49 protein-coding genes and 1 pseudogene are annotated in these 54,895 nt (G+C 63.8%); 19 read left to right on the top strand and 31 right to left on the bottom strand.

Annotated elements, in window-relative coordinates; translation table 11 throughout:
• Positions 1 to 125 precede the first annotated feature (125 nt).
• Positions 126 to 944, bottom strand: a complete 819-nt coding sequence (cysQ, locus tag EGJ86_RS09735; RefSeq protein ID WP_125834952.1) for a 3'(2'),5'-bisphosphate nucleotidase CysQ — start codon at positions 942 to 944, stop codon at positions 126 to 128.
• A complete protein-coding gene (nudE, locus tag EGJ86_RS09730) occupies positions 941 to 1,507 on the bottom strand; it encodes an ADP compounds hydrolase NudE (RefSeq protein WP_084340969.1) in 567 nt (188 codons plus the stop codon). The genes cysQ and nudE overlap by 4 nt, the downstream gene beginning before the upstream one ends.
• A 123-nt stretch (positions 1,508 to 1,630) precedes the next feature.
• Between nudE and yrfG the strand changes: the two genes are divergently transcribed.
• Complete coding sequence (gene yrfG, locus EGJ86_RS09725; RefSeq protein ID WP_125834951.1) at positions 1,631 to 2,311, top strand: GMP/IMP nucleotidase; 681 nt, start codon at positions 1,631 to 1,633, stop codon at positions 2,309 to 2,311.
• A 75-nt stretch (positions 2,312 to 2,386) separates the two neighbouring features.
• Here yrfG and lysM read toward each other — a convergent pair whose 3' ends face one another.
• Positions 2,387 to 2,824 carry a peptidoglycan-binding protein LysM gene (lysM, locus tag EGJ86_RS09720; protein ID WP_104729930.1) on the bottom strand — a complete coding sequence of 146 codons (438 nt, stop codon included), beginning with the start codon at positions 2,822 to 2,824 and terminating at the stop codon, positions 2,387 to 2,389.
• 119 nt (positions 2,825 to 2,943) lie between these two features.
• Here lysM and EGJ86_RS09715 point away from each other — a divergent pair, with 119 nt between their 5' ends.
• From EGJ86_RS09715 to EGJ86_RS09700, 4 genes are all read left to right on the top strand, one after another.
• On the top strand, positions 2,944 to 3,831 hold the full coding sequence (locus EGJ86_RS09715) for a LysR family transcriptional regulator (protein WP_125834950.1): 888 nt from the start codon (positions 2,944 to 2,946) through the stop codon (positions 3,829 to 3,831).
• Between the two features lie 97 nt (positions 3,832 to 3,928).
• Positions 3,929 to 4,744 (top strand): formate dehydrogenase accessory sulfurtransferase FdhD, encoded by an 816-nt coding sequence (gene fdhD / locus EGJ86_RS09710; protein WP_125834949.1) that lies wholly within the window; start codon positions 3,929 to 3,931, stop codon positions 4,742 to 4,744.
• Entirely contained in the window at positions 4,741 to 7,080 is a 2,340-nt protein-coding gene (locus EGJ86_RS09705) for an FdhF/YdeP family oxidoreductase (protein ID WP_106733633.1), read from the top strand. The genes fdhD and EGJ86_RS09705 overlap by 4 nt, the downstream gene beginning before the upstream one ends.
• Positions 7,081 to 7,163: 83 nt before the next feature.
• Complete coding sequence (locus EGJ86_RS09700; RefSeq protein WP_099522908.1) at positions 7,164 to 7,607, top strand: hypothetical protein; 444 nt, start codon at positions 7,164 to 7,166, stop codon at positions 7,605 to 7,607.
• A 229-nt stretch (positions 7,608 to 7,836) separates the two neighbouring features.
• Here EGJ86_RS09700 and EGJ86_RS09695 read toward each other — a convergent pair whose 3' ends face one another.
• The 6 genes from EGJ86_RS09695 to EGJ86_RS09670 all read right to left on the bottom strand — a co-directional run bounded on the left by EGJ86_RS09695 (position 7,837) and on the right by EGJ86_RS09670 (position 14,580).
• A complete protein-coding gene (locus tag EGJ86_RS09695) occupies positions 7,837 to 8,634 on the bottom strand; it encodes a DUF4824 family protein (RefSeq protein ID WP_125834948.1) in 798 nt (265 codons plus the stop codon).
• Positions 8,631 to 9,695, bottom strand: a complete 1,065-nt coding sequence (locus EGJ86_RS09690; protein WP_125834947.1) for a DUF2157 domain-containing protein — start codon at positions 9,693 to 9,695, stop codon at positions 8,631 to 8,633. Before EGJ86_RS09690 ends, EGJ86_RS09695 begins: the two co-directional genes overlap by 4 nt.
• Positions 9,696 to 9,739: 44 nt before the next feature.
• Complete coding sequence (locus EGJ86_RS09685; protein ID WP_125834946.1) at positions 9,740 to 10,174, bottom strand: thioesterase family protein; 435 nt, start codon at positions 10,172 to 10,174, stop codon at positions 9,740 to 9,742.
• A gap of 85 nt (positions 10,175 to 10,259) precedes the next feature.
• Positions 10,260 to 11,423, bottom strand: a complete 1,164-nt coding sequence (locus tag EGJ86_RS09680) for an iron-containing alcohol dehydrogenase (protein WP_125834945.1) — start codon at positions 11,421 to 11,423, stop codon at positions 10,260 to 10,262.
• A 128-nt stretch (positions 11,424 to 11,551) separates the two neighbouring features.
• Positions 11,552 to 13,342, bottom strand: coding sequence for an acyl-CoA dehydrogenase C-terminal domain-containing protein (locus tag EGJ86_RS09675; RefSeq protein ID WP_125834944.1), 1,791 nt, complete (start codon positions 13,340 to 13,342; stop codon positions 11,552 to 11,554).
• Complete coding sequence (locus tag EGJ86_RS09670) at positions 13,339 to 14,580, bottom strand: 3-hydroxyacyl-CoA dehydrogenase (protein ID WP_125834943.1); 1,242 nt, start codon at positions 14,578 to 14,580, stop codon at positions 13,339 to 13,341. Before EGJ86_RS09670 ends, EGJ86_RS09675 begins: the two co-directional genes overlap by 4 nt.
• A 98-nt stretch (positions 14,581 to 14,678) precedes the next feature.
• Between EGJ86_RS09670 and EGJ86_RS09665 the strand changes: the two genes are divergently transcribed.
• On the top strand, positions 14,679 to 15,578 hold the full coding sequence (locus EGJ86_RS09665; RefSeq protein WP_125834942.1) for a LysR family transcriptional regulator: 900 nt from the start codon (positions 14,679 to 14,681) through the stop codon (positions 15,576 to 15,578).
• Positions 15,579 to 15,586: 8 nt separating this feature from the next.
• Here EGJ86_RS09665 and EGJ86_RS09660 read toward each other — a convergent pair whose 3' ends face one another.
• The 4 genes from EGJ86_RS09660 to EGJ86_RS25315 form a co-directional block, all read right to left on the bottom strand.
• Complete coding sequence (locus tag EGJ86_RS09660) at positions 15,587 to 16,879, bottom strand: NTP/NDP exchange transporter (protein ID WP_125834941.1); 1,293 nt, start codon at positions 16,877 to 16,879, stop codon at positions 15,587 to 15,589.
• 1 nt (position 16,880) lies between these two features.
• A complete protein-coding gene (locus tag EGJ86_RS09655; protein ID WP_099522917.1) occupies positions 16,881 to 17,801 on the bottom strand; it encodes an aldo/keto reductase in 921 nt (306 codons plus the stop codon).
• A gap of 235 nt (positions 17,802 to 18,036) precedes the next feature.
• Positions 18,037 to 18,204, bottom strand: a complete 168-nt coding sequence (locus EGJ86_RS25085; RefSeq protein ID WP_177429652.1) for a hypothetical protein — start codon at positions 18,202 to 18,204, stop codon at positions 18,037 to 18,039.
• Positions 18,205 to 18,404: 200 nt separating this feature from the next.
• Positions 18,405 to 18,530: a hypothetical protein gene (locus EGJ86_RS25315; RefSeq protein ID WP_256672402.1), complete on the bottom strand. Its 126-nt coding sequence runs from the start codon at positions 18,528 to 18,530 to the stop codon at positions 18,405 to 18,407.
• Between the two features lie 96 nt (positions 18,531 to 18,626).
• Here EGJ86_RS25315 and EGJ86_RS09650 point away from each other — a divergent pair, with 96 nt between their 5' ends.
• The 4 genes from EGJ86_RS09650 to EGJ86_RS09635 are packed head-to-tail and all read left to right on the top strand — an operon-like array spanning position 18,627 to position 22,065.
• Positions 18,627 to 19,766, top strand: a complete 1,140-nt coding sequence (locus tag EGJ86_RS09650) for an ABC transporter permease (RefSeq protein WP_125834940.1) — start codon at positions 18,627 to 18,629, stop codon at positions 19,764 to 19,766.
• Positions 19,763 to 20,548: an ABC transporter ATP-binding protein gene (locus tag EGJ86_RS09645; protein ID WP_125834939.1), complete on the top strand. Its 786-nt coding sequence runs from the start codon at positions 19,763 to 19,765 to the stop codon at positions 20,546 to 20,548. Before EGJ86_RS09650 ends, EGJ86_RS09645 begins: the two co-directional genes overlap by 4 nt.
• A complete protein-coding gene (locus EGJ86_RS09640) occupies positions 20,549 to 21,466 on the top strand; it encodes an MlaD family protein (RefSeq protein ID WP_125834938.1) in 918 nt (305 codons plus the stop codon).
• Positions 21,463 to 22,065, top strand: a complete 603-nt coding sequence (locus EGJ86_RS09635) for an ABC-type transport auxiliary lipoprotein family protein (RefSeq protein WP_125834937.1) — start codon at positions 21,463 to 21,465, stop codon at positions 22,063 to 22,065. Before EGJ86_RS09640 ends, EGJ86_RS09635 begins: the two co-directional genes overlap by 4 nt.
• A gap of 97 nt (positions 22,066 to 22,162) precedes the next feature.
• On the opposite strand, the gene EGJ86_RS09630 is transcribed toward EGJ86_RS09635, so the two are convergent.
• The 3 genes from EGJ86_RS09630 to hslO all read right to left on the bottom strand — a co-directional run bounded on the left by EGJ86_RS09630 (position 22,163) and on the right by hslO (position 26,937).
• Positions 22,163 to 24,082, bottom strand: a complete 1,920-nt coding sequence (locus EGJ86_RS09630) for an ATP-dependent DNA helicase RecQ (protein ID WP_125834936.1) — start codon at positions 24,080 to 24,082, stop codon at positions 22,163 to 22,165.
• 268 nt (positions 24,083 to 24,350) lie between these two features.
• Positions 24,351 to 25,892 (bottom strand): phosphoenolpyruvate carboxykinase, encoded by a 1,542-nt coding sequence (locus EGJ86_RS09625; RefSeq protein ID WP_125834935.1) that lies wholly within the window; start codon positions 25,890 to 25,892, stop codon positions 24,351 to 24,353.
• Positions 25,893 to 26,049: 157 nt separating this feature from the next.
• Complete coding sequence (hslO, locus tag EGJ86_RS09620) at positions 26,050 to 26,937, bottom strand: Hsp33 family molecular chaperone HslO (RefSeq protein ID WP_125834934.1); 888 nt, start codon at positions 26,935 to 26,937, stop codon at positions 26,050 to 26,052.
• A 216-nt stretch (positions 26,938 to 27,153) separates the two neighbouring features.
• On the opposite strand from hslO, the gene EGJ86_RS09615 reads away from it, so the two are divergent.
• Positions 27,154 to 27,948 carry a phosphatase PAP2 family protein gene (locus EGJ86_RS09615; RefSeq protein ID WP_106733616.1) on the top strand — a complete coding sequence of 265 codons (795 nt, stop codon included), beginning with the start codon at positions 27,154 to 27,156 and terminating at the stop codon, positions 27,946 to 27,948.
• 84 nt (positions 27,949 to 28,032) lie between these two features.
• Here the strand turns inward: EGJ86_RS09615 and EGJ86_RS09610 are convergent, their stop codons facing one another.
• Positions 28,033 to 28,461, bottom strand: coding sequence for an RNA-binding S4 domain-containing protein (locus EGJ86_RS09610; protein WP_017678397.1), 429 nt, complete (start codon positions 28,459 to 28,461; stop codon positions 28,033 to 28,035).
• A gap of 147 nt (positions 28,462 to 28,608) precedes the next feature.
• Here EGJ86_RS09610 and EGJ86_RS09605 point away from each other — a divergent pair, with 147 nt between their 5' ends.
• From EGJ86_RS09605 to EGJ86_RS09595, 3 genes are read left to right on the top strand one after another with little or no spacing between them, the layout of a single operon-like run.
• On the top strand, positions 28,609 to 29,046 hold the full coding sequence (locus EGJ86_RS09605) for an ATP-dependent zinc protease (RefSeq protein ID WP_166432384.1): 438 nt from the start codon (positions 28,609 to 28,611) through the stop codon (positions 29,044 to 29,046).
• Positions 29,043 to 29,948, top strand: coding sequence for a 30S ribosomal protein S6--L-glutamate ligase (gene rimK / locus EGJ86_RS09600; RefSeq protein WP_099522924.1), 906 nt, complete (start codon positions 29,043 to 29,045; stop codon positions 29,946 to 29,948). Before EGJ86_RS09605 ends, rimK begins: the two co-directional genes overlap by 4 nt.
• Positions 29,945 to 30,841: an LD-carboxypeptidase gene (locus EGJ86_RS09595; RefSeq protein ID WP_125834933.1), complete on the top strand. Its 897-nt coding sequence runs from the start codon at positions 29,945 to 29,947 to the stop codon at positions 30,839 to 30,841. Before rimK ends, EGJ86_RS09595 begins: the two co-directional genes overlap by 4 nt.
• A gap of 5 nt (positions 30,842 to 30,846) precedes the next feature.
• Here the strand turns inward: EGJ86_RS09595 and EGJ86_RS09590 are convergent, their stop codons facing one another.
• The 3 genes from EGJ86_RS09590 to ompR all read right to left on the bottom strand — a co-directional run bounded on the left by EGJ86_RS09590 (position 30,847) and on the right by ompR (position 36,841).
• Positions 30,847 to 34,608, bottom strand: a complete 3,762-nt coding sequence (locus tag EGJ86_RS09590) for an EAL domain-containing protein (RefSeq protein ID WP_125834932.1) — start codon at positions 34,606 to 34,608, stop codon at positions 30,847 to 30,849.
• Positions 34,609 to 34,710: 102 nt separating this feature from the next.
• Positions 34,711 to 36,027, bottom strand: a complete 1,317-nt coding sequence (locus tag EGJ86_RS09585; protein ID WP_125834931.1) for an ATP-binding protein — start codon at positions 36,025 to 36,027, stop codon at positions 34,711 to 34,713.
• Positions 36,028 to 36,103: 76 nt separating this feature from the next.
• Positions 36,104 to 36,841, bottom strand: a complete 738-nt coding sequence (gene ompR / locus EGJ86_RS09580) for a two-component system response regulator OmpR (RefSeq protein ID WP_106733612.1) — start codon at positions 36,839 to 36,841, stop codon at positions 36,104 to 36,106.
• A 201-nt stretch (positions 36,842 to 37,042) separates the two neighbouring features.
• Between ompR and EGJ86_RS09575 the strand changes: the two genes are divergently transcribed.
• The 4 genes from EGJ86_RS09575 to rmf all read left to right on the top strand — a co-directional run bounded on the left by EGJ86_RS09575 (position 37,043) and on the right by rmf (position 41,838).
• Positions 37,043 to 39,370, top strand: a complete 2,328-nt coding sequence (locus EGJ86_RS09575) for a Tex family protein (protein ID WP_125834930.1) — start codon at positions 37,043 to 37,045, stop codon at positions 39,368 to 39,370.
• Positions 39,367 to 39,753, top strand: coding sequence for a PaaI family thioesterase (locus EGJ86_RS09570; RefSeq protein WP_125834929.1), 387 nt, complete (start codon positions 39,367 to 39,369; stop codon positions 39,751 to 39,753). Before EGJ86_RS09575 ends, EGJ86_RS09570 begins: the two co-directional genes overlap by 4 nt.
• 102 nt (positions 39,754 to 39,855) lie before the next feature.
• Positions 39,856 to 41,436 carry a glutamate--cysteine ligase gene (gene gshA, locus EGJ86_RS09565; protein WP_125834928.1) on the top strand — a complete coding sequence of 527 codons (1,581 nt, stop codon included), beginning with the start codon at positions 39,856 to 39,858 and terminating at the stop codon, positions 41,434 to 41,436.
• A 210-nt stretch (positions 41,437 to 41,646) separates the two neighbouring features.
• Positions 41,647 to 41,838: a ribosome modulation factor gene (rmf, locus tag EGJ86_RS09560; RefSeq protein ID WP_106733608.1), complete on the top strand. Its 192-nt coding sequence runs from the start codon at positions 41,647 to 41,649 to the stop codon at positions 41,836 to 41,838.
• An 88-nt stretch (positions 41,839 to 41,926) separates the two neighbouring features.
• On the opposite strand, the gene argA is transcribed toward rmf, so the two are convergent.
• The 4 genes from argA to EGJ86_RS09540 form a co-directional block, all read right to left on the bottom strand.
• Positions 41,927 to 43,225 (bottom strand): amino-acid N-acetyltransferase, encoded by a 1,299-nt coding sequence (argA, locus tag EGJ86_RS09555; RefSeq protein WP_125834927.1) that lies wholly within the window; start codon positions 43,223 to 43,225, stop codon positions 41,927 to 41,929.
• 65 nt (positions 43,226 to 43,290) lie between these two features.
• Positions 43,291 to 44,457: an acetylornithine deacetylase gene (gene argE, locus EGJ86_RS09550; RefSeq protein ID WP_148100089.1), complete on the bottom strand. Its 1,167-nt coding sequence runs from the start codon at positions 44,455 to 44,457 to the stop codon at positions 43,291 to 43,293.
• 68 nt (positions 44,458 to 44,525) lie between these two features.
• On the bottom strand, positions 44,526 to 45,797 hold the full coding sequence (locus tag EGJ86_RS09545) for an inorganic phosphate transporter (RefSeq protein WP_099522934.1): 1,272 nt from the start codon (positions 45,795 to 45,797) through the stop codon (positions 44,526 to 44,528).
• A 39-nt stretch (positions 45,798 to 45,836) separates the two neighbouring features.
• Positions 45,837 to 46,514 carry a TIGR00153 family protein gene (locus EGJ86_RS09540; RefSeq protein WP_099522935.1) on the bottom strand — a complete coding sequence of 226 codons (678 nt, stop codon included), beginning with the start codon at positions 46,512 to 46,514 and terminating at the stop codon, positions 45,837 to 45,839.
• Between the two features lie 112 nt (positions 46,515 to 46,626).
• On the opposite strand from EGJ86_RS09540, the gene EGJ86_RS09535 reads away from it, so the two are divergent.
• Entirely contained in the window at positions 46,627 to 47,991 is a 1,365-nt protein-coding gene (locus EGJ86_RS09535) for an inorganic triphosphatase (RefSeq protein ID WP_106733606.1), read from the top strand.
• 122 nt (positions 47,992 to 48,113) lie between these two features.
• Here EGJ86_RS09535 and EGJ86_RS09530 read toward each other — a convergent pair whose 3' ends face one another.
• The 7 genes and pseudogenes from EGJ86_RS09530 to EGJ86_RS09500 form a co-directional block, all read right to left on the bottom strand.
• Complete coding sequence (locus EGJ86_RS09530) at positions 48,114 to 48,992, bottom strand: ABC transporter permease subunit (RefSeq protein WP_125834925.1); 879 nt, start codon at positions 48,990 to 48,992, stop codon at positions 48,114 to 48,116.
• Positions 48,989 to 49,870, bottom strand: coding sequence for an ABC transporter permease subunit (locus EGJ86_RS09525; protein WP_166432385.1), 882 nt, complete (start codon positions 49,868 to 49,870; stop codon positions 48,989 to 48,991). Before EGJ86_RS09525 ends, EGJ86_RS09530 begins: the two co-directional genes overlap by 4 nt.
• A 23-nt stretch (positions 49,871 to 49,893) precedes the next feature.
• Positions 49,894 to 51,048: a polyamine ABC transporter ATP-binding protein gene (potA, locus tag EGJ86_RS09520; RefSeq protein ID WP_099522939.1), complete on the bottom strand. Its 1,155-nt coding sequence runs from the start codon at positions 51,046 to 51,048 to the stop codon at positions 49,894 to 49,896.
• A 53-nt stretch (positions 51,049 to 51,101) separates the two neighbouring features.
• Positions 51,102 to 52,193, bottom strand: coding sequence for a polyamine ABC transporter substrate-binding protein (locus tag EGJ86_RS09515; RefSeq protein ID WP_106733604.1), 1,092 nt, complete (start codon positions 52,191 to 52,193; stop codon positions 51,102 to 51,104).
• Between the two features lie 68 nt (positions 52,194 to 52,261).
• The gene (locus EGJ86_RS09510) at positions 52,262 to 53,356 is read right to left on the bottom strand and encodes a polyamine ABC transporter substrate-binding protein (protein ID WP_125834924.1); all 1,095 of its coding nucleotides are present in this window, start codon (positions 53,354 to 53,356) and stop codon (positions 52,262 to 52,264) included.
• Between the two features lie 67 nt (positions 53,357 to 53,423).
• Entirely contained in the window at positions 53,424 to 54,521 is a 1,098-nt protein-coding gene (locus tag EGJ86_RS09505; RefSeq protein ID WP_125834923.1) for a polyamine ABC transporter substrate-binding protein, read from the bottom strand.
• 131 nt (positions 54,522 to 54,652) lie between these two features.
• Positions 54,653 to 54,895: pseudogene (locus tag EGJ86_RS09500) on the bottom strand (aminotransferase class III-fold pyridoxal phosphate-dependent enzyme); the annotation flags it as partial.

The following is a 54,895-nucleotide window of genomic DNA, read 5'->3' as shown; positions in this document are numbered from 1 at the left end:
CCTTCCTTCCTCTATCCCCCCACCCCCAACCCCCCCCAAACCCGTGGCCGCGCGGGTGGCGGCCTACGTTTCTTGCGCTTGGGGATTCGCGAGCAGAGCTCGCTCCTACAGGTAACGTGCCAAGGCTAAAGACCGCGCGCCAGCTCGATCAGCTCGCCACGCCACTCGGCGGCAGCCGGCAGCGCCAAGAAAGACGGATTGAGGAAGGATTCGCGCGCCTCGTAGGTCAGCGTCTCGCCGGCCAGATCCAGCACTTCGCCACCCGCCCCCTCCAGCACGCCCTGCGCCGCAGCGGTATCCCACTGCGAGGTGGGCGCCAGGCGTGGATAGCAGTCGGCATTGCCTTCGGCCAGCAGGCAGAATTTCAACGAGCTGCCGATATTGGCCAGCGCCGGCTCGCCGAAACGCGCGGAAAGCCCCGCCAGCAGAGTTTCCTGCGCGGCGCTGGAGTGACGTTTGCTGGCTACCAGGGTGAAACCCTGCGCAGGCGCCAGGCGCACGCTGATCGAATACTCCTCGCCCGGCACGTCGCTACACCAGGCGCCCAGACCAGCGCCGCCGTAATAGCAGCGGCCATTGGCGGGAATACCCACCACACCGAAGACCACTCGTCCCTGTTCGATCAACGCGACATTGACCGTGAACTCTTCGGAGCCGGCGATGAATTCCTTGGTGCCATCGAGCGGATCGACCAGCCACCAACGCGTCCAGGCGGCGCGCTCAGCCAGCGGAATGTCGGCGGCCTCCTCCGACAGCACCGGCACCTCCGGCGCCAGCGCCTGCAGGCCATCGAGCAGGATATGGTGCGCGGCCAGGTCGGCGGCGGTCACCGGCGAGGCATCGGCCTTCTCCGTCACCGCCACATCGCTGCGCCAGTACGGCAGGGTCGCCGCGCCGGCGGCACGAACCAGGTCGATTACCTTGGGGATGTAGGGATGGCTCATGGACGGTACTCCCCGCGCTGAGTCAGCAGGTCGCGCACCAGGTACAGCGCCGCCAGTGCGCGGCCTTCACTGAACTGTTCGTGCTTGGCCAGGCTGGACAGCTCGCGCAGGCTGATGCGGTCGACCCGCATCGGCTCGGGCTCGTCACCCGGCAGGCGCTCTTCATACAGATTGCGCGCCAGCACCACCTGAATCTTCTGGCTCATGTAACCGGGTGACAGGCTCAGCTCGGTGATGTACTCCAGCTCGTGCGCGCCGAAACCGGCCTCTTCCTTGAGCTCGCGGTTGGCCGCCACCAATACGTCCTCACCCGGCTCGATCAGGCCCTTGGGCAGCGACAGCTGGTAGTCATCGGTGCCGCCGCAATACTCCTCGATCAGCACCGCGTGCTCGGCGTCGAGCATCGCCACCACCATCACCGCGCCATAGCCCGAGCCCTTACCGACCAGTCGCTCATAGGTGCGCTCCGTGCCGTTGGAGAAGCGCAACTGCACTTCCTCGACACGAAACAGACGGCTGCTGGCGACAATTTCGCGAGCGAGAACCGTGGGCTTTTGGCGCATGAGGCGACTCCTTGGCGGGACCGAGCGGGTTATCATACAGCGGCTTTTGCCATTATCCGTGGCCGAGATTGCATCAAGGCGAAACAGGCTACGGAACAATTGTTCCCGATCAGAGAGATGCGCATGCCCGTACTACCCTGGCAGCAGATCGACACCGTCCTGCTGGACATGGACGGCACGTTGCTCGACCTGCACTTCGACAACCACTTCTGGCTCACCCACCTGCCGCAGCGCTACGCCGAGCACCATGGCGTCAGCCTGGCGCTGGCCCAGGCCGAACTGCTACCGCTGTTTCGCGAGCATGCCGGTACGCTGAACTGGTACTGCACCGACTTCTGGAGCCGCGAGCTGCGGCTGTCGATCCGCGAGCTCAAGCGCGAGGTCGCGCACCTGATCGCCCTGCGCACCGATGCAGAACTGTTTCTGCGCGCTCTGCGCGAAGCTGGCAAGCGCGTGGTGCTGATCACCAACGCGCACCGCGACTCACTGTCACTGAAACTGGAACGCGTCGAGCTGGCGCCCTGGTTCGAACGCCTGATCAGCTCCCACGACTACGGTTTCCCCAAGGAGGATCAGCAGTTCTGGTTCGCCCTGCGCCAGGATGTCGACTTCAACCCTGCGAGGGCCCTGTTCATCGACGACAGCCTGCCGATCCTGCGTAGCGCCGGACGCTTTGGCGTCGCCCATCTGCTCGCCGTGCGCCAACCAGACAGCCAGGCCGGGCCTAAAGATACCGAGGAGTTCGCCGCAGTGGAGGACTACCGGGAGTTGGTGCACGGACTGCCTGCGACGCCCTCACTGTAGGAGCCGGCTTGCCGGCGATCGTGAATGATGCCGATCGCCGCCAAGGCCAAGCCCCCGCCGCACCTGAGCGCGGGTTTAGTCAGGAATCCGCAATACCTGCCCCGGATAAATCTTGTCCGGGTGACTGAGCATCGGCTTGTTGGCCTCGAATATCTTCATGTAGGCGTTGGCATTGCCGTACTCGGCCTTGGCAATCGCACTCAGCGTGTCGCCCTTCTTGACCGTGACGAAGCGCGCTTCGGGCGCGGGCGTAGTCACGCTGATCTGATCATCGACCTCACCGACACCGGCCACGTTGCCCAGCGCCAGGAGAATCTTTTCCTTCTCCTCCTGGCTGGCCACTTCGCCGCGAGCGATGACCTTGTCGCCCTCGACGCTGACCTCGATGTTGGGGTTGCCCAGGCCAACCTTGGCAACATGTTCCTTGAGCGATTCGGCGGCCTGCGCCTCCTGACCCACCAGTGACTCCCAGAGTTTGACCCCGGCGTCTTTGACAAAGGCAAACAGACTCATGGCAATTCCTCTTGTTCCTTGCGAATGACCGGGCAAAGCGCCCGGAGACCAAAGTCTAGTTCAGGAAACACCCCTGATTAGCGTTCGCGCATTAGAATCCGGGCAAACCAGGAGCCCCCATGGATATAAAGCAGCTGAAATTCCTCGTCGCCCTCGACGAGACCCGCCACTTCGGTCAGGCCGCTGCGCGCTGCCACGTGACCCAGCCGACGCTGTCCATGCGCTTGCGCCAACTGGAAGACGAGCTGGGCCTGGAACTGGTACGTCGCGGGCAGCGCTTCGAAGGTTTCAGCGCCGAAGGTGAGCGTATCCTGGCCTGGGCACGCAGTGTGCTGGCCGCACAGGATGGCCTGCTCGCCGAAGCTGCAGCCTGTCGTGGGCACCTGGTGGGCACCCTGCGCCTGGGCGTGGTGCCGCTGGCCAGTTTCGACCCGATGCGCCTGATCAGTCTGTTCGCCGAGCGTCACCCTGGGCTGCGCTTTCAGTTGCACGCGCTGAGCAGCGATCAGATTCTCGAGGGACTGGTCCGCAATCAGCTCGACCTGGGCCTGTCCTATCTTGATCGCCTTGACCGCGAGCACTTCGCCAGCCTGGAGCTGGCCGAAGCACGCATGGGCCTGCTCTACGATCAGCGCCACTTCCACTTCGTCAGCACCAGTCTGCGCTGGGAGCAGTTGGCCAACCTGCCCCTGGGCCTGCTCTCGACTGGCATGCACTTTCGCCAGTCCATCGATCACAGCTTCCGTGCTCGCGGCCTGAGCCCGCAGGTACGCCTGGAGGCCGATGCCGTGCATCACCTGACTCAAGCGGTCAGCGCCGGGCTGTGCTGCAGCGTCATGCCATTGCCGACCGACGGCGCTCCGACCGACGGTCATCTGCGCCTGCTACCCATCGAGGACGCTCATACTCTGGCACCTCAGGGCCTGATCATGCGCCGTAGCGCCCCTGCCTCACCGCTCGCGCAAGCCTGTTTCGAAGAGGCACGAGAGTGGCTGGCGAACGCTTGATAGATTTGCTCGATCAACACATCAAAGCCAACGATTAGACGCTCCCCGCCCATGGGCCTAGGCTTAGCTGTGTCAATCTGTCACAGAGCGCGCCTCGATGGCCAAGCCAGCCGCCCAGCCGCACATTGCCAGTGCCTATACCTACGCCGAACTCGGTGACGGTCGCGCGCAGCACGCTGCACTGGCCGAAGAATGTGCCCTGGCGATCAGCTACAACGACCTGAACCAGGCGGTGATGATGGTTTCGCCCCATCACCTGGAAGATTTTGCCGTCGGCTTCAGTCTTGGCAACGACTTGATCAAGTCAATCGACGACATCTATGACATCCAGTTGCGCGGCCTCGGTGACAGCCGCGAAGCCCGCTTGCAGGTCAGCAGCCGCGCCTTCTGGGCGCTCAAGCAGCAACGCCGACAAATGGCTGGCACCAGTGGTTGCGGCCTGTGCGGCGTGGATGCGCTGGAACAGGCCCTGCCAGCCCTGACGGCTTTGCCAGGCGCCACCCTGCCACCGCTTGCACACCTGAGCGGCCTGCGCGAGCGCATCGGTGAGCAGCAGCAACTAGCACGCCACAGCGGCGCACTGCATGCAGCCTTGTTCATCGATGCCAGCGGCGAGATTCGTCTGTGCCGTGAAGACATCGGTCGCCATAACGCCCTGGACAAGCTGATCGGCGCCATCGCGCGCGAACGTATCGACACTCACGGTGGCTTCGCCCTGGTCACCAGCCGCTGCAGCCTGGAACTGCTGCACAAGGCGGTACGTGCCGGCATCGGCACCCTGGTGAGCCTGTCCGCGCCCACCGCACTGACCGTGGACTGGGCGCGGCGCCATCGCCTCAACCTGATCCACCTGCCCCATCACAGCACGCCGCGGGTCTACAGCCCTGCGCCTGACGAAGAAGAACGACCATGAGCCTGCAACCCGTCAACCCTCGCTATAAGCCCTACAAAGGCCCAGCCGCTGGCTGGGGTGCACTGAACGCCGTGACCCGTTTCTGGCTGGACAGCAAGCAGCCGTTCAAGAACCTGCGCGCGCTGCTCAAGACCAACCAGAACGGCGGTTTCGACTGCCCCGGCTGCGCCTGGGGCGATTCGCCCGAAGACGGCCATATCAAGTTCTGCGAGAACGGCGCCAAGGCGGTCAACTGGGAAGCCACCAAACGCCGTGTGGACCCCGCCTTCTTCGCCCGCTACACGGTCAGCCAATTGCGCGAGCAGAGCGACTACTGGCTCGAATACCAAGGTCGCCTGACCCACCCGATGCGCTATGACGCCAGCACCGATCGCTACACGAAGACCACCTGGGCCGAAGCCTTCGCCCTGATCGCCAGGCATCTGAAGGCGCTGCCGAGTCCGGATCACGCCGAGTTCTACACCTCCGGCCGGGCCAGCAACGAGGCGGCATACCTCTACCAGTTGTTCGTGCGCGCCTATGGCACCAATAACTTCCCCGACTGCTCGAACATGTGCCACGAGGCCAGCGGCGTCGCCCTTGGCCAGAGCGTGGGCATCGGCAAGGGCAGCGTGACCTTCAACGATTTCGAGCATGCCGACGCCATTTTCGTCCTCGGCCAGAACCCTGGCACCAACCACCCGCGCATGCTCGAACCGCTGCGTGAAGCGGTCAAACGCGGCGCCCAGGTGGTCTGCTTCAACCCGCTCAAGGAACGCGGCCTGGAGCGTTTCCAGCATCCGCAACACGCGCTGGAGATGCTCACCAACGGCTCCGAGCCGCTGAACACCGCGTTCTTCCGTCCAGCCCTGGGCGGCGACATGGCCGCCATGCGCGGCATCGCCAAGTTCCTGCTGTTGTGGGAGCGCGAGGCGCAGTCCAAGGGTGAAGCAGCGGTGTTCGACCATGCTTTCATCGCTGAGCACACCGATGGTGTCGAGGCCTACCTGAAGCTACTCGACGACACTACCTGGGAGGCGCTCGAAGCCCAGTCCGGCCTGAGCCTGCTGGAAATCGAACAGGCGGCGCGCATGTACCGCCGTGCCGAGCGTGTGATCATCTGCTGGGCCATGGGCATCACCCAGCACCACCATTCGGTGGCTACTATTCAGGAAATCGTCAACCTGCAACTGCTGCGCGGCAACCTCGGCCGCCCCGGCGCCGGCCTGTGCCCGGTGCGTGGCCACAGCAACGTGCAGGGCGACCGCACCATGGGCATCAACGACCGCCCGCCGGTCACGCTACTCGACGCCCTGGAAAAGCGCTTTCAGTTCAAGGTACCGCGCGAGAATGGCCACAACACCGTCGAGGCGATCAACGCCATGATCGACGGCCAGGCCAAGGTATTCATCGGCCTCGGCGGCAACTTTGCCCAGGCCACACCAGACAGCCCGCGTACGCACAAGGCGCTGCAGAGCTGCGACCTCACCGTGCAGATCAGCACCAAGCTCAATCGCAGTCACCTCACCGTTGGCCGCGACGCGCTGATCCTGCCGTGCTTGGGCCGTACCGACATCGACCATCAGGCCGGTGGCCCGCAGGCGGTGACGGTGGAAGATTCGTTCAGCATGATCCACGCCTCCTACGGCCAGCTCGAACCGCTCTCCGGCAGCGAGATGCGCTCGGAGCCGGCCATCGTCGCCGGGATCGCCAAGGCCACCCTGGGCAACCACCCGGTGGACTGGGACGCGCTGATCGCCGACTACGACCGCATCCGCGAGCTGATCGCCGACACCATCCCCGGCTTCCAGGATTTCAACCAGCGTGTCGCTCACCCCGGCGGTTTCTACCTCGGCAACTCGGCCGGCGCGCGGCAGTGGAAAACGGCATCCGGCAAGGCCAACTTCAAGGCCAATGCGCTGCTCGACGACCTGCTGCCTCCGCAGGTGCGCGAAAGCGGAGAGACGCCGGATCTGATCCTGCAGACCCTGCGCTCGCACGATCAGTACAACACCACGGTGTATGGCCTCGACGACCGTTACCGCGGCGTGCGCGGGCAGCGCGATGTGCTCTTCGCCAACGAGGCGGACATCCTGCGCCTGGGCTTCAAGCCCGGGCAGAAGGTGGACATCCGCTCGTTGTGGAACGATGGCATCGAACGCCGGGTGAGCGGTTTCACCCTGCTCGCTTTCGATATCCCGGCCGGCCAGGCCGCTGCCTACTTCCCCGAAGCCAATCCGCTGGTGCCGCTGGAAAGCGCCGGCGTCGGCAGCAGCACACCGACCAGCAAGTTCGTCGCCATCCGCCTGCAGGCTGCCAGCGGCGGCAATCTGCTGGGCAGCAGCGCAGCAAGCTGACCGGCGGCCAGGAACCTCGTACAGAAATCGCTGGTCAATGGCGTAACGCTCGCCATCTGGCGGTTTCTGTTATCGAGGTGTCCATGAAGTCTCTGCAACTCTTCTTTCTTTCCCTTGGCCTGACTAGCGGCGGTTTTGCCTTTGCCGGCAATACCGAGGCCGGCCTGGGCGGCGCACTCGGTGGCGCAGTGGGTGCGATGGTTGGTCAGCAGGTCGGTGGCAACACTGGCGCTGCGGTCGGTGCCGGTCTCGGTGGCGCCGCCGGCAGCATGGTCGGCGCGGATCGCCGCAGCCGTACCGAAGCAGCGATTGGCGGCGCCCTGGGCGCAGCGGGCGGTAACGTCGTCGGCCAGCAGGTAGGTGGTAACACCGGTGGCGTGGTCGGTGCAGCAGTCGGCGGCGGCGCTGGTGGCGCGCTGGGCAACTACATGGGCAACGCCAGCTACGACGATGATCGTCGCGGCAAGCATCACAAACACCATGGCAAGAAGCACAAGAAGCACCACAAACACTGGCGCCGTCACTGACGGATGCCTGGGGTCTGTTGGCATTTCGACGCAAGCCGCGTTGCCGCGAGAAATGGCTCCCGGTTAGGCGCAGGACGCAGGTAATGGTCATTCCCTTGCCAAGTCCTGCAACAACAGCGGGAGTCATTTCCCGCGCAACCCGAAGGGCCGGGCCAGTTTTAGCGTGGAGCGTCGTTACTCGACGGCTCATTTGGGCAACCAAACTTCGCGTCTCGTGCCTAGCTCCGCGCTAAAACTGGCTCCGGCGCGGTCGCGGCGAAACGCCAACAAACCCCATCACCCAGGGTTCATGGCGACGACCGAAGGCCACTTCAACCTGCGCCTTGAACCCTGTCTGTTCGTAGCTGCGCTCCCAGCCACGCGCTAATTCACGATAGGCGTAGGGCACACTCAGGCGGTCATTCTCCAGGCGAATGGTGGCGCCATAACCGGCTTCTGCAGCGTGGCGATAGGGTTCGATACGCCCGGCCAGTAACACCTGACGCTGCCGATCCGGCCAACGCTGGCGCAGCACCTGTGCATCCACGCCCGCATCCACCAGCATCAAACGGCTGGCCTGTTGCTCGACGAATTGCAGGCGACGCTGACGCTCATCGCGCTCCTGCTGTAACACCTCGCTCTCTGGATTGGCGTGCAATTCAGCTTCGGCCCCGCTCAGAGCCTGCCGCGCCTCTTCGACCTGACCTCGGTACAACGGTCCATCCAGCTCCAGCACCAACCAGACCTGGCGTGCCGGCTGTCTGTTCAAGGTTTGCTCATCGGTAGCGGAGAAACCCAGCTCGCGCAGCTTGGCCTCATCCAGCCAGGGCAACTGCCAACCATCACCGGGGCGCTGCCAGCTCAGTTGCAGACGCAGTACGCCATCGTCCTCATCGCGCACCCAGCCACCGTAGACGCGTTGCAACTCGCGCTCGCTGAGCAGCAGTTGTGCCTCGGGCTCGCCGCTGCGGTTGTACCAGACGCCGCCCAGGGCAACGGCATTGCTCAGCAACACCACACCAAGGCCAAGCCATGCTGCCCGCTTCATCGTGCACCTCCCGACGCGCTGCGCCGCCAGCGTTGCAACACCACCAGCAGTAGCACGGCGCTCAACCCGAGCAGGAGGAAGAACAGGTAGCGCGGCAGCAACTGCCACCACCAGTCGAACAGCTTGGCGAAGAGCATGATCAACGCGAAGACCAGGCCGGTGTTGACCACCTCGCCCCAGCCGCGGCGAATGCCGAGCCATATCGTCAACCCGGCGAGGACGAAACCGAGCGTCTGGTACAAGGCCTCGATCCAGCCCGTCGACCAGTCAAGGTAGCTGCCGCCGCCCCAGTAGGACAGCACCAGCACCGGGCCGAGCAGGTAGAGCAGCCCCACCACTCGGTAGCAGGCGGCGAACCCCGGATAACGCCGCTGCTCGAGCACTTGCGGCACGAGCAACAGCGCCGCCAGCGGCATTAACAGCTCCGGCCGTTCCCCCAGCGACCACCAGTGCCAGCCGACCCAGTCGCCAAGGCGAGCCGCGACGAACAGGCCGAAGCAGAGCAATGCCACCACCAGCAACAGACGCTGGCGGCATTGATAAGCCAATAGCAGCGCCAACGCTCCCCAGGGCAGCAGGGCCTTGTCCGACGGGGTGATATTGAAGATCTGCCCGAGCATCGACAGGTTCAGCACGAAGCAGACGAATGCCAGCACCGAGGCCAGCTTGGCGTAATAACCCGAAGTGTCGCGAGCCTGCAGCCAAAAGCACAGCAGCAGGCTGCCCAGGGTACTGCCGACCAAGATGGCGACCTGCGCGAAGGCGTCGAAAAGTCCCCAGAACTGGTAGAACAGAAAGAACAATCCGGCCGCCAGCGCCAGCGCGCCGAACAGCGAGGCCAAGCGCATCCCCAGCGACAGCTGGCGCGCACGAGCATCGGCGTCAATATCCAGCGTCTGGCGAAAGTGCGCCAGCAATTGGCGATGATGGTCGGTGACGGCCTGTTCCTGTGTTGTGCTCAGTTGCAACACCTGCTCCTGGCGCAACTCCGCCAGTTCCTCGCGGAAGGCGGCGATGCGAGCGGCGCGCTGTTGCGCCTGCTCACGCTCGAGATCGGACATGGGCACTCCCTGGCAAATGACTGCCCACAGCCTAGCAGGCCGGACTAGGTCGTGAGCAAGCGCTCCAGCGCAGCACGCAAGGTCTCGGGGATCGCTACTGGGCGATTGCTAGTCCGGTCGACGAACACATGCACGAAGCGCCCAGCGGCACAGGCCTGATCCTCGCCGGCCTTGAAAATCGCCAGCTCGTACTGCACCGAACTGTTACCCAGCTTGCCGACGCGCAGGCCGACGTCGATGGCTTCGGGGAAGGCGATCGAGGCGAAGTAGTCGCACGCCGAGCTGACCACGAACCCAACCACTTCGCCGTCATGGATATCCAGACCACCCTCGGCGATCAGGTAAACATTCACCGCGCTGTCGAAGTAGCTGTAGTAGGTCACGTTATTCACGTGGCCGTAGATGTCGTTGTCGTGCCAGCGCGTGGTGATCGGCTGGAAGTGACGGTAGTCGCTACGCAGGTGTTGGGGTTGGTTCATCGATGGTCCTTGGGTTGGTATCGCGGCTAAATCCCCTCCCACAGGCTGCGGCGCTCTTGTGGGTGGGCTTGAGCCGCGACCTGAATCAGTAAGCAGCCTGATAAATGGTCAGCGCCTGCTGCTCGTTCATCTCGCGCGGATTGTTCACCAACAGGCGCTGCTGCAGCATGGCGTCCGCCGCCAGCGTGGGCAACATAGCCTCACTCACCCCCGCATCACGCAGCCGCGTCGGCAGGCCGCTGCGCTGGCTGAAGCCGGCCAGCGCCTCGATCAGTTGCTCGGTCTGCGCCGCTGCACTGCCGGCCCGCAACTGCTCGCCCAATACCAGCGGCGCCAACTCGGCGTACAGCGGCGCGGCCGCTGGTGCGTTGAACGCCAGTACCTGCGGTAGCACCAGGGCGTTGGACAGCCCGTGAGGAATATGGAAATGCCCGCCCAGGGGATAGGCCAGGGCATGCACCGCCGCCACTGGCGCGTTGGCGAAGGCCTGTCCGGCCAGGCAGGCACCGAGCAACATGGCCTGACGCGCCTCGCGGTTGCTGCCGTTACTCACTACCTCATCGAGGTTGGCCGCAAGCAGACGCAGGGCTTCGCGCGCCAGCAAGTCGGAAAGCGGGTTCTTCTTCAGCGCACTGGTGTAGGCCTCGATGGCATGCACCATGGCGTCGATGCCGGTGGCGGCGGTGACCGTCGCCGGCAGGCCGAGAGTCAGGTCGGCATCGAGCAGAGCCAGGTCCGGCAGCAGCAGCGGCGAGACCACGCCCATCTTGGTGGTCTCGCCGGTGGTGACGATGGCGATCGGCGTCACCTCGGAGCCGGTGCCGGCGGTGGTCGGCACCTGGATCAGCGGCAGGCGCCGACCGCGGGCATTGCCCACGCCGTAGATCTCGTTCAGGGCCTGGGCGCAGTCAGGATGCGCCAGCAGGGCCACCAGTTTGGCCACGTCCATCGAGCTGCCGCCACCAAAGCCGACCACCAGCTCCGCCTGCAGCTCGCGGGCCTGGGCCACAGCGGCCAGCACCACGGCCTCGGGCGGGTCGGCCAGCACCTGATCGAATATCCGCACGTTCATGCCGGCGCGAGAAAAACCCGGCAGCAGCGGTTCCAGCAGACCGAGACGGGTGATACCGGGGTCGGTGACGATCAGCACGCGCCGGGCGCCGCGCTCGCGGCAGAGTTCAGCCAAACGCAGACTGGCGCCGGACTCGCAAAGAATCTGCGCGGTAGTGGCGAAGCTGAATGGGTGCATGGGGTGCTCCTCTTGTTGTAGCCCGGATGCAATCCGGGACCGGTCATGCAAATGTCCCCGGATTGCATCCGGGCTACGCCGCTGGGCGTCTCACGCGTAGGGTGCGCCGTGCGCACCAATAACCCGCGTTAGAACGCGAAACTGTCCTCATCCATGACCATTAGGCATGACGCACCACCCAGCAGGGCTTCGCGGTGTGCACTGGCGCGCGGCAGCACACGACGCAGATAGAAATCGGCGCTGTGCAACTTGGCCTGGTAGAACGCCGCTTCACCGCTACCCGCCTCCAATGCATCCTGCGCCCGCGCCGCGGCTTGCAGCCAGAAACCGGCGAGCAGCACATAAGCCGAGTACTGGAGAAAATCCACCGAAGTAGCGCCGATCTCCTGCGGGTCGCGCTGACAGGCGGCAATCACTTCTGTGCTTAGCTCGCGCCATTCGCCCAAGCGGGCCTGCACCACGCTAGCCATCTGTGCCAGGGCCGGTCGATCCGCCCCGGCATCGCACAGCTGGCTGAACTCGGCCTGCAGTGCGGACAACTCCACACCACCGTCGCCCAGCAATTTACGGCGGATATAGTCCAGCGCCTGAATGCCGTTGGTACCTTCGTAGAGCTGGGTGATGCGACTGTCGCGCATCAGTTGCTCCATGCCCCACTCGCGGATGAAGCCATGCCCGCCATAGACCTGCACACCATGGCTGGCCACTTCCTGGCCCATGTCGGTGAAGAACGCCTTGACGATAGGGATCAGCAGCGCCGCGCGCTTGCCGGCCGCCTTGCGTGCCTCGGCCGCCTCGGCGCCGTGTTCCAGGTCCAACTGGCGGGCGGTGTAAGCGGCGAGCATGCGGCTGCCCTCGACCAGGGTCTTCTGCGTGAGCAGCATGCGTCGCACATCGGGATGATTGATGATTGGGTCGGCTGCCTTGTCCGGCGCCTGCACGCCAGCCAATCCTCGCGACTGCAAACGCTCACGGGCATAACGTAGCGCGCCCTGGAAGGCTGCCTCGCCTATCCCCAAGCCTTGCAGGCCGACCTGAAAGCGCGCGTCGTTCATCATGGTGAACATGCAGGCCAGGCCCTGGTTGGCCTCGCCGACCAGCCAACCGGTGGCGCCGTCGAAGTTCATCACGCAGGTGGAGGCGCCCTTGATGCCCATCTTGTGCTCGATAGCGCCGCAGCTCAGCGCATTGCGTTCACCCGGTGTGCCGTCGGCGGCAGCGACAAATTTCGGTACCAGCAGCAGCGAAATTCCCTTCACGCCAGCAGGTGCATCCGGCAGACGTGCCAGCACCAAGTGGATGATGTTCTCCGACAGATCCTGCTCGCCGCCGCTGATAAAGATCTTGCTGCCGCTGACGCGATAGCTGCCATCGGCCTGCGGCTCGGCGCGGGTACGCAGCAGAGCCAGGTCGGTGCCGGCCTGCGGCTCGGTCAGGCACATGGTGCCCGTCCACTGACCGCTGACCAGCTTGCCCAGGTACTGCTGCTTCAAGGTTTCGCTGCCGTGCTTGCGCAGCGCCAGCACCGCGCCCTCGGTCAGCCCGGAGTAGACACGGAACGACAACGACGCGCCCATCAGCATCTCGTGAAAGGCGAAGGCCACCAGTTGTGGGAAGCCCTGGCCGCCGTACTCCACCGGGCCGGTCATGCTCGCCCAGCCGTTGTCCACGTACTGCCGATAGGCCTCGGCAAAGCCCTTGGGCGTGCTGACCTGGCCGTTTTCCAGGTGACAACCCTCTTCATCGCTGTTGCGATTGAGCGGCGCGACCTCGCCTGCGGCAAAGGCCGCAGCCTCCTCCAGCACGCCGTCAATCAGCTCGCGATCCAGGCCGTTGCCCAGACGCTCGCAGTGGCCGGCAGCATCGAACAGCTCGTGCAGCACGAAGCGCATATCGCGCAATGGCGCCTGATAGCTCATACCCGGCCCTCCTGCACGTCGCTGAAGCGCTTGTTATCGGCGGCCAGACGCTCGATCAACGCCGCCGGTTGCCAATGGCTACCGAAGCGTTCGGCCAGTTGCAGCAGACGCTGACGAAGGGCGCCGACGCCCTCGCCGTCGGCCCAAGCCATCGGGCCTCCGCGCTCGGCAGGGAAACCGTAGCCATTGAGATAGACCCGATCGATATCGTGGCTGTTGGCGGCGATGTTCTCTTCGAGAATCTTCGCCCCTTCGTTGACCAGTGCCAGCAGGCAGCGCTCGAGAATCTCCTCGTTGCCGATATCACGGCGACTGAAGCCCAGGCGCTCGGCCTCGGCTTGCACCAGCGCGTCCACCTCGGGATCGTGCTCCGCCTGACGACTGCCCGGCGCATACAGGTAATAGCCTTTGCCGCTCTTCTGGCCGAAGCGGCCCAGTTCGCACAGGCGGTTGTCCACCTGTACCGACGGGTCGTCCTGGCCCTGGCCGGACAGTTCACGGGCACGCCATTCCAGGTCGATGCCGACCACGTCGTACATGCGAAACGGCCCCATGGCGAAGCCGAAGCCCTGCAGCGCCGCGTCCACCTGGTGCGGCCAGGCGCCTTCGAGCAGCAGCATGCGCGCCTCGCGCACGTAGGTATGCAGCATGCGGTTGCCGATGAAACCGTGGCAGTTACCGGCGACCACCGCCACCTTGCCCATGCGCGCGCCCAGCTCTTGAGCGGCGTCCAGCACGGCTGGCGCGGTCTTGCCGCCGCGGACGATCTCCAGCAGCTTCATGATGTGCGCCGGGCTGAAGAAGTGAAGGCCCAGCACGGCTTCCGGCCGCGCGGTGACGGCGGCGATGGCATCGATATCCAGCGCCGAGGTGTTGCTGGCCAGGATCGCGCCGGGCTTCATCACCGCGTCCAGCTCGCGGAAGATGCGCTGCTTGAGTTCGAGGTTCTCGTACACCGCTTCGATCACCAGGTCGGCGTCGGCCAGCGCCGCGTAGCTGTCCACCGCTTCGATACGTGCGCGTCGCGCTGCCGCTTCCAGTGAATCGATACGACCCTTGGCGAAGTTATGCGCCCAGGTTTCCTCCGCCATCGCCAGGCCCTGCTCGACCATCTGCGGATTGTTATCCAGCCACAGCACGCGCAAGCCGGCATTGGCCAGGCTGATGACGATACCGCGGCCCATGGTGCCGGCGCCGATCACAGCGGCACAGCGAAGCGGCGAGACGACTTGAGTCATTGTTGTTCCTCTCGAATACGCAGGGAAAAGCTTGGGTCACGATAAGCAAGCCGCTACTATTTTTGAAATTTAGTCTTGTGATACGACGTATTCATCAGATGAATTTCAGCAATTTCGACCTCAACCTCTTGCGGGTGCTGGACGCTCTGCTGCGCGAACAGAACGTGTCGCGTGCCGCCGAGCGCCTGTCCTTGAGCCAGCCTGCCGTGAGCAATGCCCTGAGTCGCCTGCGTGAGTTGCTCGGCGACCCGCTGCTGGTGCGCGTGGGCCGGCGCATGCAACCGACGCCACGAGCACTGGCGCTGGAAGCCCCGATCCGCAGTGCCCTGCGCCAATTGGAACAGAGCCTGAGCGCCGGCGAGACCTTCGAGCCGGGCGAAAGCCGCCAGCGCTTTTGCATCGCCGTTACCGACTACGTGGAGCTGGTATGCATGCCGCGTCTGCTCGACCGCATCAGCCATAAAGCGCCGGGCATTGGCATCGACATTCGCCACCTCAGCCCGAGCCTGCCGATGGAGGCGCTGGACAAGGGCGAGCTGGATCTGGTGCTGGGCCGCTTCGACGAGATGCCGGCGCGCTTCGCCCGTCGCCACTGGATGAGCGAGACACTCAAGCTGGCGGTGCGCCGCGATCATCCGCTGCTGCGCCAGGGCAATCTGGATCTGGATACCTTCCTGCGCCTGCGCCACCTTTGGGTGCATGGCGGGCAGACCCGCGGCATGGTCGATCAATGGCTGGGCGAACAGGGGCTGTCGCGGCAGATTCTCTACACCACACCGAACTACCTTCAGGCGGCGCATATCGTCGGTGGCAGCGAGCTGGCGGCAGTGCTGCCCACCGCCCTCGCCCGACATTTCGCCACGCTGCTGCCACTGCAGTTGTTCGACCTGCCCTTCACCCTCGGCCCCTTCCATCTGGAGGTGGTCAGCCTGGCACAACGCCAACGCGATGCCGCGCTGCAATGGCTGATCGAGGAGATCGTCGCGGTGGCGGGATGATTACCCAGTCACCCGTCCTGTCTTTCCGCCTGCCTATCGGCGCGTCCGCCCAGGTACCAACCGAGCACACCCCATAGCGCAGCACAGAGCGCACCGACCATCACCACCAGCCAGGCGCCGTGGCCGAGCATGTCCAACCCGGCCTTGGCCCAACCGCTGAGGGCATCACCACCGCGATAGACCACGGTGTCGATGAAGTTCTTCGCCTTGTACTTGCTCTCGGCGTCGAGCGGGGCGAAGAGCATTTCCCGTCCCGGCCGGACGAAGGCGTACTCACCAATACGCCGCACGATCATCAACCCCGCCAGCATGGCGAAAGTCGGCGCCAGCGCCAGACCGATAAAGCCCAGACACACCAGTGCCGGTACGATTGACAGCAACACACGTACGCCCAGCTTCTGCGCCACCCGCCCGGTGATGAACAACTGCGCAGCCAGGGCACCGGCCTGCACGACGAAATCGATCACACCGAACACCTTCACCTGGGCGGCGCGATCGGGGAATAGCTCGGCCACCAGGCGCGCCTGCTCGAAATAGAGAAAGGTGCTCACCGAGGTGAGCAGCAAAATGAACGCGCCGATACCCAGCAGATAACGCGAACCGAGCATACGCGTCAGCCCGCTGAACGGATTGCCTGGCACTGGCCTGCGCGGGCTCTCGTTGGCTAGCGCCCCTGACCGCCCGGCGCCCTGGCGCTCGCGCCACTCCATCAGATAACGCTTGAGCGCCATGGCCGCACCGAGCAGCACGGCAGCCATCAGCATCAGTCCCGACTCACCGATAGCGCCGATCAACAAGGCGCTCAACAGCGGTCCACAGAGCCCACCAACGCTAGCGCCCGCAGCAATGAAGGCGAAAAGCCGCCGCGCCTGGGCGCCATCGAACACGTCGGCCATCAGGCTCCAGGCCACCGAGACGACGAACAGGTTGTAGACCGAGATCCACACGTAGAACACCCGAGCCAGCCATACGCTGTCGTGGTCGAGGCGAAACAGCAGGACGAAGGCCAGCAAGTTGAGGCAGAAGAAGCCGTATACCCAGTCGATGAAATGGATACGCGGGACCTTCGAGTTGAGCCAGGCGAACAGCGGCACCGCTAGCAGCATGACGACGAAGGTCGCGGTGAACAGCCACTGCAGATTGTTCACACCACCGGTGATGCCCATCGCCTCACGGATCGGCCGCAACATGAAATAGCCGGCGAACAGACAGAAGAACAAGGCAAAACCGGCCAGCACCGCTGCCAGTTCCTCACCTTCGGCATTGATCGCACGCGCCAGGCGCCGGGTGAGCGCCTGCATCTCAGGCGAACAGCTCGATGATGCGCTGGCGCTGCGCCGCGTCGGGCAGGCGGCCCTGGCCGGCGAGGATGTTGTCAGCCATGTAGCGCGGGTTGGAGGTGGCCGGGATCACCGCCGTCACCGCCGGGTTGGCGAGGATGTACTTGAGCATCAACTGTGCCCAGGACGTGGCATCGAGCTCTACCGCAGCCCAGTCCGGCAGGCTCTTGCCCTTGACCCGATCGAACAGGGCCGAGCGCTGGAAAGGCCGGTTGATAAGCACTGCGATGCCCTTGTCGGCACAGTAGGGCAACAGCTCGCGCTCGGCGTTGCGCTCACCGATGGAGTAGTTGAACTGGACGAAATCCACTGGTTCCTTGCGCAGGACCTCGAGCAGGCGCTCGTGGGCGGAATCCAGGTAGTGAGTCACGCCGATATAACGTACCCGGCCCTGTTCTTTCAGCTCGCGCAACAGGCCAAGCTGAGTGCTGGTGTCCTGCAGGTTGTGCACCTGCATCAGGTCGATGGTGTCGGTCTTGAGCGCGGCGAAACTGGCTTCGACCTGCCGCTCGCCAGCAGAACGCCCGGTGGAGGACACCTTGCTGGCCAGGAACAGTTTTTTGCGCATGTCGCCTTCTGCGGCCAGAGCGCCACACACCGCTTCGGCCCGCCCGTAGCTCGGCGCGGTATCCACCAGGCTGGCGCCACCGTTGACCAGTGCCTGCAACACCTCGCGCAAGGGCTGTAGCGCCTCGTCGCTCATCGCCACATCGTGGGTGCGTGAGGTACCCAGACCGATCACCGGCAGCAGTTCACCGCTACTGGGAATCGCCCGGCTCAGCAGTGTTTCGGCGGCGAAGACGGAGGACGGTAACCAGGGCATCAGGACAGCTAACGCTGCCAGGCTGGCGCTACCTTGCAGGACTCGGCGGCGAGTAGGCATGACGTGGCTCCTCTAACAGTGACCGGTTGGTTATAGGCACTGACCGCGCTGAGACCAAGGCGTTACATCCGCTACCGATTCGCTATCGACCGAGAAAGACAGCAAGGGAATCCGCCGGAGGCCGGCAGTGACGGGCGCAAGAGGGGAAATACGGCAGGCTACGGACGCAATATCCGGTAACCAAAAACGCCGCTGCGCCAGGCGGGATAACGGCGCAGCGGTCGGGAAACAGTTATCAGGCTGCGCGCGAAGAAGAGTCGCTGATCAGCATACCGTGGGAGACGAGAAAGCAGCGATGACCGTTCTGCAGGGTCAGGGGGCTGCGACTGGCAATCACCCAGCCTTTGCTCAATAGCTGCTCGATATGCGCACGCAGTGCGGGCAGGTGGCGCTGTTCCTTCATGGCCGACTCCTCATGTAATGGGTGACACTGCACCCAGTGGCTCATCCGTGACACATATCGCAAAATGGTAGTGGCGCAATGCCAGGAAAGAAAGCGGCGCGATTATGTAATTTCTTGTAGGACATTCGCTATACCCCCCCGTCACATCAGCGCTGCGCTGACTCCGCTTGCGGCTCTTTCCGAGGGGTGGAAAACATCAGCTAATGGTCTTCCAGTTTGCCGTAGTGCAGCAGTGCCACATCGGGCAGGTGATGCTGGAGCAGATTCCATGGCACGCGCTCGCCCTGCGCTGGCAGCAGCTGCAAAGCCTGCGCGATACGGGCCATCAGCAATGGCCTGCGGGGTCGCTCGGGAAGAGGCGCAGAACCTCGAGTGAGCGCCACGACTGGCCTCAGGCGCCCGAGCAGCGCTAAGCTGTGGCGATGACCACTCCCTACCTGACCTCGCAGCAGACCAGCAGCACGGACGCCGCCAGCAGCCTGCGGCTGGGTGGTGACTGGACGCTGGCCCACTACAGCCAGCTCGAACCCCAGGTGCTGGCCCTACGCGAACGCCTGCAGGGCAAGGAGTCCGTCGACCTGAGCGACCTGGCCGCGCTGGATACCGCCGGCGCCGCGTTGCTGGTGGAACTGTTCGGCAGCGAACGCCTGCGCCAGCTCAGCAAACAACGCGAATTCAACGAGCACCGCCGCGCACTGCTGCTGACAGTGGCCGATGCCATGGCCGACAGCCAGCAGGCTCAGACGCCGCCGGAGCCGTCGGTGCTGCGTGAGGTGCTCGGGCACATCGGCGAAGTGGTCGAAAGCATGTGGCACCAGGGCCGCGCGTTGCTCGGGTTCATGGGCCTGACCCTGACCAGCATGCTGGCGATACTGGTGCGGCCGACCCGCTGGCGCCTGACCTCGCTGACCGCGCACTTGGAGCAGTGCGGGCTCAATGCCGTGCCCATCGTCGCCCTGCTGACCTTTCTGGTGGGCGCCGTGGTGGCCTTTCTCGGCGCGACCATCCTCGCCGACTTCGGCGCCAGCATCTACACGGTGAATCTGGTGGCCTTCTCCTTCCTGCGCGAATTCGGCGTGCTGCTCACTGCGATTCTCATGGCCGGCCGCACCGCCAGCGCCTTCACCGCACAGATCGGCTCGATGAAGGCCAACGAGGAAATCGACGCCATCCGCACCCTCGGCCTGAGCCCCATCGAACTGCTGGTGCTGCCGCGCGTTTTCGCCATGCTCATCGCCCTGCCGATATTGACCTTCATCGCCATGCTCAGCGGCATGCTCGGCGGCGCACTGGTCTGCGCGCTGTCACTGGATATTCCGCTGGCCATGTACCTGTCGATCCTGCAGGAAAGCGACCTGCTGCGGCACTTTCTGGTCGGCCTGCTAAAGGCGCCGATCTTCGCCTTCCTGATCGCCCTGATTGGCTGCCTGGAAGGTTTCAAGGTCAGCGGCAGCGCACAGTCGGTGGGTGAGCACACCACCTCGGCGGTGGTGCAATCGATCTTCGTGGTCATCCTGCTCGACGCCCTGGCGGCGTTGTTCCTGATGGAGATGGGCTGGTGAGCCAGGAAACCGTCATCGAGGTACGCGACCTGAGCAATCGCTTCGGTAGCCAGGTGGTGCACGAGCACCTGGATTTCGATCTCTATCGCGGCGAGATCCTCGGCGTGGTCGGTGGCTCCGGTACCGGCAAATCCGTGCTGCTGCGCAGCATCGTCGGCCTGCGCCAACCCAATGCCGGCACCGTGCGCGTGTTCGGCGAAGAACTGCTGAGCCTGCCGCCCGAGCGGCGCTCGCAACTGGAACGGCGCTTCGGCGTGCTCTACCAGCGCGGCGCGCTGTTCTCCTCGCTGACCGTCAGCGAGAACATCGCCCTGCCGCTGATCGAACACGCCGGCCTGTCGCGCGCTGCAGCCGAGCGCCTGGCCAGGGTCAAGATCGCCCTCGCCGGCCTACCGCAGGACGCCGGCAGCAAGTACCCCAGCTCGCTGTCCGGTGGCATGGTCAAACGCGCCGCCCTGGCCCGCGCGCTCGCGCTCGACCCGGACATCCTGTTTCTCGACGAACCCACCGCCGGCCTCGACCCGATTGGCGCGGCGGCCTTCGACCAATTGATCCGCACCCTCAGCGACAGCCTCGGTCTGAGTGTATTTCTGGTGACTCACGATCTGGACACGCTCTACAGCATCTGCGACCGGGTCGCGGTGCTGGCGCAGAAGAAGGTGCTGGTAGCCGACCGCCTGGACGTGGTGGCTGCCACCGACAACGCCTGGATTCAGGACTATTTTCACGGCCCGCGTGGACGCGCGGCTGCACAGGCCGCCGCAGCGGTAGGGAGTCAATGAATGGAACCCAGAGCCCATCATGTGCTGATCGGCCTGTTTACCGTGCTCACGGTGGGCGCCGCGCTGCTGTTCGGCCTGTGGCTGAACAAGGCCGGCGCTGATCGCGCCGTTACCGACTACGAGGTGATCTTCAACGAGGCGGTCACCGGCCTGTCGCAAGGCAGCGCCGTGCAGTACAGCGGGATCAAGGTCGGCGACGTGATCAGCCTGGGGCTCGATCCGAACGATCCGCGTACCGTGCGGGCGCGGATTCGTATTGTCGGCCATACGCCGATCAAGCAGGACACCCGTGCCCGCCTGGCGATCACCGGCATCACCGGCCTGGCGGTGATCCAACTGCATGGTGGCAGCCCGGAAAGCCCACCACTGGAGAGCACCGATGGCGAACCCGGCATCATCATCGCCGACCGCTCGCCCCTGTCGCGGCTGATGGCCAACGGCGAAGACCTGGTGGTCAACATCACCCGCCTGCTCAATCGCGCCAACCGCATGCTGTCACGCGAGAACGCCGAGCGCGTGTCGCGCACGCTGGAAAATCTGGAGCAGGCCACTGCCGGCATCGCCGAGCAGCGTGATGAGCTGGGTGAAACCCTGCGTCAGACCAGTGCCGCCACCCGCGAAGCGGCCGAACTGATGCGCACGGCCAATCGCCTGCTCGATGGCCAGGGCAGCCAGGTGCTGGAGAACGCCGAGCGCCTGATGGCCTCGCTGGAACGCAGCAGCCGCAATATCGAGGAGCTGCTGCAAAACAACCGCAGCGCGCTGGACAACGGTATGCAGAGTCTCGGTGAGCTGGGCCCGGCAGTTAGCGAACTGCGTGACACCCTCGGCACCCTGCGCAGCTTCTCTCGCCGCCTGGAGCAGGACCCCACCGGCTACCTGCTGCGCAACGACAGCATCAAGGAGTTCCAACCATGAAGCGCCTGTCCCTGCTGCTGGCCGCCGGCCTGCTCAGCGCCTGCTCGATCCTGCCGCAGAGCGAGCCCCTGGATATCTACCTGCTGCCAGGCGCCACCCTGCCGGCACAAACCCAGGGCGTCGACTGGTCGCTGCGAGTGAACAGCCCGGTCAGCAACCAGTTGCTAGACGGCACACGCATCGTCGTGCTGCCCGAGCCCGGCCGGGTCAACACCTACCAGGGCGTGCGCTGGAGCGAGCGCACGCCGCAGTTGCTGCGAGGCCGTCTGCTCGACGCGTTTCAGGATGATGGCCGCGTTCAGGCATTGAGCAACGAAGAGCAACGCCTGCAGGCCGACCTGGAGCTGGTCAGTGACCTGCGCAGCTTCCACAGCCAGTATCGCGATGGCGTTGCCGAGGCACTGATCCAGCTCGACGTGCGCCTGGTCGACGGGCGCGATCAGCGCATCCTCGGCAGCCGCCGCTTCAGCGTCAGTCAGCCGGCGAGTGATACGTCGATTGCTGCAGTAGTGAAAGCCTTCGGCCAGGCTGGCGATCGATTGTCCCGCGAGCTGGTGGACTGGACGCTGGCCGAAGGGCAACGAAGTCGCCGGCCATAAGCACATGGCAGCGCACACGTGATCATCGGTGCACACAGCACATCCTACGCGATGGATGCCGCTACCGTAGGGTGCGCCGTGCGCACCAATCCACCCCCTACACAGCCAACCAATCGCGCACCTCGGCGTAGGGGTAATCCTCCAGCGCGGCGAAGCCGGCCAGCTGACGTGCCTTGAGCTTGGTCAATAGCGGCGTGGTCACGCCACAGAGAAAACGCGTCAGGCATTCGTGGCTCGGCCTGTAGCCGGCGTGCTGCTGGTGCTTCTCGATGAAGGCGGCGCACAGCGCCTCGGCATCACGTCCGCTCAAGGGCGGTAGTTCCGGAGGCTGCGGCAAGGTCGCGACCTGACCCCGGCACACCGAACAATGTCCGCAATGCTCGGGCGCCTGTTCGTCACCAAAGTACAAGGCGAGGCGCCGGCTCAGGCATTCGCGGCTCTCGAACAAACCGAGCATGGCCTGGATACGCGCGATTTCGCTGGCCTCGTGGGCGCGGAAGTGCGCGTGCAGATCGCCGGCCAGGGCTGCCACATCGAAGTCGCCATCGAGCACGGCGTAGACCTCGGTCATCTGCTTGCTTTCCAGCTCCAGCCAGCCCCTTTCCTGAAAGTAATCCAGCGCCTTGACCACCCGCGCCCGTTCGGCGCCGTGGTCGCGATACAGCACGTCGAAATCCAGGGTGCTCCAGGTTCGCGCCCGCCGTGAGCTGGCAAGAATCGCCTCGACGAACTGGCGGCGCTCGCCCTCGAACTTGGCCAGCAGCACGTCATCTTCCAACAGCAGCTTGAAGCGGTACTCGGCGAAGTACGCATAACGCGGGGCGATGATGCCGCGCAGTTCCAGCTGCACCAGCAGGGTCTTGAGTGGCAACACGCGGATATTGCTCAGCTCCGACAGCTGCCCGAGCATCAGCTCCCACTGCCCGCCCGTGCCGACCGCGCGCAGATCATCGAGCACGGCGCGGATGCCGCTGAGTTCGGGCGTATCGCCAAAAACGAAATTCTCCAACACGCTGAGGCCATCGCGGCTGGCCAGCACAAGGCAGTCCGAAGACTGGCCGTCACGTCCGGCACGGCCGATCTCCTGGCTGTAGTTCTCCACCGACTTGGGCAGGTCGAAGTGCACCACGTTGCGGATATCACGCTTGTCGATGCCCATGCCGAAGGCGATGGTGGCGACGATGCACTCCAGCTCGCCAGCCATGAAACGGCGCTGGATCGACTCACGTACGTCATGGGCCATACCCGCGTGGTAAGCGCTGACCGCCAGACCGTCGCGCGCCAGATGCTCGGCGACCTGCTCGGCAGTCTTCTGCTGGGTGACGTAGACAATGCTCGCCTGGCCGCGTCGCGGCGCCAGCCATTGCTGCAGACGCTGCTGCTTGGCACCTCCGGGCACGGGCTCGACCAGCAGATTGAGGTTGGGCCGGTAGAAACCGGTGGTGACCACGTCCGCCTCGGCGATGGCGAATTTCTCGCGCATATCGGCGATCACCTTGGGCGTCGCAGTGGCGGTCAGCAGCAGCACCTGCTTGATGCCGAACTGGCGCTGATAGTCGGGCAGCTTGAGGTAGTCCGGGCGGAAGTTGTGGCCCCACTCGGAGATGCAGTGCGCCTCGTCGACCACCAGCAGGGAGATCGGCACCTGAGCGATGAAATTGCGAAAACGCTCGTTCTTCAGGCGCTCCACCGAGATCATCAGGATCTTCAGCTCGCCGCTGCGCGCGCGATTCATCACCTCGGCGGCCTGCTCGCGGCTCTGCGCCGAATCGATACTGGCCGCGGCGATACCATGGGCATGCAGGAACGCCAACTGATCCTGCATCAGCGCCAGCAGCGGCGAAATCACCAGGGTCAGGTGTGGCAGATGCAAGGCCGGCAACTGATAGCACAGCGACTTGCCCGAGCCGGTGGGAAAGATCGCCGCCGCCGAACGACCGGCGAGCACAGCGCTGATCACCGTTTCCTGGCCGGGACGCAGTTGATCGAAACCGAAGACACGTTTGAGGGTAGACATGCGCTGTCACTCCATTGACCGCTGAATGGCCCCTGACCATAACGCGGTTAGGTAGGGTGCGCCATGCGCACCTACGTCTTGCAGTGCGTAGGGCGGGCTCAGGAGCGCCAGCGAACAGCCCGCCGCCCATGCCAGGCTCGGCCTCGCACTTGCACCAGGTGAAGCAATGGCGTACTGCCTTCGGCGAGTACGCCCTACTTCGCTGTAAGCAGTCGCCAACAACGACAAAGCCGCCCGAAGGCGGCTTTGTCAGAGAACACGGCTCAGCTTACAGCTGCGGACCGGCGTTCTTGATGGCGTCGCTGACATCGAACTTGGTGAAGTTGTCGATAAACAGCTTGGCCAGGCCTTTGGCGGCTTCGTCGTAGGCGTTCTTGTCTGCCCAGGTGTTGCGCGGGTTGAGCAGGTTGGTCTCGACGCCCGGCACCGACTTCGGCACATCCAGGTTGATGATCGGCAGGTGCTCGGTCTCGGCACCGATCAGCGCGCCGCTCTGAATGGCGGCGATCACACCACGGGTAGTGGGGATGTTGAAACGCTTGCCGACGCCGTAGCCACCGCCAGTCCAACCAGTGTTGACCAGGTAGACCTTGGAACCGAAGGCGTTGATGCGCTTGATCAGCAGCTCGGCGTAGACGCCAGCCGGACGCGGGAAGAACGGTGCGCCGAAGCAGGTGGAGAAGGTCGACTTGATGCCGCCGCCCGAACCCATTTCGGTGGAACCGACCAGCGCGGTGTAGCCGGACAGGAAGTGGTAGGCCGCCTGCTCGTTGTTGAGGATCGACACCGGCGGCAGAACGCCGGTCAGGTCGCAGGTCAGGAAGATCACGGCATTCGGCTCGCCGCCCAGGTTTTTCTCGCTGCGCTTCTCGACGTACTCCAGCGGGTAGGCGGCGCGGCTGTTCTGGGTCAGGCTGTCGTCGGCGTAATCCGGAGTACGGCTGTCGTCGAGCACGACGTTTTCCAACACGGTGCCGAACTGAATGGCTTTCCAGATCACCGGCTCGTTCTTCTCGGACAGGTCGATGCACTTGGCATAGCAGCCGCCTTCGACGTTGAACACCACGCCTTCACCCCAACCGTGCTCGTCGTCACCGATCAGGTAACGCGACTCGTCGGCGGACAGGGTGGTCTTGCCGGTGCCGGACAGGCCGAAGAACAGGGTCACGTCGCCCTCTTCACCGATGTTGGCAGCGCAGTGCATCGGCAGCACGTCTTTTTCCGGCAGCAGGAAGTTCTGCACGGAGAACATGGCTTTCTTCATTTCACCGGCGTAACGCATGCCGGCGATCAGGACTTTCTTGGCAGCGAAGTTGATGATCACGCAGCCATCGGAGTTGGTGCCGTCACGCTCGGGCACGCACTCGAAGTTGGCGACGTTGAGGATCTGCCACTCGGCCTTGCCAGCCTGGTTATAAGTAGTCGGGTTGATGAACAGCTGACGGCCGAACAGGTTCTGCCAGGCGGTCGCGGTGGTCATCTTCACCGGCAGGTAGTGCTCTTCGGCGGAACCGACGTGAACGTGGGAGACGAAGTGCTCCTGAGCGGCGTTGAACGCGGCGACGCGATCCCACAGGGCATCGAACTTGTCGGCTGGGAACGGACGGTTGATGGCGCCCCAGGCAATCTGCGCCTCGGTGCTCGGCTCCTGAACGATGAAACGATCAGCCGGCGAGCGGCCAGTGCGATGACCAGTACGTACGACCAGCGCGCCGTTGGCGGCCAGTTCCCCTTCACCACGGCGAATGGCTTCTTCGACCAGTTGCGCGGCGCTGATGTCGGTGTACACGGCGTTGTTGGCTTGCGTCATGAGGGTCCCCGTCGGCCGCTGGCCGAGTCTTCCGAACGTTGTGTAGTACAGGGGCAACTGCACTACACGGTAAAAAAGTCGCGGGAGTATGCCAGAAAAGCGAACTGCTTGGCAGCCTCCGATCTGATAGAGAACGGCTATCGTTTAGAAAAGTTCATCAATGCCGCGTCTGCGACGGCGCCTCGCTACCGGCACCGGCGAACAGCTGGGCGATGTCGGCGGCGTCGAAGGCATAGCGCTCGTTGCAGAACTGGCAATCGATCACCACGCTGCCACCCTGCTCGGCCAGCAGCAGTTCGGCATCGGCCTGGCCGAGGCTGGCCAGGGCACTGGCCGAGCGCTCACGCGAGCAGCTGCAGCGGAACTGCAACGGCTGTTCGTCGAACAGGCGCACGTTCTCTACGTGGTAGAGGCGATGCAGCAGGGTCGGGTTGTCCAGGCCCAGCAGCTCTTCGGCAGTCAGGGTGTCGGCCAGGGTCAGCACGTGGTTCCAGCTCTCGGCGCGCTCTTCCGCTTTGGTCTGATGGTGCGGCGGCAGTTGCTGCAGCAGCAGGCCGCGCGCGCGCTGACCATCGGCCTTGAGCCAGAAACGGGTAGGCAACTGTTCGGAGCTGGCGAAGTAGTTGGACAGGCACTCGGCCAGGTCAACGCCTTCGAGGTCGACGATACCCTGGTAGCGCTGGCCCCGGGTCGGGTCGATGGTAATGGCCAACACGCCATTGGGCATCAGGCTTTGCAGGTCGGCATCGGCGCCGATCTGCTCGGCTTCATAGCGGGCGATACCGCGCAGCTCGCGAGCGCTCGAGCATTCCACCATCAGCAGCGACAGCGGGCCTTCCGAACGTGCCTGCAGCACCAGCAGGCCGTCGAACTTGAGAGTACCGACCAGCAGGGCGGCGGCGGCCATCATCTCGCCGAGCAGTTGCGCCACTGGCTGCGGGTAGGCGTGCTTGGCCAGTACATGAGCATAACTTTCGCGCAACGCGACCATTTCGCCTCGCACGTCGGTGTCGTCGAAGAGAAAGCGTTGACTGAAGTCGTTCATGGCGGCTGGCCCAGGGTCTATAAAAGGCTGGCGATTTTATGCACAAACGCCAGCACAACCAAGGCCCGAACGTCATGTGAGCGTGTTCACACAGCAGGAATCAGCCGCTGAACCTTGGCTGAACGACTGTGCCGCCGCCCTTGTTTAGGCGCCAGCACTGCCTATCATCCGCGCGCCTGAGGTCAGGCCTGTCATAAATCTGCAAAGGGATTTCCCATGTCGAGCACGTTCATCAATCGTCACTGGCAACCACGCGCCATGCTGGTCTGCCATGTCGTGGCCGTCGTGCTGCTCGTCAGTTGGCTGTGGCAGCCCACGCGCGAGCTTTGGAATGTCTTCGATGTGTGGCTGTTCAAACTGCTCAACGACCCGGTCCATGCCGGCGGCCTGTGGGCCCATATCTGGGCCATCGGCAGCATGCGCCCGGTCGATGCCGGCGTCGGCGTGGTGATGCTGGCGGTCATGCTCAAGGCGGATCTGGTATTCACCGGACCGCAGGTACGCCGAGCGCTGTTCGCCTTTCTGGTCGCCCTGATCGTGATGCTGCTGATGCGCGTGCTGTTCGCCGACCTGGTCGAATACATGGGCTGGCAGCACGCCAGCCCTTCTCTGGTAGTAGAAGGTAGCGCGCGCCTGACCGAGATGTTCCCGGCCTGGGAAGAACGCTGGGACCTGAAGGACAGCGCCAGCCGCAGTTTCCCCGGTGACCACGCCTCGGTGCTGCTGATCTGGGCTTATTTCATGAGCTTCTTTGCCCGCGGCTGGCGTCTGCTGCTGGTCTGGGCCATTACCGTGATCGGCATCCTGCCGCGCCTGGTGGCCGGTGCTCACTGGGGGGCGGATGCCTTCGTCGGCGGCGTATTCCTCAGCCTGCTGGCCCTGGCCTGGAGCTGCTACACCCCGCTGGGTTATCACGCCAGCGAATGGCTGGAGAAGGTCACCCTGCCGATCACCTCGCGCCTGGCCAAACTGCCACTGCTGGGCCGCATGAGCATCGTCAGCGGACGTTGAACGAGAAAGTGGGAGCGAGCTCTGCTCGCGAAGCTTTACCGTCGTTCGCATTCGCGAGCAGAGCTCGCTCCAACAGGCTTGCGCCTAATCCTCATCCGCCCAGGGGTGGCGCAGGCCACCCTCCTGCTGCTCGTTGAACTGATGGATCTGCCGGCGTTGCTTCTTGCTCGGTCGACCATCGGTCTGCATGCCCACGGCGCCAGCTTTGCGCATGGCCGCGGCCTGCTCGCGGCGGGCGATACTTTCTTCGGTCTCGCGATACAGCAGTTGCGCCTCGGGCGCGCCACGGCGGACGCTGGATAATGCCAGCACGACCACGGTGCGTTCATCGAAGCCGGTGCGCAGCACGTACTCATCACCGATCTTCGGCTCCTTGCCCGGCTTGCAGCGCTCGCCACGATGATGGACCTTGCCACCTTCTATAGCCGCCTTGCACAGGGCGCGCGTCTTGAAGAAGCGTGCCGCCCACAGCCATTTGTCCAGGCGGATCTTGTCGTCGTCTTTTTCGCTCATCTCACTCTCTGAAAGGGTTCTGCTATTCGCACGCATGGCAGATGCAGTTGTCACACGACACAACTAGAATGCGCGGAATCATAGGCGTTGTCGGCCGCAGGGGACACTCTCACCTTGAAGACTTTCGACCAGCTCAGCGTGATCGGCCTGCGTGAGTGGATCAATCTGCCTGAGCTCGGCATCATCGGCCTGCGCGCCAAGATCGACACCGGTGCCAGCACCTCGAGCCTGCATGCCAGCGATATCCAGCCGTTCCAACGTGACGGCGAGGACTGGGTACGCTTCACTGCCTACCTCGGCACTCAGGTGCAGCGCCGCCACCGTTGCGAGGCGCCGCTGGTGTCGGTCAAACGTATCAAGAGTTCCAATGGCCAGGCGCAGAGCCGCTATGTGATCCGCACCCACCTGGCCCTCGGTGATCTGCTGTGGCCGGTGGAATTCACCCTGGCCTGTCGCAAGACCATGCGTTATCGCGTACTACTTGGCTCCAAGGCGCTGATCACCGGCCAACTGGTGGTCAATCCGGCACTCAGCTATGTGCAGGACAAACCCTCACTTTCCTCTGCCCTTCCAGGTGCCCAATGAAGATCGCCGTGCTGTCGCGCAACCCGCGCCTGTATTCCACCCGCCGTCTGGTGGAGGCCGGCCAGCAGCGGGGCCATGAAATGGTGGTGATCGACACCCTGCGCGCCTACATGAACATAGCCAGCCACAAACCGCAGATCCACTATCGCGGCCAGGCCATGGACGGCTTCGACGCAGTGATCCCGCGTATCGGCGCCTCGGTGACCTTCTATGGCTGCGCGGTGCTGCGCCAGTTCGAGATGATGGACGTCTACCCGCTCAACGAGTCGGTGGCTATCAGCCGTTCGCGCGACAAGCTGCGCGCCCTGCAACTGCTGTCGCGCAAGGGCATCGGCCTGCCGGTGACCGGCTTCGCCCACTCCCCCGACGACATTCCCGATCTGATCCAGATGGTGGGTGGCGCCCCGCTGGTGATCAAGGTGCTGGAAGGTACCCAGGGCATGGGCGTGGTGCTGGCCGAAACGCACAAGGCGGCCGAGTCGGTGATCGAGGCCTTCCTCGGCCTCAAGCAGGACATCATGGTCCAGGAATACATCCAGGAAGCCGGCGGCGCCGACATTCGCTGCTTCGTGGTCGGTGACAAGGTGATTGCCGCGATGAAGCGCCAGGCCAAGGCTGGCGAGTTTCGCTCCAACCTGCACCGCGGCGGCAGCGCCAGCCTGATCAAGATCACCCCGGAGGAGCGCATGACGGCAGTGCGCGCGGCCAAGGTCATGGGCCTCAACGTCGCCGGTGTCGACATCCTGCGCTCCAACCATGGCCCGCTGGTGATGGAGGTGAACTCCTCACCAGGCCTGGAAGGTATCGAGACCACCACCGGCAAGGATGTCGCCGGCATGATCATCCAATACCTGGAAAAGAATGCCGAACCCGGCCAGACCCGCACCCGAGGGCGCGGATGAGCCAAGTGTTCGACGGCCGCCTGGCGCTGATCGCCCCCGCGGCGGCGATTGCCGAAGACGTACTGGAAGCGACCCTGGCGCAGCTCGACGTGCTCGGCGTGCGCTATCACCTGGGCCAGCACGTGCGCGCCCGCCATCGTTACCTGGCGGGCACGCCGGAGCAACGCCTGGACGACCTGCACCAGGCCTTCACCCTGGCGGATATCAGCTCCGTCTGGTGCCTGCGTGGCGGCTACGGCTGCGCACAATTGGTGGCGGATATCGACTGGGCGCTGCTAAGCCAGGCCAGCCCACGGCCGCTGATCGGCTTCTCCGATCTGTCGATTCTGCTCGAAGCCTTTGCGCAACGGGGGCTGCCAGCCATTCATGGTCCCGTGGCTACGGCGCTCGGCCATCAGGTGCTGTCGGCGCCGGGCGGCCAGCGTGAGCGCCTGGCTTCGATGCAGGCGCTATGGAGCCTGCTCAAAGGCCAGCACCGGCAGTTGCCGCTACGCCATATCAGTGGTCCACAACATGTCGTCGAGGGCACCTTGCAGGGCGGCAATCTCACGGCCCTGGCCAGCGTCTGCGGCACGACGGCCGAGCTGCGCCTGGCCGAGGATTCGATCCTGATCCTGGAAGACGTCGGCGAGCCCTACTACCGCCTCGAGCGCAGTCTCTGGCAGTTGCTGCACAGTTTCGCCGGGCAAAGACCACGCGCGGTGTGTCTGGGCAGTTTCACCGACTGCCCGCGACGCGGTGTTCAGCACAGCCTGGAGCAGATCATCGGCGAGTACCTGGCGCCGCTGGGCGTGCCACTGTACGGCGATCTGCCCAGCGGGCACGGTGACGTCAACTACCCTTGGCCCTACGGTCAGCGTGCGCGTTTGAGCGGCGGCAACCTGAGCTGGTAACCCGCTCAGCGCTGACGCGCCTGCATCCAGGCGAGAAACTCGGCCTCGGCCATCGGCCGACCGAACAGATAGCCCTGCCCCAATGCGCAGTCCTGCTCGCGCAGCAGCACCAGCTGGCTGTCGTGCTCGATCCCTTCGGCCACACATTCCAGGCCCAGGTTGCGCGCGATCATCAGGATGGTCTGCACCAGCATGCGCCCGCTCGCCTCGCCGTCCAGATCGGCGACGAAACTGCGGTCGATCTTCAGCCGATCCAGCGGCAGACGCTTGAGGTAGGTCAGCGACGAGTAGCCCGTGCCGAAGTCGTCGATGGCGAAACGTACGCCCTGTGCCTTGAGCTGCTGCATATTGCCGATGCAGCGCTCGACGTCTTCGAGCAGCACGCCTTCGGTGATTTCCAGCTCCAGCGACTGCGCCGGTACACCGTGAGCACGCAGGCACTGCTCGACCCGCTCGACGCATCCCGCCTGGCGCAGCTCCCGCGGGCTGAGGTTGACCGCCAGCACCAGTTGCGGCCACTGCGCCTGCCACCGCGCCAACGCCGCGCAGGCCTGCTCCAGCACCCACTGACCGATGTCCTGGATCAACCCGGTTTCCTCGGCCAGCGGGATGAACTGATCCGGACCGATCTCACCGCGCTCGGGGTGCATCCAGCGCAGCAGCACCTCGGCGCCCGCCACGCTGCTATCAGCCAGCATCAGTTGCGGCTGGAACACCAGCTGCAGTTGCTGACGCGCGATGGCCTGACGCAGCTCGCTCTGCAACTGTAGACGTTGGTCGATGGCAACCTGCATCTCCGGGGCGAAGAAATGCAGGGCGTTGCGCCCGGCATGCTTGGCCCGGTACATGGCGGTATCGGCCTGCTTGAGAATGTCCGAGGCCTGCTGCAGGCCCAGAGGATGCAGGGCGATTCCGATACTGGCGCTGATCGCCAGCTCATGACCGTCGATCAGACAACTGCCCTGCAGGCCACGCAGCAATTTCTCTCCCACTGCCGCAGCTTGCTCGGCAACTGCTTGTGGCTCATGCCCGAGGGCTTCGAGCAGCACCACGAACTCATCACCGCCGAGACGCGCCAGAGTGTCTTCAGTACGTAATTCGGCGGCCAGGCGCGTGGTCACCTCGACCAGCAGGGCATCGCCAACCAGATGACCCAGACTGTCGTTGACCGTCTTGAAATGATCCAGATCGATGAACAGCAACGCGCCCAGGCTGCCCTCGCGATTCTCCCGGTCCATAGCGTGCTGCAGGCGATCGAGCAGCAGGCGGCGATTGGGCAGGCCGGTGAGTTCATCGCTATAGGCCAGGCGCTCGATCTCGCGCTGATAGCGCTGACGCTCGGAGATGTCGGTGACACTGGCGCGAATCAGCAGGTTCTCCCCCGGCATGCGTACCAGGCGCACCTCACAGGGCAACTGGCGACCGGCGCTGTCGCGGTGGTTCCATTCGAACACCGGCGCTTCGCCGGCGATGGCGCGGCGCAGGAAGGCCTTGCCAGCACGGGAAGACAACCGACCATCGGCCTGACGCACCGGGCTGATGCTCTGAATCGACTTGCCGAGCAGCTCATCGCGGCGATAGCGGAACAGACTCAGGGCGTTCTCGTTGCATTCGACGATACCGCCCTCAGGATTGAACAGCAGGATCGCCTCGGGCGCATGCTCGACCAGCGTTCGATAGCGCGCCTCGGCTTCGCGCCGTGCACTGATGTCCTCGACCAGCAGCAGGAACAGCGTCTGCCGGCCGCTACCGCGTACGGCGCGTAGGCTGACACGCGTGAAGACCACCAGGCCATCGGCACGCAGGAAGCGCTTGTCCATCTCGAAGCCATCGCTGCTGCCCAGCAGCACCTGCTCGAGATGGGCCTGTTCGACCGGCAGATCATCCGGGTGCGACAGCTGCCGCCAACTGCTGGCGAGCAATTCGTCACGACTGCGACCGAGGATGCTGCACAGCTTCTGGTTGACCTCTTCCCAGCCAAAGCTCTGAGTGGTCAGCGCCATGCCGATCAGCGGCGCCTCGAAGAACAGGCGCAGACGTTCGTCTCGCTCACGCAGCTGCGACTCGGTGCGCTTGCGCTCGCTGATGTCCTGCACTACGCCATAGATGCGCACCAGGCTGCCGTCTTCATCGCGTTCGGCCATGCCGCGCAGGCGCACCAGGCGTCCGCCCAGACGCGCCGCCAGGCGTACCTCGATGTCCAGGTCGTCCATGCCGCTGAGCGCGGCCTGCAGCGTCTGCATGATCAGTGCCTGGCTCGGCGTATCGTAGTAATCCAGCACTTGCTGCAGGTCAGGCGGCCCTTGCTGGATATCACGGTCGACGATGCGGTAGCAGCCATCGCTCCAGGACATGCCGTAGTCGCTGATCTCCAGCACCCAGCCCCCCAGGCTGGCGATGTCTTCGGTCTGGCTGAACAGATGGCTCTGACGCAGTAATTGCGAGCGCTGCAGCTCGACCTTGGCCGCCAGTTCGACGCGCTCGGTGACATCGTGCTGCAGCCCGACGAAATGGCTGATGCCCTGGTCGTCGCGCATTGGCGCCAACACCACCTCGTTCCAGAACGGCCTACCGTCCTTGCGATAGTTACGCACCACCGCATGGCCGCTGCGCCCCTCTCGCAGGGCACGGCGCAACGGTTGCGACTCCAGCTGGGCGCGGTCCTGGCCGAGCAGGAAACGGCAGTTGCGCCCCAACGCCTCCTCGGCGCTGTAGCCGGTTATCTGGCTGAATGCGGAATTGCAGTACACCAATGGCATGTCTTCCTGGCGCACATCAGCGATGGTCACGCCCAACGGGCTGGCCTCCATCGCCAGGTTGGCGCGAGCCAGTTGCTGCTGCATCTGCGCGCTGCGCGCCAGCGCCTGACGCAGGTCGCCGAGCACACGGCCCACCAACAAGGTAGCGCCCATCAGCAGCACCACAGCGAAGTGCAGCTGGTTACGCTGCAGATCGAGCTCGCCGAAACTCAGGCTGTCGCGCAGCAGCGGTAGCGGCAGAGTCGCGGCGTACACCAGCAGCACGCCATACAGAGCACCGGCAAAGGCGTGTCGTAGCGCCAGGACCAGCATGCTCAGACCAAGCAGCGGCCGGGCGAACTGAGCCGGCAGACTGGCGCTGAGCAGCATCAGCACCAGAAACACGCCAGTGGCCAACAACCAGCCACCTGGCGAACGGCTGATGCTCAGCGTTGGCGCGGCATTTTCCACCGGCGCGTGGGTCCAGCCGCGGGCGCGCAGCAGCGGGGTACAGAACGCCAGCAGGGGCGCCGTTAGAGCGAGCATATTGATGGTATCGCCCAGCCAGACCGACAAACTGGCCTGCGCCCACTGCTCGCTGGTCTGAAAACCAGTCAGCCACAGGTTGCTCTGCAAGCCGAGCGCCACCAGCGTGCTCGGCATCAACACAGCGAAGGCGAGGAATCGGAGCAGATCACTCAAGCGCCCCAGGGCGGGATCGAAAGGCTGACGTCGCAACAGCCACCAGCCCAGAGTGACGGCGGCGGTTTCCGGCAGGGCATAGAGCGGCGCCAACTGCCAGGGCAGGCCCCATAACGGCACGCAAAACAGGGCATTGAGGTACAACGCAGGCAGCACCCGCGGGCCCCACCACAGGCACATGGCAAGCCCGAGCACCATGGGCAGGTAACACAACGCCACCCCGTCATTCAGGCGGGTCGCCAGGGAAATCCAGGTTGCCAGATGGAAAATCGGCAGCGGCAGCCACCAGGTCCAGTTGGGCAAGCGGTCGGGGAAGGCGGCGGGCATGCAGGCCTCGAATTGATGCGCTGGCACAGCATAGCCCAGCGCCAGAGCGCTTGGCAGCATATTGCCAGCACACAGACCGCCGCCAGGACGGTCGGTCGTCAGCTACACCGCGTCGCGCGGCAACAGCAGGCCGCGCGGCAGGCGCACCCGCGCCTCCAGGCCGCCGCCGGAGCGGTTGCGCAACTCGACGCTGCCACCATGCAGCGCCGCGATGCGTTTGACGATGGCCAGACCCAGGCCGGTGCCGCGCCCACCACGCGCCCGATCACCGCGAATGAAGGGGTTGAAGATGCTGTCCAGCTCGGCCGGATCGATACCGTTGCCACGGTCCAGCACGCTCAGCACCACATAAGGCGCGTTGTGGTCGCCGGCCAGGCTGGCGACCACCTCGACGGCATCGCCACCGCCGTGATTGAGGGCGTTCTCCACCAGATTGGTCAGCAGCCGCTTGGTCGAAACGCGGCGCAGCGGGAACGGCGGGATCGGCTCGAGGCACAGACGCACGCGCTCGCCATTCTGGTTGTAGGGTGCCAGGGTTTCGCGCACCAATTCGGAGAAGTCGAGCTCCTCCACCGGCTCGTCACGCCCATCACGGATGAAGGCGAGGAACTGGTCGAGAATGGCGTCCATGTCCTCGATATCGCGCACCATGTCGTCGGTCAGCTCGGTGTCGTTATCCATGAACTCCAGGGCCAGCCGCAGGCGAGTCAGCGGCGTGCGCAGATCATGAGAAACGCCGGCCAGCATCAGTTCGCGTTCGCGCCCGGCCTGTTCGACGTCCTCGGCCATCTGGTTGAAGGCGCGGTACACCTCGGTCATCTCGCTTGGCGTATCACCCACCGGCAGGCGCACGCTGCGCCCCTGACCAAGCTGGCGAGCCGCATAAACCAGGCGCTTGAGCGGCGCATTGAGCTGGCGCACGAAGATCCAGGCGGCGGCCGTGGACAGCAGGCCGATACCGAGGAACCAGCCAAGTACGCTCCAGATGCGTTGGCCACGCAGCGGATGCGGATACATCGGCACCCGTACCCAGCCGTCGCCGAGGCTCGGCGCGTGCACCCACAGCGCCGGCGGCGTGGTGGCACGCACATGGGTTTCGGTATCGGGGCCGAGCTCGGTTTGCATCTGCCGCTGGAAGATCTCGCTGTAGGGCCAGTGCTGCTCGCTGGCCGGCACCTTGTCCCGCGGGATGCGCTTGAGCCCGGCGGCCTGGGCGATATGGTCGCGATCATCGGGGTTGGCTGCCCAGTAGGCGCGCAAGGTCAGCGCCGCACCGTGGCTGTACTGGCGGTCGACCAGTACATCCTCATTCATCATCAGGTACACCAGGGTCAGTGCCTTGGAGAACAGCACGACCACCAGCACCAGCCACAGGGTGCGGGCGAAGAAGCTTTGCGGGAACCAGTAAGGGGCTTTCATCAACACATAACCGGAGGAGCGAGCGCTGCTCGCGAAAATGTGGCTTCGATTCGCGAGCGGCGCTCGCTCCTACGGGTCACTTGTTGCCGTCGGGAACGAACACGTAACCCACACCCCAGACAGTCTGGATATAGCGCGGCTTGGACGGGTCCGGCTCGATCAGGCGACGCAGGCGGCTGATCTGCACGTCGATGGAGCGCTCCAGCGCATCCCATTCGCGGCCACGGGCCAGGTTCATCAGCTTGTCGCGGGTCAGCGGCTCGCGCGCATGCTGCACCAGCGCTTTGAGCACGGCGAACTCGCCGGTGGTGAGCATATGTACTTCCTCACCCTTCTTCAGCTCGCGGGTGGCCAGGGACAATTCGTACTCGCCGAAGCTGACGCTCTCATCCTCGCTACCCGGCGCACCCGGCACCACCGGCGCCTGACGACGCAGCACCGCCTTGATCCGCGCCAGCAGCTCACGCGGGTTGAAGGGTTTGGCCAGGTAGTCGTCAGCACCCAGTTCCAGACCCTGGATACGACTGGACTCATCGCCTTTGGCGGTGAGCATGATGATCGGCATCTGGTTGCCCGCTTCGCGCAAGCGGCGGCAAGCAGAAAGGCCGTCTTCGCCCGGCAACATCAGGTCCAGCACCACCAGATTGAACAGTTCGCGCGCCAGCAGACGATCCATCTGCTCGACGTTCTCCACTGCGCGAACCCGGTAGCCCTGCTCATCGAAGAAGCGCTCGAGCAAGCGGCGCAGACGGGCGTCGTCATCGACGATGAGGATCTTCTCGCCTTCGGCGACAGGGGCAGCGGACTGGGTCATGGCGTCTCCTTGGACAGCCGTACTGAGGACGGCAAGTGGCGGCATTATCGCTCAGGCGCATGGGTGGGCGCTTTAGCCATTGTTAGCAGATTTTTCCCCAACGGTTCGCAGCTCTCGCGAATGCGGTGTTTATAATGCGCCGCTTTCGTGTCTGGCCAGCGTCTTTGCGGCCGCCCTGTCGCTTCAGTGGGTAGTTTTCATATGGATAGCATCAACAACCGTATCGCCGATGAACTGGGCGTGCGCCCGCAACAGGTTGCCGCCGCCGTGGCCCTGCTCGACGAAGGCTCCACAGTGCCCTTCATCGCCCGTTATCGTAAAGAAGTGACCGGCAGCCTCGACGATACCCAGCTGCGCCACCTGGAAGAGCGCCTGCGCTACCTGCGCGAGCTGGACGAGCGCCGTACGGCGATCCTTGCCAGCATCGAGGAGCAGGGCAAGCTGACCCACGAACTCAAGCGCGAGATCAACCTGGCCGACACCAAGACGCGCCTCGAAGACCTCTACCTGCCGTACAAGCAAAAGCGCCGCACCAAGGGCCAGATCGCCCTGGAAGCTGGCCTCGGCGAGCTGGCCGATGCACTGTTCAACGACCCGAGCCTGACGCCCGAGCAGGAAGCCGAGCGCTTCATCGACGCCGAAAAGGGCTTCGCCGACGTCAAGGCCGTGCTCGAAGGCGCCAAGTACATCCTCATGGAGCGCTTTGCCGAAGACGCCGCGCTGCTGGACAAGCTGCGCAGCTTCCTCAAGGACAACGCCACCCTCAGCGCTCGCCTGGTGCCGGGCAAGGAAAACGAAGGCGCCAAGTTCAGCGATTACTTCGAGCACGACGAAGCGCTCAAGGGCGTGCCGTCGCACCGCGCGCTGGCGATTTTCCGCGGGCGCAACGAAGGCATTCTCAGCTCCAGCCTGAAGGTTGGCGAAGAGCTGCCGGGCGCATTGCATCCGTGCGAACTGATGATCGGCGAGCGCTTCGGTATCAGCGCGCAAGGCCGCCCGGCGGATAAATGGCTGGGTGAAGTGGTGCGCTGGACCTGGAAGGTCAAGCTCTATAGCCACCTGGAAACCGACCTGCTCGGCGAGCTGCGCGAGAAGGCCGAGGACGAGGCGATTGCCGTGTTCGCACGTAACCTGCACGACCTGCTGCTGGCTGCCCCGGCTGGCCCACGTGCCACCCTGGCACTCGACCCGGGCCTGCGCACCGGCTGCAAGGTGGCGGTGGTCGACGCCACCGGCAAGGTGCTCGAAACCGCTACCGTCTACCCGCACGCCCCGCGCAACGACTGGGACGGCACCCTGGCGATCCTCGCCAAACTCTGCGCCAAGCATGGCGTCGACCTGATCTCCATCGGCAACGGCACCGCCAGCCGCGAGACCGACAAGCTGGCTGCGGAGCTGATCAAGAAGTTGCCGGGCCTGAAGCTGACCAAGGTGATGGTCTCCGAGGCCGGCGCCTCGGTGTATTCGGCCTCGGAACTGGCTGCCCGTGAATTCCCCGATCTCGACGTGTCGCTGCGTGGCGCAGTAAGCATCGCCCGCCGCCTGCAGGACCCGCTGGCTGAGCTGGTGAAGATCGACCCGAAATCCATTGGCGTCGGCCAATACCAGCACGACGTGTCGCAGCTCAAGCTGGCGCGTAGCCTGGACGCCGTAGTCGAGGACTGTGTGAACGCCGTCGGCGTCGATGTGAACACAGCCTCCGCTGCCCTGCTGGCGCGCATTTCCGGCCTCAACACGACCCTGGCGCAGAACATCGTGCAATACCGCGATGCCAACGGCGCCTTCGCCAGCCGCGCAGCACTCAAGCAGGTACCGCGCCTGGGCGAGAAGACCTTCGAACAAGCTGCCGGCTTCCTCCGTGTGATGAACGGCGACAACCCGCTGGACGCCTCTGCCGTGCACCCGGAAACCTATCCGTTGGTCGAGCGCATCGCCGCTGGTACCGAGCGCGATATCCGCTCGCTGATCGGCGATTCGGGCTTCCTCAAGCGCCTCGATCCGGCCAAGTTCACCGATGAGCGCTTTGGCCTGGTCACCGTCGGCGACATCCTCAAGGAACTGGACAAGCCCGGCCGCGACCCGCGCCCGGAGTTCAAGACCGCCGAGTTCCAGGAAGGCGTGGAAACCCTCAAGGACCTCGAACTGGGCATGGTCCTCGAAGGCGTGGTAACCAACGTCACCAACTTCGGTGCCTTCGTCGACATCGGCGTGCACCAGGACGGCCTGGTACACATCAGCGCGCTGTCGGAGAAATTCATCAAGGACCCACACGAAGCGGTCAAGGCCGGCGACGTGGTCAAGGTCAAGGTGATGGAAGTGGATATCCCGCGTAACCGCATCGCCCTGTCCATGCGCATGGGCGATACCCCGGGCGAGAAAGTCGAAGGCGCACGTGGTGGCCAGTCGCGCGGTGGCAACCGTGGCGGCAATACCCCACGCAGCGAGCGTCATTCCAGCCAGGACAAACCGGCACCCGCCAACGGCGGTATGGCCGCCCTGTTCGCCAACGCCAAGCAGTTGAAGAAATGAGTACGGAAAGCAACGTCGGCGCCAGCAGCGCCTTTTCCCGCCTGCTCGGCCTGGAGATACTCCAGGTCGGCGGCGGCGAGGCGCGCGTGCGCCTGACCCTCACCGACGAGCTGCGCAACCTGCACGGCAAGCTGCACGGCGGCGCACTGTTCTCGCTGATCGATACCGCCATGGGTCAGGCCAGCCACAGCCTGGGCGATGGCGGCCCGAGCAGCGTGACCCTGGAGTGCAAGATCAACTACATCCGTCCGGTGTCCGAGGGCAGCGTGCTGTGCCATGCCAAGGTGCTGCACGCTGGGCGCCGTACCCAGGTGGTCGAGGCCGAAGTGCTGCAAGGCGACAAGCTGGTCGCCAAGGCACAAGGCACCTTCGCCTGCGTGTAATCGGCGCCGCTCGAGCTGGTCTAATCTGGGAAACCGTTCGCCCCTTGCAGAGTGCAGGGGCGATCCCCATATTGTGGCGACTGCCCAGTTAGGAATTGCATCTTGAGCGATCTTCTCTCCCGCCGCCTGGCTCAGCTCGGCGAGCCGGCCAACCTGTCCCTGCTGGGTGAGTGCCTGCACGGCATCGAGCGCGAATGCCTGCGCGTCGATCGCGACGGCCAGCTGGCCCTGACCCCGCACCCGCAGGCGCTGGGCTCGGCGCTGACCCATGCGCAGATCACCACCGATTATTCCGAGTCGCTGCTGGAGTTCATCACCGGCACCGCCAACGACCCAGCCGCCACCCTCGCCGAGCTGGAAGGCATCCACCGCTTCGCCTACGACAAGCTCGATGACGAACTGCTGTGGAGCCCGTCGATGCCCTGCCAGTTGCCGGACGAAGAGACGATTCCCATCGCTCGCTACGGCAGCTCCAACATCGGCCGCCTCAAGTACGTGTACCGCAAGGGCCTGGCACTGCGTTACGGCAAGACCATGCAGTGCATCGCCGGCATCCACTACAACTTCTCCCTGCCCGAGGGGCTGTGGCAGCTGCAACAGCAGAGCGAAGGCAACGAACAGAGTGCGCGTGACTATCAGTCGGCCCGCTATATCTCGCTGATCCGCAACTTCCGTCGCTACAGCTGGCTGCTGATGTACCTGTTCGGTGCCTCGCCGGCGCTGGACAAAGGCTTCATGCGTGGCCGCCCGCACCACCTTCAGGAACTGGACGCAGACACCCTGTACCTGCCCTACGCCACCAGCCTGCGCATGAGCGACCTGGGCTACCAGAGCAACGCACAGTCCGGCCTCACCCCCTGCTACAACGACCTGGCCAGCTACACCGACAGCCTGCGTCTGGCGGTGGGCACGCCCTATCCGGCCTATGTCGAGGCAGGAACCAAGCGCGGCGACGAATGGCTGCAGCTGAACACCAACATCCTGCAGATCGAGAACGAGTACTACTCGAGCATCCGCCCGAAACGCGTCACCTACAGCGGCGAACGACCGATACAGGCGCTGATGAGCCGTGGCGTGCAATACGTGGAAGTACGCTGCCTCGACATCAACCCCTTCCTGCCGTTAGGCATCGACGTGGCGCAAGCGCGCTTCATCGACGCGTTCCTGCTGTTCTGTGCCCTGGAAGACAGCCCGCTGCTGGAGAACGGCGAGTGCAGCAGTTGCACCAGCAACTTCCTCAAGGTGGTCAAGGAGGGGCGTCGTCCCGGCCTGCACCTGCAGAAAGGTAGCCAGCAGGTGGAGCTCAAGGTCTGGGCCAGCGAATTGCTCGAGCGCATTCTGCCGTTGGCCGAACTGCTCGATCGCAGCCAGGACGGCAATGCGCACGTCGAGGCCCTGGCGCAGCAACAAGCCAAGGTCGCGGATGTGGAAATGACGCCGTCGGCGCAGGTGCTGGCGATTCTGCGTCAGGGCAAGAGCTTTACCGAGTTCGCCCTGCAGCAGAGCCAGCGTCACGCCGAATACTTCCGCGCTCAGCCGCTCAGCCCACAGCAGCAGCAGGCTTTCGAACAGACCGCGCACGACTCGCTGGCCGCGCAGGCGGAGCTGGAGGCGCAGCCCACAGGCGATTTCGACGCCTTCGTCGCGGCTTACCAGGCGAGCATCCTGGCGCTGGCTGTCTAGGTCTCAACGCAGCCAGGGCCGCGCGCACCAGTACGCACCGGGTAACCGCGGTGCGTGCGGCGCACTCTACGTGTCCGGTTGCACGGGCGACGAAGCGTCGACTGCGTCACAAAGCAAACCAGCGGAGCAAAAGCCAGGATGGGCGGCCATACCTATGGCCGCTCCGCCAGCTAGCATTGCCGGGTAAAGGACGATAGACGAGCAGCGCCCATGGCCGATGACGCCACGCCGCAATGGAGCCTGGAGAGCCTGACCAAGGCCTACCAGCAAGGTTATATGGCCGGCCTCACTGGCCAGCCCAGAACTCGCCAGCCCTACCCTGCCGAAATCCCCGCTGCCGCCTGGGAGGCCGGTTGGGATGACGGCTTCGAGCAGATGCGCTTACAGCAGCACAGCGCCTGACACTCTGAACGCATTGTGGGAGGGGCTTTAGCCGCGACTGGTTCATCCCTCGCGGCTAGAGACCCTCCCACTCATCGCATTTGTCTTCCTACAACGCCTTCTCAAACACCTTCGAATTGCGCTGGTAGTTGTACAGCGACGCCCGCGCGGTGGGCATGCGCTCGACGCTGCTTGGCTCGAAGCCGCGCTCGCGGAACCAGTGGGCGGTACGGGTGGTGAGTACGAACAGGGTCTTGATCCCCTGTGCCCGCGCCCGCGCCTCGATTCGCTCGAGCAACTCGTCACCACGACCGCCGTGGCGATAGTCGGGATTGACGGCCAGACAGGCCAGCTCGCCACAGTCGGAATCGGCGAGGGGATACAACGCCGCACAGGCAATGATCAGCCCTTCGCGCTCGACGATGCTGAACTGCTCAATCTCGCGCTCCAGTACCTCACGTGAACGGCGCACCAGAATGCCCTGTTCTTCCAGCGGACTGATCAGCTCGATCAAACCACCGACGTCTTCGATGGTCGCCTCGCGCAGGGATTCGAACTGCTCCTGGGCCACCAGGGTACCGTTGCCAGTACGGGTGAACAGTTCGCTGAGCAACGCGCCATCGGTGGCATAACTGACGATATGGCTACGCTTCACGCCACCACGACAGGCTTCGGCAGCAGCATCGAGTAGCTCGCCCTGATAGTTGCTGCCCAGCCGGGCCAGATGCGCCGGCACCTGTTGCGGACGCAGTTCGCGCACCAGCTTGCCGTTTTCATCGAGCAGGCCATCCTCGGCGCCGAACAGCAGCAGCTTGTCTGCGCCCAGGTCGACCGCGGCGCGGGTGGCAACGTCCTCGCAGGCCAGGTTGAAGATTTCCCCGGTGGGCGAATAGCCCAGGGGCGACAGCAGCACGATGCTGCGTTCGTCGAGCTGACGATTGATGCCCTTGCGGTCGATGCGCCGTACTTCGCCGGTGTGGTGGTAGTCGACGCCATCGACTACGCCGATCGGCCGCGCGGTGACGAAGTTGCCGCTGGTCAGGCGCAGGCGCGAGCCCTGCATCGGTGAGGCGGCCATGTCCATCGACAGACGCGCCTCGATGGCGATGCGCAGCTGGCCGACGGCATCGATCACGCATTCCAGGGTCGGTGCGTCGGTGATGCGCAGGTCGCGATGGTAATGCGGGGTCAGACCACGGGCAGCGAGGCGCGCCTCGATCTGCGGGCGCGAGCCATGCACCAGCACCAGACGCACGCCGAGGCTGTGCAGCAGCACCAGGTCGTGGACGATATTGGCGAAATTCGGATGGGCAACACCCTCGCCCGGCAGCATGACCACGAAGGTGCAGTCGCGATGGGCGTTGATGTAAGGCGAAGCGTGGCGTAACCAGGTGACGTAGTCGTGCATGAGCAATCCATTAGCGTCGAGACGTAGGACGGGCATAGCCGTCATGTTCGGTTAGAGAGTCGCTCTCATCGTCGCTGCACGTCGTCACTCCGGGTCAGACAGTAGTGTTGGATCAGTTGGCGCAGTATGGCCACAGTAGGTTCGATGCGGGCCAGCTCCAGGTGTTCCCCGGGCTGGTGTGCACAATTAATATCGCCGGGGCCAAGCACCAGCGTCTCGCAGCCAAGCTGCTGAAGATAAGGCGCTTCGGTACCGAATGCCACCGCCTGGGCCGTGTGCCCGGTCAGCCGTTCGGCCAGACGCACCAGCTCGGCATCGGCGCGCTGCTCGAAGGGCGGTACGGCCGGGAACAGCGGGCCATAGTCGATGCGCACCTGATGCTTGAGCGCCAGCGGCTGCAACTTACCGCGAATTGCCTCACGCAGTTGTTCCGGGTCCATGCCTGGCAGCGGGCGCAGGTCGAACTCCAGCGCGCACTGGCCACAGATTCGATTGGGATTGTCGCCTCCGTGGATGCAGCCGAGGTTCAGCGTCGGCTGCGGCACGCTGAACTGCGGGTTGTTGAACTCGCGCTGCCACTGCGCGCGCAGGCCGCGCAACTCCCCCATCACGTCCTGCATGGCCTCCAGCGCGCTGTGGCCAAGCGCCGGATCGGAGGAATGGCCGCTCTGCCCAAGAATATCGATGCGCTCCATCATCACGCCCTTGTGCAGGCGAATCGGCTTGAGGCCGGTGGGCTCGCCGATCACCGCTGCACGACCAAGCGGCCGGCCAGCATCGGCCAGGGCACGGGCACCGGCCATGGAGCTCTCTTCATCACAGGTAGCAAGGATCAGCAGCGGTTGCTGGAAAGGCTGATCGAGCAGCGGCCGCACGGCTTCGATCGCCAGGGCAAAAAAACCTTTCATGTCGCAACTGCCAAGGCCCACCCAACGGTCACCAACCTCGGTCAGCTTGAGTGGGTCGCTCTGCCATAGCGCGGCATCGAAGGGCACGGTATCGCTATGCCCAGCCAGCACCAGACCACCTGGGCCACTGCCATAGCCGGCGAGCAGGTTGAATTTGCCGGGGGCGATCTGCTGGGTTTCGCAGGTAAAGCCCAGATCACCGAGCCAGGCAGCGAGTAGCTCGATGACGGGCGAGTTGCTCTGGTCCCAATTGGGCTGGGTGCAGCTAACCGATGGCGCAGCGATCAGCGCAGCGAACTGCTCTTGAAAGGACGGCAGGGGCATCGGCGATCTCCTAAAACGATGTCCCATCATAGGGGCATCGTCCTGTCGGTGAAACCGCCGAAGTGGAATCAGACTCCGCCGAACAGCAAACGCAGAATGAAGAAGAAGATGATCGACAGAATCGCACCGGCCGGCAGAGTGATGATCCAGGACAGGAAGATCTTGCCGATCATGCCCAGGTTCAGCGCACCGATACCGCGCGCCAGGCCGACACCGAGAATCGCACCGACCAGGGTGTGGGTGGTGGAAACCGGCAGCCCCAGGCCCGAAGCACTGACCACGGTGGTAGCGGCAGCCAGTTCGGCAGCAAAACCACGGCTAGGAGTCAGCTCGGTGATTTCCTTGCCGATGGTGGCGATGACCTTGTAGCCATAAGTGGCCAGACCGACCACGATACCCAGTGCACCCAGCAGCAGGATCCAGCCTGGAACGATGGACTTCTCACCCGCGGCCAGTTCACCGCCGCTTTGGATCACGCCGACGATGGCGGCCAGCGGACCAACGGCATTAGCCACGTCGTTGGAACCGTGGGCGAAGGCCATGGCGCAGGCGGTGAAAATCATCAGGATGGCGAACACCTTCTCCACGCTGGAGAAGTGGAAGGCCTTGTCCGCCTCGGCATCGACATGGATGCGGCTGAGCAGCGCGATACCGATCAGCATGACCAGCACACCGACACCGATCGAAAGCATGAAGCCTTCGGTGCTGGAGAGGTTCAGACCGACGTGCTTGAGGCCCTTGGTCATGGTCATCAGCGAGATCATGAAGCCGGTGATGAACATGTACAGCGGCACGTAACGCTTGGCGTTGAGGAAGGGATTGTCGGTGTCGATGATCAGCTTCTGCACGCTGACGAACAGGCAGAAGGAGATGATACCGGCCAGCATTGGCGTGACCACCCAACTGGCGACGATGGGGCCAACGCCACTCCAGTGCACCGCATCCATCGACACGCCAACCGCAGCGAAGCCGATCACCGCACCGACGATGGTGTGCGTGGTCGATACTGGCCAGCCACGCGTCGAAGCGACCAGCAGCCAGGTACCCGCCGCCAGCAACGCCGACATCATGCCCAGCACCATCAGGTTGGGGCTGATCATGTTGGCATCGACGATGCCGTTCTTGATGGTTTCGGTCACCTCGCCGCCAGCCAGATAGGCACCAGCGAATTCGAAGACCATGGCGATGATGATCGCCTGCTTGATGGTCAGCGCGCGTGAGCCGACCGACGTACCCATGGCGTTGGCGACATCATTGGCGCCGACGCCCCAGGCCATGAAAAAACCGAAAAGGCAGGCAAGGACGAGCAGAACCAGCCCGTAGTCCGCAATCAGAGACATAAAGTAAGTTTCCGTAGATCCCAGAAAGGACACTGGCGCTTAGCGCGCCAGCAGTTGTTCCAGTCGGTTGCCCACTCGTTGGGCACGGTCGGCGACATCGCCGATCCAGTCGATGATCTGATAGAGGAACATCACATCGACCGGAGGAAGGTCCTTCTCCAGTTTGAACAGGTTGCGGCGCACCTCGATCTGCAGGCGGTCGGTATCGTTTTCGATCGAACCGAGCTCCTCGATCAGGTTTTCCACCAGCACTGCTTCGCGGCCGGCGAAACCGGTTTCGAGCAGTTCGTCCAATTCGTTCATTGCCTTCAGCGCCTGGGCGCTGGCGTCCACACTGCGCTGTACGTAGGTGCGCACCAGTGGCTGCAGTGGCTGCGGAATAGCCATCTGCCGGCCGAGCATCAGACCAGCGATGTCCTTGGCACGGTTGGCGACTTTGTCCTGTACACTGAGCAGCTCAAGCAGGTCCGAACGCGGCACCGGCAGGAACAGGCTCTTGGGCAGGTGCAGGCGCACGCTTTTCTTCAGCTTGTCGGCCTCGTGCTCCAGCCGGGACATCTCCTGTTGCACCTGTTCTACCTTGGCCCAATCCTCGGCCATGATGGCCTCGAAGAAGGGAACCAGGTTCGCCGCGCACTCGTGGGCCTTGGCGATATGCTGTTGCATGGGGCCGATGGGTGAACGACCGAACAGGCTGACAAAGGGATTGATAGGCATAGGGTAAGCCCCCGTTTTGAGAAGGCCGCAAGTATAGGGACCGGATTCGTCATTCGCCAGCGCGCGTCATCGGTCTGTCACATTTTCATAAAAGGCGTCATAGCTCTCCACCATGGTCAAAGAAACCGAAATCAAACTGCGCGTCAGTCGTACCACCCTGGCAGCCCTGCGCGAACACCCACTGCTGAAGAAGCGCAACAAGAGTGGCTGGCAGCGCGGCGAACTGTTCAACCAGTACTACGACACACCAGACCGCGACCTGGCCAGCGCCAAGGTCGCCCTGCGCCTGCGCCGTGACGGCGAGCAGTTCATTCAGACGCTGAAGAGCCGTGGCCAAAGCGTCGCCGGCCTGTCCGAGCGTAACGAGTGGGACTGGTACCTGAGCAAGGCCAAGCTCGACCTGAAAAAACTTGATGACACGTGCTGGCCAGCCAGCCTGGCCGAGCTGGACAAGAAAACCCTGCAGCCGCTGTTCACCACCGACTTCGTTCGCGAAAAGGCCGAAATCGCCTGGGGTCGCGGCAAGGCCAAGGTGGTCATCGAGGCCGCGCTGGATCTGGGCAGGGTCATCGCCGGCGAGGGCGAAGAAGAGATTTGCGAGCTGGAGCTGGAACTGCGCCAGGGCGAACCGGCTGCGCTGCTGGAGCTGGCCTGCGAGCTGGCCGCCGAACTGCCGCTGATGCCTTGTGACATCAGCAAAGCCGAGCGTGGCTATCGCCTGTTCGATGCTGGCAGTTACAGCCTGAGCCTGCCGGCGCCCGCCTTGACGCCCGAAATGAGCCTGGACGACGCCTTCGCCGCACTCGCCTGGCACCTGCTCGGCGCCAGCCAGCGTCTGGCCGAGCAGTATCGCTGGAACGGCCATTGGAGCCTGTTGCAGCAATGGCTGGAGCAACTGATCGACCTGCGCGCCCTGCTCGCCAGCCTCGGCCAGGCCGCGCCACGCGCCAGCTCGCGCGAGTTGCGCGAAGCACTCGATGCCCTGCTCGACGATTGGCGCCCGCGCCTGGCGGCAGGTCAGGACGACGACAGCATGCGGCGCAATGCTCCGGCGCTGTTCGCCGCCGAGCTCGACGGCTGCCGCTGGGGTCTGCTGTCGCTGAAACTGTCGCACTGGCTGCTGCAACGCAGCTGGACGACAGAGCGCAACAATCGTGGCAACCGCCAGGGCAGCGCGGCTCTGGGCAACTGGCTGCCGACCCTGTTGAACGAAGAAGGTACCGCTCTGCAACTGCGCCGCTACCAGCAGCAGCCGGAGGATCTGGCCGAACAGATGCCACGTCTGGAACGCCTGCTGGTCTGGCTGCGCCTGGCGCGCGGCGTGCTGGAAGTGCCCGAGGTCGACCGCCTGTATGGCGAGCTGAACAAGCTGTACGAACTGGCGCAGCAGGACCTGGACGACGAGCAGCGTCAGCTGCGCGCGACTCAGACGCAGATCGTGAACAGCCTCAAGGCCTGGAAGGCGTTGGTGAAATAGCGGCTGGGCGCTCACAACCTTCGCGGCTGAAGCCGCTCATACAGACCGCGGTACAACGCCCCGATCAGTGACACCATGAAAAACGGGCCCCGCGGGGCCCGTTTTTGCTTTCAGCCAGACGTTTAGTTGCTGCGACGGCTGTCTACGACCTGCTGCCAGGACGGGTTGGTGGTCTCGTCCATGGCCTGCTGCATGGCCTTCTTGCGCTTTTCCTCGGCCCGATGGGCGAAGAACCAGGCCAGGAAAGTGGCGAACGACACCGCCAGCAGGATCAGGCTGGCCACGGCGTTGATCTCCGGTTTAACCCCCAGACGCACGGCAGAGAAGATCTCCATCGGCAGAGTGGTCGAGCCAGGACCGGAGACGAAGCTGGCCAGAACCAGATCGTCCAGCGACAGAGCGAAGGACATCATCGCACCCGCTGCCAGCGACGGCGCGATCATCGGTACGGTGATCAGGAAGAACACCTTCCACGGCCGTGCGCCCAGGTCCATGGCCGCCTCTTCGATGGACATGTCCAGCTCACGCAGACGCGACGACACCACGACCGCCACATAGGCCGAGCAGAAGGTGGTGTGAGCGATCCAGATGGTGGTCATGCCGCGCTGCATCGGCCAGCCGATCAGTTGCGCCATCAGCACGAACAGCAGCAGCAGGGACAGACCGGTGATCACTTCCGGCATCACCAGCGGTGCAGTGACCAGGCCACCGAACAGGGTACGCCCCTTGAAGTGGGTGATGCGGGTCAGCACGAAGGCCGCCAGGGTGCCCAGCGCCACCGCCGCGATGGCGGTGTAGCAGGCGATTTCCAGCGAGCGCATCACCGAGTTCATCAGCTGGGTGTTATCCAGCAGGCCGACGTACCACTTCACCGACCAGCCGCCCCACACCGTTACCAGCCGCGAGGCGTTGAACGAGTAGACGACCAGGATGACCATGGGCAGGTAGATGAAGACCAGGCCGGCCCAGAGCATGATGCTGGAGAAACTGAAACGTTTCATGGGCGGCCCTCCAGCTCTTTAGCTTGGTTACGGTTGAAGAGGATGATGGGCACGATCAGGATCGCCAGCATCACCACCGCCAGCGCGGACGCTACAGGCCAGTCGCGGTTGTTGAAGAACTCCTGCCACAGCACCTTGCCGATCATCAGGGTCTCCGGGCCGCCGAGAAGTTCGGGGATGACGAACTCGCCGACCACCGGAATGAACACCAGCATGGAACCAGCGATGATGCCGTTCTTCGACAGCGGCACGGTAATCTTCCAGAAGTTGTTGAAGTTGCTCGAGCCCAGGTCAGAAGCCGCCTCCAGCAAGCTGAGGTCGTGCTTCACCAGGTTGGCGTAGAGCGGCAGGATCATGAACGGCAGGTAGGAATACACGACGCCGATATAGACCGCGATGTTGGTGTTGAGGATCTGCAGCGGCGTATCGATCAGGCCAATGCCCATGAGCAGGCTGTTAAGCAGACCGTTGTTGCCGAGAATGCCCATCCAGGCGTAGACGCGGATCAGGATCGCGGTCCAGGTCGGCATCATGATCAGCAGCAACAGCACGGTTTGCTGCGACTTCGGCGCACGAGCGATGGCGTAGGCCATCGGGTAGCCGATCAGCAGGCACAGCAGGGTGCTGAACAACGCAACCTTCAACGAACCGAGGTAGGCCGACAGATACAGCGCATCCTCGGTGAGGAAGATGTAGTTGCCGAAGTTCAGCAACAGCGTCAGCTTGTTATCCGCCCACTCGTAGATTTCCGTGTAGGGCGGGATCGCCACGTCGGCCTCGGCGAAGCTGATCTTCAGCACGATGACGAACGGTAGCAGGAAGAACATGAACAACCAGAGGAACGGGATGCCGATAACGGCATGCCGCCCACTGGGCAGATAGCGCGCCAGTTTGCTCGGTTTCATGATTGCAGTACCACGCCGCTGTCGTCTTCCCAGTAAACCACTACCGGGTCGTCCCAGGTCGGACGCTTACCACGGCGCTCGGCGTTGGCGATGAAGCACTGCACGATCTGCCCGGACGTGAGTTTGACGTGGTACACCGAGTGGCCGCCCAGGTAGGCGATGTCGTGCACGTGGCCACGGCTCCAGTTGTATTCGGGGTGCTCGTGGTCTTCCGGCAGTGCGGTGGCCATCAGCAGCTTCTCGGGGCGCAGGGCGTAGCTGACGGACTTGTTCTCGGCGCGAGTACTGACGCCGTGGCCAATGTAGATTGGCTTGTCCAGTTGCGGGCAGTCGATGATCGCGTGGTCGACCTCGTCGGTAGTGATCTGGCCGTCGAACAGGTTGACGTTGCCGATGAACTCGCACACCAGGCGACTGGTTGGCGTCTCGTAGATGTCGATCGGGCTGCCGGTCTGGGCGATCCAGCCCAGGTGCATGATGGCGATGCGCTGGGCCATGGTCATGGCCTCTTCCTGGTCGTGGGTCACCATCACGCAGGTCACGCCGACGCGCTCGATGATCTCTACCAGCTCCAGTTGCATCTGCGAACGCAGTTTCTTGTCCAGCGCGCCCATCGGCTCGTCGAGCAGCAGCAGTTTGGGACGCTTGGCCAGCGAGCGAGCCAGAGCCACGCGCTGGCGCTGGCCACCGGAGAGCTGGTGCGGCTTGCGCTTGGCGTACTGGGTCATGTGCACGAGCTTGAGCATCTCGGCCACGCGCTCGTCGATCTCGGCCTTGGGCAGCTTGTCCTGCTGCAGGCCGAAGGCGATGTTCTGCGCCACGGTCATGTGCGGGAACAGCGCGTAGGACTGGAACATCATGTTGATCGGCCGCTGGTACGGCGGCATGTCGGTGATGTCGACGCCATCGAGGATGATGCGCCCTTCGGTCGGCCGCTCGAAGCCGGCGAGCATGCGCAGCAGGGTCGACTTACCGGAGCCGGAGCCACCCAGCAGGGCGAAGATCTCGCCCTTATTGATGGTCAACGAGACATCGTCGACGGCCACGGTCTCGTCGAACTTCTTGGTCACCCGATCGATCTTGACCAGCACCTCTTTCGGTGTCTGATCCCCCTCGAGGGCTTTTTTGTAGGCGCTGGAGGCAACAGCCATTTAGGAAAACTCCCGGAAGATTGTGCCCGACCCCTGCGGCCGGGCAGGAACGATTACTGACCCGACTTGACCTTGGTCCAACTGCGGGTCATCAGGCGCTGCACACGCACCGGCAGCTCGGCGGAGATGTACAGCTTGTCTAGCACCGACTGAGGCGGGTACACGGACGGGTCGTTGCGGACCTCCTCGTCCATGAATTCGTCCGCCTTGGTATTGGGGTTGGCATAACCCACGTAGTCACTGACTTCGGCGATCACCTCAGGCTCGAGGAGAAAGTTGATGAAGGCATGCGCCTGCTCGGCGTTCGCCGCGTCGGCCGGGATGGCCATCATGTCGAACCAGAGGTTGGCGCCTTCCTTGGGGATGCTGTAGGCGATTTCGATGCCCTTGCCGGCTTCGTCGGCGCGGTCGGCGGCCTGCAGGATGTCGCCGGAGAAGCCGGCAGCCACGCAGATATTGCCGTTGGCCAGATCGCCAATGTACTTGGAGCTGTGGAAGTAGGTGACGTAGGGACGCACCTCCAGCAGCTTGGCCTCGGCCTTGGCGTAGTCATCGGGGTTGGTGCTGTTGGGGTTCAGGCCCAGGTAATTGAGCATGGCCGGGATCATTTCATCGCCCGAGTCGAGGAAGGCGACGCCGCATTCACTGAGCTTCTTGATGTTTTCCGGCTCGAACAGCACGGCCCAGGAGTCGATCTCCTCGACACCGAGCGCAGCCTTGACCTTCTCGACGTTGTAGCCGATGCCATTGGTGCCCCACAGGTAAGGCACGGCGTACTGGTTACCGGGGTCGTTGGTTTCCAGTTGCTTGAGCAGCGCCGGATCGAGGTTGTCCCAATTGCTCAACTTGCTGCGATCGAGCGGCTGGAAGGCGCCGGCGCGAATCTGCTTGCCGAGAAAATGGTTGGAGGGCACCACCACGTCGTAGCCGCTGCGGCCAGCGAGCAGTTTGCCTTCGAGGGTTTCGTTGGAGTCGAAGACGTCATAGATCGGCTTGATGCCGGTTTTCGCTTCGAACTTGGCCAGCGTCTCTTCGCCGATGTAATCGCTCCAGTTGTAGATGTGCACCGTGGACTGGGCCAGAGCGGCACTACAGAAGGCGGAAGCCGCCATCGCGATCAGAGACTTGGGCAGGGTAACTCGCACAGTATCATCCTCGTTTTTGTGTGCCGCCCGAAAAAGGCGCGGCACTTTATAGGAAAATCGTTCGTCGATCAGCGGCCGCTTTTGATTCTCGTCCAGTCACGGGTCAGCCAACGCTGCACCTCGGGCGTACGCTCCTCGGCAACGTAGAGTTTGGCCATGACCTCCTCACTGGGATAAACGCCTGGGTTGTCCCGTACGCTCTCGTCGACCAGCTCGGTGGCCTTGAGGTTGGGGTTGGCGTAGGCGACGTAGTCACTGATCTTGGCGATCACGTCGGGGCGCAGCAGGTAGTTGATGAATTCGTGGGCTTCGGCGACGTTCTTCGAGTCCTTGGGAATGGCCAGCAGGTCCGCCCACATGGCGGTGCCTTCCTTGGGAATGATGTAGATGATCTCGTCGCTACGACCGGCCTCTTCGGCGCGGTCAGCGGCCTGCAGCACGTCGCCGGAGTAGCCGAAGGCGGCGCAGATGTTGCCGTTGGCCAGGTCGGAGATGAATTTGGAGCTATGGAAGTAGGTGATGTAAGGGCGCACCTTCATCAGCTGCTCATAGGCCTTCTCGTAGTCTTCACGCTTGGTGGTATGCGGCGACAGGCCCAGGTAGTTGACCGTTTGCGGCAGCACTTCGTCGCCCGAATCGAGCAATGCTATGCCGCAGGAGGCGAGCTTCTCCGCGTATTTCGGGTCGAACAGCAGCTCCCAGGAATCCAGTGGTGCATCGTCACCGAGCACGGCGCGCGCCTTGGTGGCGTTCAGGCCGATGCCGTTGGTGCCCCATAGGTAGGGCACCGAATATTCGTTGCCGGGGTCGCCCGCGGCCAGGTTTTTCATGATGGTCGGGTCGAGATTGACCAGATTGGGCAGCTTGGATTTATCCAGCTTCAGGTAGGTGCCGGCACGTACCTGCTTGGCCAGGAAGTGGTTGGTCGGAACCACCACGTCATAGCCGCTCTGGCCGGTGGCCAGCTTGCCATCGAGGGTTTCGTTGGAGTCGAAAACGTCATACACCACCTTGATACCGGTTTCCTTCTCGAACTCGGTAATGGTGTCCGGCGCAATGTAGTCGGACCAGTTGTAGACCTTGACCACACGGTCGGCGGCCTGGGCAACAGACATACCAATGGCAGCGGCGATCAGGCCAGCCAGCAGGGTAGAACGACGCATGACGTTTCCTCTTCTTGCGATTTGGGTACCTGGCGGGCGAACCCGCCAGGCGGCGTTGCTTCGTCGCTTAGCGACCGGACTTGATCTTGGTCCAGCTGCGGGTCATGGTGCGCTGCACCGCCGGAGCCAGGTCCGGGAAGGTGTAGATCTTCTTCAGCACTTCCGGAGTCGGGTACACGCCCGGATCGGTACGCAGTGCTTCATCCACCAGCGGCGTGGCTGCGGCGTTGCCGTTGGGGAACTGCACGTAGTTGGTGATGTTGGCCATCACCGCTGGCTCCATCAGGTAGTTGAGGAACACGTGTGCAGCTTCGACGTTCTTGGCGTCAGCCGGCACCGCCAACATGTCGAAGAAGGAACCCGCGCCTTCCTTCGGAATGTTGTAGCCGACTTCCACACCGTTCTTCGCTTCTTCGGCGCGTGCCTTGCTCTGGTAGATGTCGCCCGAGTAGCCGATAGCGACGCAGATGTTGCCGTTGGCCAGGTCGGAGATGTACTTGGAGCTGTGGAAGTAAGCCACCGAAGGACGAATCTTCATGAACAGCTCTTCGGCCTTCTGCAGCTCGCCCTTATCGCTGCTGTCCGGGGCGTAGCCCAGGTAATGCAGAGCGGCCGGGAGAATCTCGGTCGGTGAATCGAGGAAGGAAACGCCGCAAGACTTCAGCTTTTCCATGTTCTCGGGCTTGAACACCAGATCCCAGGAGTCGACCGGCGCGTCTTCGCCGAGCACGGCCTTGACCTTCTCGACGTTGTAGCCGATGCCGATGGTGCCCCACATGTAAGGGATCGAGTACTGGTTGCCCGGGTCGCTCGGATCCAGCGCATGCAGCAGGTCCTTGTCCAGGTTCGACCAGTTCGGCAGCTTGGACTTGTCCAGTTTCTGGAACACGCCAGCCTTGATCTGCTTGGCCAGGAAGGGGTTGGACGGCACCACTACATCGTAACCGGAGCTGCCAGCCAGCAACTTGGCTTCCAGTACTTCGTTGCTGTCGAAGACGTCGTAGACGACCTTGATGCCGGTTTCCTTCTCGAAGTTGGCCAGGGTGTCTTCGGCGATGTAATCGCTCCAGTTGTAGACATGCAGCACCTTGTCGTCAGCCTGAGCAGCGCCTGCCACGGCCGCGGTCAGGGACAACGCGAGAAGGGTCTTGCCGAATGTTTTCATGCGTACAGCTCCTGTTGTTGTGTCGTTATTCCAGAGGTCGCGCAAACCGTTCCAATCAGGTCGGCTCACGCACTCTGGCGCAGTCTGGCAAGGTCATGGCACCGCTGACAACTTTCCGTGACTGCGGGCTTTCAGACCGACAGGTCACGCAGGGTCAGATCCAGGCACTTGCGTGCTTTCTCTACCAGCTCATCCACTTCCGCCTGGCTGATCACCAGAGGCGGCGCAATGATCATGGTGTCGCCCACGGCGCGCATGATCAGACCGTTGTTGAAACAGTGGCCGCGGCAGATCATTCCTACCGCCTTGTCACCCGGATAACGTGTGCGCGTCGCCTTGTCCTGCACCAACTCGATGGCGCCAAGCATGCCGAC

It is taken from the genome of Pseudomonas sp. o96-267 (assembly GCF_003935465.1).
In the GTDB taxonomy this organism is placed as follows: domain Bacteria; phylum Pseudomonadota; class Gammaproteobacteria; order Pseudomonadales; family Pseudomonadaceae; genus Aquipseudomonas; species Aquipseudomonas sediminis.
This window is presented reverse-complemented; position numbering and strand designations above follow the sequence as displayed.

Bases quoted from the DNA above. Each gene is read 5' to 3' on its own strand.
- EGJ86_RS09505 (WP_125834923.1), bottom strand. From the start codon at position 54,521: ATGAAAACATTCGGCAAGACCCTTCTCGCGTTGTCCCTGACCGCGGCC.
- rmf (WP_106733608.1), top strand. From the start codon at position 41,647: ATGGCCGATGACGCCACGCCGCAATGGAGCCTGGAGAGCCTGACCAAG.
- EGJ86_RS09540 (WP_099522935.1), bottom strand. From the start codon at position 46,514: ATGCCTATCAATCCCTTTGTCAGCCTGTTCGGTCGTTCACCCATCGGC.
- EGJ86_RS09585 (WP_125834931.1), bottom strand. From the start codon at position 36,027: ATGAAAGCCCCTTACTGGTTCCCGCAAAGCTTCTTCGCCCGCACCCTG.
- EGJ86_RS09545 (WP_099522934.1), bottom strand. From the start codon at position 45,797: ATGTCTCTGATTGCGGACTACGGGCTGGTTCTGCTCGTCCTTGCCTGC.
- EGJ86_RS09595 (WP_125834933.1), top strand. From the start codon at position 29,945: ATGAGCCAAGTGTTCGACGGCCGCCTGGCGCTGATCGCCCCCGCGGCG.
- EGJ86_RS09665 (WP_125834942.1), top strand. From the start codon at position 14,679: ATGAATTTCAGCAATTTCGACCTCAACCTCTTGCGGGTGCTGGACGCT.
- lysM (WP_104729930.1), bottom strand. From the start codon at position 2,824: ATGAGTCTGTTTGCCTTTGTCAAAGACGCCGGGGTCAAACTCTGGGAG.
- EGJ86_RS09705 (WP_106733633.1), top strand. From the start codon at position 4,741: ATGAGCCTGCAACCCGTCAACCCTCGCTATAAGCCCTACAAAGGCCCA.
- EGJ86_RS09610 (WP_017678397.1), bottom strand. From the start codon at position 28,461: ATGAGCGAAAAAGACGACGACAAGATCCGCCTGGACAAATGGCTGTGG.
- hslO (WP_125834934.1), bottom strand. From the start codon at position 26,937: ATGAACGACTTCAGTCAACGCTTTCTCTTCGACGACACCGACGTGCGA.
- fdhD (WP_125834949.1), top strand. From the start codon at position 3,929: ATGGCCAAGCCAGCCGCCCAGCCGCACATTGCCAGTGCCTATACCTAC.
- EGJ86_RS25315 (WP_256672402.1), bottom strand. From the start codon at position 18,530: ATGGCCCGTATCGCGCAGGCTTTGCAGCTGCTGCCAGCGCAGGGCGAG.
- EGJ86_RS09690 (WP_125834947.1), bottom strand. From the start codon at position 9,695: ATGTCCGATCTCGAGCGTGAGCAGGCGCAACAGCGCGCCGCTCGCATC.
- EGJ86_RS09510 (WP_125834924.1), bottom strand. From the start codon at position 53,356: ATGCGTCGTTCTACCCTGCTGGCTGGCCTGATCGCCGCTGCCATTGGT.
- EGJ86_RS09650 (WP_125834940.1), top strand. From the start codon at position 18,627: ATGACCACTCCCTACCTGACCTCGCAGCAGACCAGCAGCACGGACGCC.
- EGJ86_RS09715 (WP_125834950.1), top strand. From the start codon at position 2,944: ATGGATATAAAGCAGCTGAAATTCCTCGTCGCCCTCGACGAGACCCGC.
- EGJ86_RS09695 (WP_125834948.1), bottom strand. From the start codon at position 8,634: ATGAAGCGGGCAGCATGGCTTGGCCTTGGTGTGGTGTTGCTGAGCAAT.
- EGJ86_RS09590 (WP_125834932.1), bottom strand. From the start codon at position 34,608: ATGCCCGCCGCCTTCCCCGACCGCTTGCCCAACTGGACCTGGTGGCTG.
- EGJ86_RS09630 (WP_125834936.1), bottom strand. From the start codon at position 24,082: ATGTCTACCCTCAAACGTGTCTTCGGTTTCGATCAACTGCGTCCCGGC.
- argA (WP_125834927.1), bottom strand. From the start codon at position 43,225: ATGCACGACTACGTCACCTGGTTACGCCACGCTTCGCCTTACATCAAC.
- EGJ86_RS09570 (WP_125834929.1), top strand. From the start codon at position 39,367: ATGAGTACGGAAAGCAACGTCGGCGCCAGCAGCGCCTTTTCCCGCCTG.
- EGJ86_RS09640 (WP_125834938.1), top strand. From the start codon at position 20,549: ATGGAACCCAGAGCCCATCATGTGCTGATCGGCCTGTTTACCGTGCTC.
- EGJ86_RS09635 (WP_125834937.1), top strand. From the start codon at position 21,463: ATGAAGCGCCTGTCCCTGCTGCTGGCCGCCGGCCTGCTCAGCGCCTGC.
- rimK (WP_099522924.1), top strand. From the start codon at position 29,043: ATGAAGATCGCCGTGCTGTCGCGCAACCCGCGCCTGTATTCCACCCGC.
- EGJ86_RS09680 (WP_125834945.1), bottom strand. From the start codon at position 11,423: ATGCACCCATTCAGCTTCGCCACTACCGCGCAGATTCTTTGCGAGTCC.
- EGJ86_RS09660 (WP_125834941.1), bottom strand. From the start codon at position 16,879: ATGCAGGCGCTCACCCGGCGCCTGGCGCGTGCGATCAATGCCGAAGGT.
- EGJ86_RS09675 (WP_125834944.1), bottom strand. From the start codon at position 13,342: ATGAGCTATCAGGCGCCATTGCGCGATATGCGCTTCGTGCTGCACGAG.
- EGJ86_RS25085 (WP_177429652.1), bottom strand. From the start codon at position 18,204: ATGAAGGAACAGCGCCACCTGCCCGCACTGCGTGCGCATATCGAGCAG.
- EGJ86_RS09700 (WP_099522908.1), top strand. From the start codon at position 7,164: ATGAAGTCTCTGCAACTCTTCTTTCTTTCCCTTGGCCTGACTAGCGGC.
- EGJ86_RS09535 (WP_106733606.1), top strand. From the start codon at position 46,627: ATGGTCAAAGAAACCGAAATCAAACTGCGCGTCAGTCGTACCACCCTG.
- yrfG (WP_125834951.1), top strand. From the start codon at position 1,631: ATGCCCGTACTACCCTGGCAGCAGATCGACACCGTCCTGCTGGACATG.
- nudE (WP_084340969.1), bottom strand. From the start codon at position 1,507: ATGCGCCAAAAGCCCACGGTTCTCGCTCGCGAAATTGTCGCCAGCAGC.
- EGJ86_RS09530 (WP_125834925.1), bottom strand. From the start codon at position 48,992: ATGAAACGTTTCAGTTTCTCCAGCATCATGCTCTGGGCCGGCCTGGTC.
- ompR (WP_106733612.1), bottom strand. From the start codon at position 36,841: ATGACCCAGTCCGCTGCCCCTGTCGCCGAAGGCGAGAAGATCCTCATC.
- EGJ86_RS09615 (WP_106733616.1), top strand. From the start codon at position 27,154: ATGTCGAGCACGTTCATCAATCGTCACTGGCAACCACGCGCCATGCTG.
- argE (WP_148100089.1), bottom strand. From the start codon at position 44,457: ATGCCCCTGCCGTCCTTTCAAGAGCAGTTCGCTGCGCTGATCGCTGCG.
- potA (WP_099522939.1), bottom strand. From the start codon at position 51,048: ATGGCTGTTGCCTCCAGCGCCTACAAAAAAGCCCTCGAGGGGGATCAG.
- EGJ86_RS09655 (WP_099522917.1), bottom strand. From the start codon at position 17,801: ATGCCTACTCGCCGCCGAGTCCTGCAAGGTAGCGCCAGCCTGGCAGCG.
- EGJ86_RS09575 (WP_125834930.1), top strand. From the start codon at position 37,043: ATGGATAGCATCAACAACCGTATCGCCGATGAACTGGGCGTGCGCCCG.
- EGJ86_RS09685 (WP_125834946.1), bottom strand. From the start codon at position 10,174: ATGAACCAACCCCAACACCTGCGTAGCGACTACCGTCACTTCCAGCCG.
- EGJ86_RS09670 (WP_125834943.1), bottom strand. From the start codon at position 14,580: ATGACTCAAGTCGTCTCGCCGCTTCGCTGTGCCGCTGTGATCGGCGCC.
- EGJ86_RS09625 (WP_125834935.1), bottom strand. From the start codon at position 25,892: ATGACGCAAGCCAACAACGCCGTGTACACCGACATCAGCGCCGCGCAA.
- cysQ (WP_125834952.1), bottom strand. From the start codon at position 944: ATGAGCCATCCCTACATCCCCAAGGTAATCGACCTGGTTCGTGCCGCC.